Genomic DNA, 57,671 nt, shown 5'->3' with positions numbered 1-57,671 from the left:
GTCAGTGCATCGCCGTTGTGCTCGGTCTGCACACGCAGACGGCCGGCGACGAACAGCCAGTTCAGGTAAGCACCGATGATCAGGCCGATGGCGATCCAGCTTTCGGAAAGACCGGACATGTAGATAGCGCCTGGCAGGCCCATCAACAACCAGCCGCTCATGTCGGAAGCACCCGCGGAAAGTGCGGTCACGACGCTGCCCAGGCTACGACCGCCCAGAATGTAGTCAGAAAGGTTGTTGGTGGAGCGATAGGCCATGAAGCCAATCAGCACCATTGCTGCGATGTAGATCACGAACGTGATCAGGGTTGGATTGCTTACGCTCATTGAGTTACGCCCTGGCATTGTTTTTATGTAACGGCGGCTGGTGAACCGCTCGCAAACGATGGCGTTTGACAGACGATTCCGGAGCCCGCGCATTTATGACTGATGTTTCCCCAGGAAAGCCATCAGCCGGCACACCGATTTTTTGACCGGTTGCACCTTGGCCGCGAATGCTATTCAACAAAGTAAATAAGGTGCAACCAGTTTCGTGAGAATAAGTTGCACCTAGTCGGATTTTCCTTAAAAGGGTCGGTTTTCGCTCCTTTTTAGGGCGTTTTTCGGGTTTAACTAGAAGCAAAAACACCAAGCAGGCGCGGTAGGAAGATTGCCAAATTAATTTCCTGACGAGCTGCTTGTTGTTCCGAGAAAAAAAGGGTTGCACCCGGTTGCACCTCGACCAACGCGCGGCTAATCTTGCTGCCAGCTGATGCCACGCGGTCGTGGCAAACATGAGGATAAAAATATGGCTACCACCACCCTTGGGGTCAAACTTGACGACCCGACCCGCGAACGCCTCAAGGCCGCCGCGACCTCGATTGATCGCACGCCGCACTGGCTGATCAAGCAGGCAATTTTCAATTACCTGGAAAAACTCGAGGGTGGTGCAACCCTGTCCGAGCTGAACGGTTTGAACAGCAAGGAAGTTGACGAAGCGGGCGAGATCCACGTCGATCACGCGCATCAGTGCTTCCTGGAATTCGCTGAAAGCATCCTGCCGCAATCGGTGCTGCGCGCGTCTATCACCGCCGCCTACCGTCGCCCGGAACCTGAAGTGGTGCCCATGCTGATCGAGCAGGCGCGCCTGCCGGCCCCGATGGCCGACGCCACCAACAAGCTCGCCGCTTCGATTGCCGAGAAACTGCGCAATCAGAAAAGCGCCGGCGGCCGTGCCGGGATTGTTCAGGGCCTGTTGCAGGAATTTTCCCTGTCGTCCCAGGAAGGCGTGGCGCTGATGTGCCTGGCCGAAGCGCTGCTGCGCATCCCGGACAAAGGCACCCGTGACGCCCTGATTCGCGACAAGATCAGCACCGGCAACTGGCAGCCGCACTTGGGCAACAGCCCGTCACTGTTCGTCAATGCCGCCACTTGGGGCTTGCTGCTGACCGGCAAACTGGTCGCCACCCACAATGAAGCAGGCTTGACGTCGTCCCTGAGCCGCATCATCGGCAAGAGTGGCGAGCCGATGATCCGCAAGGGTGTCGACATGGCCATGCGCTTGATGGGCGAGCAGTTCGTCACCGGCGAAACCATCGCCGAAGCGCTGGCCAACGCCAGCAAGTTCGAAGCCAAGGGCTTCCGCTATTCCTATGACATGCTGGGTGAAGCCGCACTCACCGAACATGATGCCCAGAAATACCTGGCCTCGTACGAACAGGCCATCCACTCGATCGGCAAAGCCTCTCACGGTCGCGGGATTTATGAAGGCCCGGGCATTTCGATCAAGCTGTCCGCCTTGCACCCGCGTTACAGCCGCGCCCAGTACGAGCGTGTGATGGAAGAGCTGTACCCGCGCCTGCTGTCGCTGACTCTGTTGGCCAAGCAATACGACATCGGCCTGAACATCGACGCCGAAGAAGCCGACCGCCTCGAACTGTCGCTGGATCTGCTGGAGCGCCTGTGCTTCGAGCCGCAATTGACCGGCTGGAACGGCATCGGTTTCGTGATCCAGGCGTACCAGAAGCGTTGCCCATATGTGATCGACTACGTGATCGATCTGGCTCGCCGCAGCCGTCATCGCCTGATGATTCGTTTGGTGAAAGGCGCGTACTGGGACAGCGAAATCAAGCGCGCCCAGGTCGAAGGCCTGGAAGGCTATCCGGTCTATACCCGCAAGGTGTACACCGACGTTTCCTACATCGCCTGCGCACGCAAGTTGCTGTCGGTGCCGGAAGTCATCTACCCGCAGTTCGCCACGCACAATGCCCACACCTTGTCGGCCATCTACCACATCGCCGGTCAGAACTATTACCCCGGCCAGTACGAGTTCCAGTGCCTGCACGGCATGGGCGAACCGCTGTACGAACAGGTTGTAGGTAAAGTTTCCGAAGGCAAGCTGAACCGTCCGTGCCGCGTGTACGCACCGGTTGGCACGCACGAAACATTGCTGGCGTACCTGGTGCGTCGCCTGCTGGAAAACGGCGCAAACACCTCGTTCGTCAACCGTATCGCCGACCAGTCTATTTCGATTCAGGAGCTGGTGGCCGATCCAGTGGCCAGCATCGAGCAGATGGCGACGCTGGAAGGCGGCTTCGGCCTGCCGCACCCGCGTATCCCGCTGCCGCGTGATCTTTATGGTGCCGAGCGCGCCAACTCCAGCGGCATCGACATGGCCAACGAACATCGTCTGGCTTCCCTGTCGTGCGCCCTGCTGGCCACCGCTCACAACAACTGGAAAGCGGCGCCGATGCTCGGTTGCGCGTCCAGCACTGAAACCCCTGCGCCAGTCCTGAACCCGTCCGATCTGCGTGATGTGGTTGGCCATGTGCAGGAAGCCACCGTCGAAGACGTCGACAACGCGATCCAGTGCGCCCTGAAAGCCGCGCCGATCTGGCAGGCGACCCCGCCGGCAGAACGCGCCGCGATTCTGGAACGTGCCGCCGATTTGATGGAAGGCGAGATTCAGCCGCTGATGGGCCTGTTGGCTCGCGAAGCCGGCAAGACCTTCGCCAACGCCATCGCCGAAGTGCGTGAAGCCGTGGACTTCCTGCGTTACTACGCGGTGCAGGCGCGCAACGATTTCACCAACGATGCCCACCGCCCGTTGGGTCCGGTGGTCTGCATCAGCCCGTGGAACTTCCCGCTGGCAATCTTCAGTGGTCAGGTCGCTGCTGCCCTGGCCGCCGGTAACCCGGTACTGGCCAAACCTGCGGAACAAACCCCGCTGGTGGCTGCTCAAGCCGTGCGCTTGCTGATCGAAGCCGGGATTCCGGAAGGCGTGCTGCAACTGCTGCCGGGCCGCGGCGAAACTGTCGGCGCCCGTCTGGTCGGCGACGATCGCGTCAAAGGCGTGATGTTCACCGGCTCCACCGAAGTCGCTCGCTTGCTGCAACGCAACGTCGCCGGTCGTCTGGATGCTCAGGGTCGTCCGATTCCACTGATCGCTGAAACTGGCGGCCAGAACGCGATGATCGTCGACTCTTCGGCACTGACCGAACAAGTTGTGATCGACGTCGTATCCTCGGCTTTCGACAGCGCCGGTCAACGCTGCTCGGCGCTGCGTGTGCTGTGCCTGCAGGAAGATTCCGCCGACCGTGTCATCGAAATGCTCAGGGGCGCCATGGCGGAATGCCGTCTCGGTAATCCGGAGCGCCTGTCCGTGGACATCGGCCCGGTGATCGACGCCGAAGCCAAGGCAGGCATCGAGAAGCACATCCAGGCCATGCGCGACAAAGGTCGCAACGTGTATCAGGTGGCCATCGCCAACAGCGAAGAAGTCAAACGCGGCACCTTCGTGATGCCGACCCTGATCGAACTGGAAAGCTTCGACGAACTGCAACGGGAGATCTTCGGTCCGGTGCTGCACGTGGTTCGCTACAAGCGCAAAGACATCGACCAACTGATCGGCCAGATCAACGCGTCCGGCTACGGCCTGACCCTGGGCGTGCACACTCGCATCGACGAGACCATCGCCAAGGTGATCGACAACGTCAACGCCGGTAACGTCTACGTGAACCGCAACATCGTCGGCGCTGTGGTTGGCGTGCAACCGTTCGGCGGTGAAGGCCTGTCGGGTACTGGCCCGAAAGCCGGTGGCCCGCTGTACCTGTACCGCTTGCTGTCGACGCGTCCTACCGATGCGATCGAACAATCCTTCGCTCGCGGCGACGCTATCGCTGCACCGGACGTCCGCCTGCGTGATGCCATGAGCAAACCGCTGACTGCGCTGAAAGCCTGGGCCGACAGCAACAAGTTCGCTGACTTGAGCACCCTGTGTGCACAGTTCGCGGCGCAATCGCAGAGCGGCATCACCCGCGTACTGGCGGGCCCGACTGGCGAACGCAACAGCTACGCGATCCTGCCGCGCGAACACGTGCTGTGCCTGGCGGACGTCGAAGGCGATCTGCTGACCCAACTGGCTGCGGTATTGGCTGTAGGTGGTTCGGCGGTATGGCCAGACGCTGAACCGGGCAAGGCACTGTTCGCACGCCTGCCGAAAGAAGTTCAGACGCGGATCAAGCGGGTGGCCGACTGGACCAAGGACGAGGTGGTGATTGATGCGGTTCTGCATCATGGTCACTCCGACCAGTTGCGTGCGGTGTGCCAACAAGTGGCCAAGCGTGCCGGTGCGATTGTTGGGGTTCATGGTTTGTCGCAGGGCGAGACCAACATTGCGTTGGAGCGCCTGGTGATCGAGCGGGCGCTGAGCGTGAACACCGCTGCGGCGGGTGGTAATGCCAGTTTGATGACGATCGGCTGACACTCCACTGATCGTTCCCACGCTCCCGCGTGGGAATGCCTCCTGTGACGCTCTGCGTCACGTCGTTTGGGGACGCGGAGCGTCCCGGGCTGCATTCCCACGCGGAGCGTGGGAACGATCATGCCCTACCCTCGTTTTGCCCCTCCATCACGCTCATCAATCATCCTGTTCAACCTTTATTCCCACGCCTAGACTCGGTCCATTCCAAAAAAAGGTAGGCCGCCATGTCCGAGACGTTGCTCAGTTCCCGCAATCTGGCTTTCGAGCTGTATGAAGTCCTTGATGCCGAGGGCCTGACCCAACGTGAGCGGTTCGCCGAGCACAACCGCGAGACCTTCGATGCGGCCATCGGCACCGCCCGCAGCATCGCCGAGAAGTTCTTCGCTCCGCACAACCGCAAGGGCGACGAGAACGAACCGCGCTATGAGGACGGTCAGGCAATTCTGATTCCGGAAGTGAAACCGGCGGTGGATGCCTTCCTCGAAGCCGGTTTCCTCAATGCCGCGCGCAGTTTCGATGCCGGCGGCATGCAACTTCCTACGCTGCTGTCACAAGCGTGCTTTGCGCACTTTCAGTCGGCCAACGCGGCGTCGACCTCCTACCCGTTCCTGACCATGGGCGCGGCGAACCTGATCGAAAGCTTCGGCACCGATGAGCAGAAGCAGCGCTTCCTGCAACCGATGATCGACGGCCGCTTCTTCGGCACCATGGCCCTCACCGAACCGCATGCCGGCTCATCGCTGTCGGATATTCGTACACGCGCCGAGCCTGCGTCCGACGGCACGTATCGCCTGAAGGGCAACAAGATTTTCATCTCCGGCGGCGATCACCCATTGTCGGAAAACATCGTGCACATGGTGTTGGCCAAGCTGCCGGATGCACCGGCCGGGGTGAAGGGTATTTCGCTGTTTATCGTGCCCAAGTTTCTGGTCAACGATGACGGCAGACTCGGCCAGCGCAACGACGTGTTGCTGGCCGGGTTGTTCCACAAGATGGGCTGGCGCGGTACTACGTCCACCGCGCTGAACTTCGGCGACAACGGCGAGTGTGTCGGCTATCTGGTGGGCAAGCCGCACCATGGTTTGAGCTACATGTTCCAGATGATGAACGAGGCGCGGATCGGCGTCGGAATGGGCGCGGTGATGCTGGGTTATGCCGGTTACCTGTATTCCCTGGAGTACGCCCGCGAGCGTCCGCAAGGTCGGGTGCCAGATAGCAAGGATCCAACCACCGCCCCCGTGGCGATCATTCAGCATGCCGATGTCAAACGCATGCTGCTGACCCAGAAGGTTTATGTAGAAGGCGCGTTCGACCTTGGGCTGTACGCGGCGCGCCTGTTCGACGACACCACAACCCTTGAAGGCGAAGCCGAGCGCAAACAGGCCCATGAGCTACTGGATTTGCTGACGCCGATCGTCAAATCCTGGCCGTCGGAGTTTTGCCTGAAAGCCAACGAACTGGCGATCCAGATTCTCGGCGGTCATGGTTATACCCGTGAGTACCCGGTGGAGCAGTACTACCGCGACAACCGCCTGAACCCGATCCATGAAGGGACTCACGGCATTCAGTCGCTGGACTTGCTGGGGCGCAAGCTGGCGCAAAACGGGGGCGCGGGGCTCAAGCAACTGATCCGCCTGATTGCCAATACCGCCGAGCGGGCGCAGGTGTATGAATCGCTGACGCCACTGCGAGAACCGCTGGAGAAACTGGTGGCGCGCCTACAAGCGGTGACCATCGGCCTGCTGACCGATCTGGCTCAGGGCAAGGTCAACAGCAGCCTGGCGAACTCGGCGCTGTATCTGAAAGTGTTCGGGCATACGGTGATCGGCTGGCGCTGGCTGGAACAGGCGATTCGCGCCGAGGAAGGGCTGGCCAAAGGGAGCTCGGCGGATGTGAGCTTCTATAAAGGCAAGTTGCAGGCTGCGCGGTATTTCCTGACGTGGGAAGTGCCGGGCTGTCACCATGAGCTGGCGATTCTTGAGGCGCTGGATGATGTGTGTTTAACGATGCTGGACGAATGGTTCTGACAATCTTTCACTGATCGTTCCCACGCTCAGCGTGGGAATGCAGCCCGGGACGCTCCGCGCCCCTTTGCGATCGTGACGCAGAGCGTCACAGGAGGCATTCCTACGCGGAGCGTGGGAACGATCGGTTAGGTGAGTTTGAAACTGCTCATCTGCCGCGCCAAATCATCCGCCAACCGCTGCAACATCTGACAGTCTTCCCGACAAGTCCTGACCTCCTCCGCCGTAGCCCGCGCCAAATCGGAAATCCCCTGTACGTTGCGGTTGATCTCTTCCGTCACCGCCGACTGCTCTTCCGTCGCCGTCGCCACCTGATGGTTCATGTCGCTGATGCGCTCCACCTGCCCGGTAATTGCCGTCAACGACGCCCCGGTGCGCTGACTCGACTCAACACCCGTGCCGGTCGCCGCTTGCCCGGCGTGCATGGAAGACACCGCATTCTCCGCGCCCTGCTTGAGGCTGCCGATCATCTGCTGAATCTCGTCGGTAGACGACTGAGTCCGCCGCGCCAGGGTCCGCACTTCATCGGCCACCACGGCAAACCCGCGCCCCATGTCCCCGGCCCGCGCTGCTTCGATGGCGGCGTTGAGCGCCAGCAAATTGGTCTGCTCGGAAATCCCGCGAATCACCGCCAACACCTGATCGATGGACGCCACTTGATGAGCCAACTCGCCCACCGCACCGGCGGCGATGCCGATCTCGTCGGACATGCTTTCGATATGCCGGATCGACCCGCCCACTACTTCCCGCGCCTGCAGCGCTTCATCCCGCGCGGTTTGCGACGCGACGGCCGCATTGCCCGCGTTCTGAGCGATTTCCTGAACGGTCAGGCCCATTTCGTGGACGGCGGTGGCGACCATGTCAGTCATTTCCTGCTGACGTCCCGAGCGCTCCGCCGTGTTGTCCACCACCCGCGCCACCTGACCAACCGCCGTGCGCAAACGCTCACTGGTGGCCAGAACTTCGCCGATCATCTCACGCTGACTTTCCAGGAAGCGATTGAAGCCACGAGCGAGGTCACCCAGTTCATCGGCGCGGCTGGAATCTAACCGGTGGGTCAAATCTCCACCAGCGCTACCGATAGCGACCAGCGCCGCTGTTACCTGACGAATCGGTCGCACCAATCCACGGGCCAGCATCACCACCAGCACCAGGCAAACCAGCGTCACTGCCAGACCGATTCCGCTGCTCATCCACATCGCGCGCCGGGCTTCGGCGTAGATCTGCGACTGCGGCACTTCGGCCACCAAGGTCCAGCCCAGATCACGCAGCGGCAGACTCAATGCCAGAAAATCTTCGCCATCGCGGACAAAACTGCTGGTAGCGGACGCGGTGGAGGTAGAGAGCAGCCCCATGACCGCTTGTGCCGCCGGGGCGCCGATTTGTTCGATCAGCGTGCGTTTGCCGCTGAACTGCTCCTCGGGGTGAACCTGGATCAAACCGTCGGAACGCACAAGATAGACCTTGCCGCGCTCACCGAAGTTGAACTTGTGGATCAACCCCGACAGCTCTTTCATGCTCAGGCCAAGCCCGGCGACGCCCACGACTTTGCCGGCCTGCTCGACCTTGAGGTCGATGAACAGCGCCAATTCGCCGGAGGCGGTGTCATTGTCGATATTGAGGGTGCGCGGCTGGGTGCTGTCGAGGAAAGCATAGAACCAGGCGTCCTTTGGATTGGAGCGACTGAGGGTCCGGTCCAGGCCTTTTTCAGTGAAGTAATGGTTGGACGCGGTGCCGACAATAATCGCGGTAAAGGCTTTGTGCTCGGCGCGGATGCCTTCCAGATAGTTGACGAAGCCAGCAGTCTGGGCGCTGTTTTCACCTGCGGCCAACCAGTCACGCACCATGCTGTTACTGGCAATGTCCTTGGCGGCGGTAAGCGGTTGAACGAGGATGCGTTCGATGTCGTTGCGCATCGCTTCGATGCTCGACGGCAGCGCCTGCTCGACCAGATAGCGCTGGGCGAGGCGGTTGACCACGAGGGTATAAACGCCAACCACGATCAGAATACTGACCAGCAGGGCGGTGCCCATGCTCAGGATCAACTGCCACTGAATACTGCGTCGCCAGAACTGCATGGAGCACCCCCAAAGAATAAGAGGCTGAAACACTGCAACAGCCATGCCGATTGTATACAACTCAAACGACAATTTATTCTCTGGTTGTGCGCAAAGCTGATCAGGCTTGATTGATCGTCTTGGCGATCACTTCAACCGTGGCGCTGACTTGCTCTTGGTAACGGTCGAGTTCCTGCTTGTGTTGCTTTTGCATTTCGATCTGCTGCGAGCACAGATTCATCGCCGCCAACACCAGCAAGCGGTCACCGATCAGCGTCGGGTATTTCTTTTTGGTCTCGGCCAGGGCGGCCTTCAACATCAATGCGGCATCCAGCAGGGTCTGCTCTTCCCCGGCCGGCGCCTTGATCGAATAGTCCTCCCCCAGAATCGAGACGACTTTTACCCCTGCGGCGCCGTAACTCATGCGCTGACAGGGCCGGCGCTGACGCGCTCAACCAACGCCTGAATACGCGCGGCGGTGGCGCCTTGTTTCTCTTCCTGCTCCATCAGGCTCAGTTGCAGGCTCTCGTTTTCTTCCTTGACCTGTGCCAGCTCTGCGCTCAGGGATTGATGGGTGCCGAGCAGGGCCTGGTTCTGCTGCACCAGGTCGTTGACCAGTTGTTCCAATTGGCTAAGGGATGCTTCCAACATTTTGATTTTCCGGGCATTTTCAAAGGGCGCGTACGATAAAGAAAAGTCACCATGGATGCCAGGGTTATGCGGGCGCAAAGCCTTGATTTTCCTGGCGGTCGACCTTCCTCGTGAGCTTTAAAGACTGTGATTGATGGATCTGGTTCCTGCACTTCGTCGCCAGGGCCCTTGTGCGACAAAAACGCGCAACGCCTCAAGACTTCAGTCGTATGACCGATAAGTCATGCATACAGCAGTCTCAGCCTCGCACGGATGCGATTTTTTCGGTGAACACCATGTCCCTACGTAATATGAATATCGCACCGCGGGCGTTCCTCGGCTTCTCCTTGATTGGCGCAATGGTGCTGATCCTGGGTGTGTTCGCGCTGAACCAGATGAGCAAGATTCGCGGCGCCGCCGAGGAGATCACCTCCAACAGCGTACCGAGCATCAAAAGCCTCGACGACTTCACTCAACTGACCCTGCGCCTGCGCGTCCTGGCTTATCGCCTGTTGGTGAATCGCGAGCCGGACGTCCAGCAGAAAACCATGGACCTGCTGGACACCCGTAACCAGCAGATTCGAGCGGCTCAGAGCGCCTATGAAAAACTGATCGCCAGCCCGCAGGAACGTGCAGCCTATGATCAGTATGTGCAGTTAGTGGGTCAGTACCGCCAGATCGAAGACCGGATGAAGAGCCTGTCGCGCAACAATCAGGTCGAGGAACTGCGCACACTGGTCAACACCGATGTGCTGAACAACTCTGAAGCGATCAACACCGTGCTCAACCGTTTGCTGGAGATCAACACCCAGCAGGCCGACAACGCCAACCAGCAAGCTACCGACCAGTACTCGTCAGCCTTCAACCTGGTGGTGACCCTGCTGGTCATCGCCACCGGCCTGACCTTGCTATTCGCCTGGCTGTTGACCAACAGCATCACCAAGCCGATCGCCAACGCCTTGAGCGCTGCCGAAGAAATTGCCGAAGGCAACCTGACGCGGCCGATCACCGTCGATGGCGAAGATGAAGCCGGTCGTCTGCTCGCCGCGATGGCGAAGATGCAAGAAAAACTGCGCGACACCCTGCAACGGATTTCCGGTTCGGCCACACAACTGGCGTCTGCCGCGGAAGAACTCAACAGCGTCACCGACGAAAGCGCTCGTGGCCTGACTCAGCAAAATAACGAAATCGAACAGGCCGCCACCGCCGTCAATGAAATGACCAGCGCCGTGGAAGAAGTCGCCCGCAACGCCGTGAGCACCTCCGAAGCTTCGAAAAACGCCACCACTTCGGCGGGCGACGGTCGTGACCTGGTGCAGGAAACCGTGAGTGCCATCGAGCGCATGAGCACCGACGTACAGAGCACCGCCACCCTGATCGGCGATCTGGCCAACGAGTCGCGGGACATCGGCAAAGTACTGGACGTGATTCGCGGCTTGGCTGATCAGACCAATCTGTTGGCGTTGAACGCCGCCATCGAAGCGGCCCGTGCCGGTGAAGCCGGTCGTGGTTTCGCGGTCGTTGCCGACGAAGTGCGTGCCCTGGCCCATCGCACTCAACAGTCGACCAGCGAAATCGAGCGCATGATTGGCAGCATCCAGAGCGGCACCGAACACGCCGTGGATTCGATGCGCAACAGCACCGAGCGCGCCGAATCGACCTTGAACATCGCTCGCGGTGCAGGCATGTCGCTGGACACCATCAACAGCGCCATCGTCGAAATCAACGAGCGCAACCTGGTGATCGCCAGTGCAGCGGAAGAACAGGCGCAAGTGGCCCGTGAAGTGGACCGCAATCTGGTGAACATTCGTGACCTGTCGGTGCAATCGGCCACCGGTGCCAACCAGACGAGCGCGGCCAGCAACGAGCTGTCGCGCCTGGCGCTGGACCTGAACAACATGGTTGGGCGGTTTAGCCTGTAACCTGTGACTGATCGTTCCCACGCTCCGCGTGGGAATGCATCTATGGACGCTCCGCGTCCGCTCTTGGAACGCAGAGCGTCCCGGGCTGCATTCCCACGCGGAGCGTGGGAACGATCAGTCGACTCACGTTAAAAGCTTTTTGACAGCATCACATTTCAACAGGTTAGAATCGCTGGCACGCAGACTGCGTGGTCAGTTTGTGCCCGCCTTTAGTTTTCTGGAGTACTGCCTTTGAATGCGACGACCATCAACAGCCTGTTCTTGATCGGCGCGTTGCTGGTAGGTGCGAGCATTCTGGTGAGCTCACTTTCATCGCGCCTCGGTATCCCGATTCTGGTGATCATCCTCGCGGTGGGCATGTCGGCAGGGGTCGACGGCGCCGGGATTATTTTCGATAACTACCCAACGGCTTATCTGGTCGGCAACCTCGCTCTGGCAGTGATCCTGCTCGACGGCGGCTTGCGCACCCGGGTGGCGAGTTTTCGCGTGGCGTTATGGCCGGCGCTGTCGCTGGCCACGGTCGGTGTATTGATCACCACCGGACTGACCGGGATGGCGGCGGCGTGGTTGTTTGATCTCAATCTGATTCAGGGATTGCTGATCGGCGCCATCGTCGGCTCTACCGACGCCGCGGCCGTGTTTTCGCTGCTGGGCGGCAAGGGCCTGAACGAGCGGGTGAGCGCGAGCCTGGAGATCGAATCCGGCAGCAACGACCCGATGGCGGTGTTCCTCACCGTGACTCTGATCGACATGCTCGCCAGCGGCGAGACCGGCCTGCACTGGAATCTGCTCGTGCATTTGCTGCGCGAGTTCGGCATCGGCGGTGTGATCGGCCTCGGCGGGGGGTGGCTGATGCTGCAATTGGTTAACCGCATCAACCTGGCCACCGGCCTTTATCCGATTCTGGTCATCGCTGGCGGCCTGGTCGTGTTTGCCTTGACCAACGCCCTGCATGGCAGCGGCTTTTTGGCGGTGTACCTGTGTGGCCTGGTGATCGGCAACCGTCCGGTCCGCAGTCGCCACGGCATTTTGCATATGCTCGACGGCATGGCCTGGCTGGCCCAGATCGGCATGTTCCTGGTGCTGGGGCTGTTGGTCACGCCCCATGACCTGCTGCCGATTGCTTTGCCGGCGCTGGGCCTGGCGCTGTGGATGATTCTGTTTGCTCGTCCGCTGTCGGTGCTGGTCGGCCTGTTGCCCTTCAAGGCGTTCCATGGGCGTGAGAAAGCATTCATTTCCTGGGTTGGCCTGCGCGGCGCCGTACCGATCATTCTCGCGGTGTTCCCGCTGATGGCGGGGCTGCCCAACGCTCAGCTCTACTTCAATCTGGCGTTCTTTATTGTGCTGGTCTCGCTGCTGGTGCAAGGCACGAGCCTGCCCTGGGTTGCCAAGCTTTTGAAAGTGACTGTCCCGCCGGAGCCCCTGCCCATTTCCCGTTCGGCGCTGGAGGTGCATGTCACCAGCGAGTGGGAGCTGTTCGTGTATCGCCTCGGCGCCGAGAAATGGTGCATTGGATCCCCCCTTCGCGAGTTGAAAATGCCCGAAGGAACCCGTATCGCCGCCCTGTTTCGTGGCCAACAACTGCTCCACCCGTCGGGTAGTACAGTGCTCGAAGTCGATGATTTGCTCTGTGTAATAGGCCATGAACATAACCTTCCGGCCCTCGGAAAACTCTTCAGTCAGGCACCGCAAAGGGGTCTTGATTTGCGCTTCTTCGGCGACTTCGTACTCGAAGGAGACGCCCAGCTGAGCGCGGTTGCTGCACTGTATGGGCTGAAAGTCGAAGGTATCGATCCCAACATGTCCCTGGGCCACTTCATTGCCCAGAAAGTGGGCGGTGCCCCGGTAGTCGGTGACCAGGTTGAGTGGAACAACACCCTCTGGACCGTCGCTGTCATGGAAGGGAACAAGATTGGTAAAGTGGGCGTCAGATTCCCCGAAGGAAGTCGCCCCGGTCCCGGCTTGTTCCTCTAAACTCCACCCTCGTCTCGTTTTCGATCGGTCTTTATGTCAACTCTGCGCACTTTTTTCATCATGGCCCTGCTGGGCTTGAGCCTTTCCATCAGCCCACTGCAAGCCGCCGAACCACCCTCCAGCGCAGCCGTGCAGGCGAGCCTGGACAAGATCGCCGACCGCAAACTGCCGGAAGCCGATCAGAAAGCCCTGCAAGCGGTCCTGCAGAACACGCTCACCCAGCTCAACAACCAGCGTGATCGCGATCAGAAGCTGATCGATCTCAGGCAGCAGTTGGCCAGCGCGCCAAAGCAGAACATCGAAAACCAGCGCGAGTTGGCCCGTCTCAAGGCCACCAAAGTCGTACCGGTGGCGCAACGCTATACCAAAGAGTCTATTCAGCAGTTGGAACAACTGCTCACCGAACGTTCCACGCAGCAAAGCGATCTGCAAAAAGCCCTGGCCGAAGCGAACAGCCTGATCATCACCGCCCAGACTCGCCCCGAACGCGCCCAGGCCGAAATTTCCGCCAGCCAGACTCGCATCCAGCAGATCAACAACATCCTCAAGCTCGGCAAGGACAACGGTAAGACCTTGACGCCGGAGCAACGCGATCAGCTCAACGCCGAACTCGCGGCACTGAACGCCTTGATCCCGTTGCGTCGCCAGGAACTGGCCGGCAACAGCCAGTTGCAGGATTTGGGCAACAGTCAGCATGACTTGCTCTCAGAGAAATCCGATCGTCTGGACCAGGAAATCCAGGACCTGCAAACCCTGATCAACCAGAAACGCCTGGCCCAGTCGCAAGAGACGGTGACCCAACAATCCATCGAAGCGCAGAAGGCCGGCGGCAGCAGCCTGCTGGCCACCGAAAGCGCGGCCAACCTGAAGCTCTCCGACTATCTGCTTAAAAGCACCGACCGTCTCAACGAAGTCACCCAACAGAACCTGCAGACCAAGCAGCAACTGGACAGCGTGACCCAAAGCGACTCGGCGCTGGACGAACAGATCAACGTGCTCAAGGGCAGTCTGCTGCTCTCCAAGATTCTCTACAAACAGAAACAGGCCCTGCCGCGCCTCAGGCTCGACCGCGATCTGGCCGACCAGATCGCCGATATTCGCCTGTATCAGTTCGAAGTCAGCCAGCAACGGGAACTGCTCAGCAACCCGATAACCTATGTCGACAACCTGCTGGCGACTCAACCGCCCGAGCAAGTCACCCCGCAACTGCGCAAGAGCCTGCTGGAACTGGCCACTACCCGCGCGGACCTGCTGGAGCGTTTGAATCGCGAACTGAGCGCGGTGCTCAACGAATCCATCACGCTGCAACTCAACCAGAAACAACTGCTCAGCACCGCGCAAAGCTTAAGGGCTACGCTGGACGAGCAAATGTTCTGGATTCCCAGCAACAAGCCGCTGGATTTTGAGTGGATGCACGGCGTGCCGGACCGCCTGCAACGTCAAGTCACCACCTTGCCGTGGGCCTCGAGCCTGAGCGAACTGACCGATGGCCTGACACAACGGCCACTGCTGTTCCTGCCGCTGGCCTTTCTGATCGGTGCGCTGCTCTGGCGCCGCAAGAATCTCTATGCCCGTCTGAACAAAGTTCACCTGGACATCGGCCATTTCAAACGCGACAGCCAGTGGCACACACCGCAAGCGATTCTGATCAACATCCTGCTGGCGATGCCGGTCTCTCTGGGCCTGGCCTTATGCGGCCTGGCCTTGCAGATCGACGCTCGCGGGCAGAACGCCAACATGGGCGCGGCGCTGTTGCAAATGGCCCAGGCCTGGCTGGTGTTCTACACCGCCTACCGCATTCTTGCGCCGGGTGGCGTGGCCGAACTGCATTTCCGCTGGGAAAAACCTCAGGTCGAATTCCTTCAGGGCTGGATTCGCCGGCTCGGGCTGGTGGTGATGGCCTTGGTGACCGTGGTGGCGGTCGCTGAACTGCAACCGGCGGCGCTGGCCGATGATGTGCTAGGCATGCCGGTGGTGCTGACCTGCTACGCCTTGATGGCCTGGCTGCTCAGTCGCCTGCTGGTCAGCAGCCCGACTCACCAGAATGCTTCGCTGTTCCGCAAGGCCGTGGGAATCATGTTCACTGTCTTGCCGATCGCCTTGTTCGTCGCTGTGTGCTTCGGCTACTACTACACCGCGCTGAAACTCAGCGACCGGTTGATCAACACGCTGTACTTGCTGATGTTCTGGCTGGTCATCGAAGCGACCTTCGTGCGCGGCCTCAGTGTTGCGGCGCGGCGCCTGGCCTATCAGCGCGCGCTGACCAAACGACAGGCTGCGAAAGAGGCCGGCGACGGTGAAGCGGTGATCGAAGAGCCGACCCTGGACATCGAGAAGGTCAACGAGCAATCCCTGCGACTGATTCGCCTGGCCCTGCTCGGCGGTTTTATCGCGGCGCTGTACTGGGTCTGGTCCGATCTGATCTCGGTATTCTCGTACCTGGACAACATCACCCTCTACGAATACACAAGCGGCACCGGCGCCAACATGAGCATGGTGCCCATCAGCATCGGCGACATGCTGGGCGCGCTGATCATCATCGGTATCACCTTTGCACTGGCGCGCAACTTGCCAGGTCTGCTGGAAGTGTTTGTGCTGTCGAAACTGAACCTGGCTCAGGGCAGCGCCTACGCCACTACCACGCTGCTGTCCTATGTGATCGCCGGTGTCGGTTTCGTCTCGACCCTGTCCACGCTCGGCGTGAGCTGGGACAAGTTGCAATGGCTGGTGGCGGCGCTGTCGGTCGGTCTCGGTTTCGGGATGCAGGAGATTTTCGCCAACTTCATCTCCGGCATCATGATCCTGTTCGAACGCCCGGTGCGGATCGGTGACACCATCACCATCGGCAACCTGTCGGGCACGGTGAGCAAGATCCGCATCCGCGCCACGACCATCACCGACTTCGACCGCAAGGACATCATCGTCCCGAACAAGACGTTCATCACCGGGCAACTGATCAACTGGTCGCTGACCGACACCATCACCCGAGTGACCCTCAAGCTCGGCGTCGACTACGGCTCGGACCTGGACCTGGTGAAAGAGCTGCTGCTCAAAGCTGCCCGGGATAACCCGCGCGTGCTGAAGGACCCGGAACCCCACGTGTACTTCCTGAACTTCGGTGAAAGCACCCTTGATCACGAATTGCGCATGCATGTGCGCGATCTTGGCGACCGCAACCCGGTACTTGATGAGGTCAACCGCTTTATCAATCGCGAGTTCAAGAAGCAGAAAATCAACATCTCGTTCCGGCAGATGGAGGTCTACCTCAAGAACCTTCACGGCCAGGAATACAAGATGGTGCCGGTTGAGCCGGAAACCAAAACCATCGTGCCGCTGCCCGACGGCAATCCGCGGCGAGAGCCGCCGCCTGTCGAACTCGACTAACCGCTCTATCCCTAGCAGAATGCTCGGACATTCTGCTGGAGATGGCCGTTGAAAGCCCTCGACGAACTGACCTTCGACAATCGCTTCGCCCGTTTGGGCGACGCGTTTTCAACCCATGTACTGCCCGAGCCCATCGCCGCTCCGCGACTGGTGGTCGCCAGCCCCGCCGCCATGGCATTGCTGGACCTGGACCCGGCCGAAGCCGAGACGCCGGTGTTCGCCGAGCTGTTCGGCGGTCACAAGCTCTGGGCCGAAGCCGAGCCACGGGCGATGGTCTATTCCGGGCATCAGTTCGGCTCTTACAACCCGCAGTTGGGCGACGGTCGTGGCCTGTTACTGGGTGAGGTCTATAACCAGGCCGGCGAGCATTGGGACCTGCACCTCAAGGGCGCCGGTCAGACGCCTTACTCACGCATGGGCGATGGACGGGCAGTGCTGCGTTCGTCGATCCGCGAATTTCTCGCCTCCGAAGCCTTGCATGCCCTGAACATTCCCACCACTCGCGCACTGTGCGTGATCGGCTCCGACACGCCGGTCTGGCGCGAGAAACAGGAACGCGCGGCCATGGTCTTGCGCCTGGCACCGAGCCATGTGCGCTTCGGGCATTTCGAATTTTTCTACTACACCAAGCGCCCCGAGCAGCAGAAAGAACTCGGCAACCATGTGCTGGCCATGCATTTCCCGCACTGCCTGGAACAGCCGGAACCGTATCTGGCGATGTTCCGCGAAATCGTCGAGCGCAATGCCGAACTGATCGCCAAATGGCAGGCCTATGGGTTCTGCCACGGTGTGATGAACACTGACAACATGTCGATCCTGGGCATCACCTTCGACTTCGGCCCGTTCGCCTTCCTCGACGACTTCGACGCCCACTTCATCTGCAACCACTCCGATGACCAGGGCCGCTACTCCTTCAGCAACCAGGTACCGATCGGCCAGTGGAACCTCAGCGCCCTCGCCCAGGCCCTGACGCCGTTCATCAGCGTCGAAGCCCTGCGCGAAACCCTCGGCCTGTACCTGCCACTGTTCCAGGCCCACTACCTGGACCTGATGCGCCGCCGCCTCGGCCTCACCACCGCCGAAGACGACGACCAGAAACTGCTGGAGCACCTGCTGCAACTGATGCAGAACAGCGGCGTCGACTACAGCCTGTTCTTCCGCCGCCTGGGGGATGAGTCACCCGAACTGGCCGTCGCCCGTTTGCGCGATGACTTCGTCGACATCAAGGGCTTCGATGCGTGGGGCGCGCTCTACATCGCCCGGGTTGCTCGTGAAGGCGCGGTTGATCAGGATCAGCGCCGCAAACGAATGCATGCGGTCAATCCGCTGTACATCCTGCGTAACTATCTGGCGCAGAAAGCCATCGATGCGGCGGAAGGCGGCGACTATGCGGAAGTTCGTCGTTTGCACGCGGTATTGAGCAATCCGTTCGAGGAGCAGCCTGGAATGGAGAGCTATGCCGAGCGGCCGCCGGAGTGGGGCAAGCATCTGGAGATCAGTTGTTCGTCGTAGGCGGGTCAGATAAACGTCTCCACTGACACACCAAAGCGTTCGGCTAACCAGCGGATCTGCCGCAGGTTGAGCTGACGCTTGCCGCTCAATATCTCGGAAACCACCGACTGAGTGCCAACGCCAGGCAGGTCGCTCTGGCTGAGGCCATGTTCGCGCATCATATAGCCGAGAACCTCTGCACCAGAGGCCTCGCGCATGGGGTGATGCTTGCGATCCCATTCCGCAATCCAGTCACCAATGATGTCCACCAAGCTCATCAACGGGTGCGACTCATCATCCCCGGTCATCTCAAGCAACTCATCGAGTGCCTGCGCCAACCTGTCGTAGTCGTCTTCGTTTTTCGGTTTTCGAAGCAATGGCGAGACGAACTCCCAATGCTCGGCAGCCTTTTTGATCAGAACACTCATGACCGTCCCTCCTTCCATTTACCGCGGTCATATTCGCGGTGATCCAGCACATGCTTGATATAAAGCTTTTGAGACCGATACCTGACGAAAGCGATCAGCCGCAACTTGTTGCTACCGATGTCGAACACATGAAACTCGCCGACTTTGTCAGTCGCGGGGAAAATCGACTTCATCGCCGCGAAGTCTCTTGGGTTACTCCCTTTGGCAAGTCGATACCACTGCTCCAGTGCATTGGCTGCCCGCGGCCACTTTTCCTTGGCCTCACGGACTGGTTTTTCGGTGAACACATGCATGCAATATCCTTATCGCATTCTGCTATGGAGGTTAATCACAGATAAAAAATATCGCAAGTTGCGATAATTCTAAGCGGACTAACGGTGTCGCTCAGTACAACCCAGCCTAGTTACATCGCAGGACGCCACACGATTGAAAACATGAGCAAACGTCTCCAAATAGAGGTAATCGGCTTCTTAACAGGACCATCCTCATGACCGATCCACTCCTCATCCCCTGCCCCCACTGCAACGGCCTGAACCGCATCCCCGCCGAACGCCTCAACGACCATCCAAAATGCGGTCGCTGCAAGGCCGAAGTCCTGCTGAACAAGCCATTCGAATTGAAACAAGGCGACTACGCCAGTCAAATCAAGGGCGACCTGCCGTTGCTGGTGGATGTGTGGGCGGACTGGTGCGGGCCGTGCAAGTCGTTTGCGCCAGTGTTCGAGCAGGCGGCGGGGCAACTGGCGGGCAAATGTCGGTTGGCCAAGCTGGACAGCGAGGCGAATCAGCAGTTGTCGGCGCAGTTGGGGATTCGCTCGATCCCGAGCCTGATTCTGTTCAAGAACGGCCGGGAAGTGGCTCGCCAGAGCGGGGCCTTCCCGTTACCGCAATTGATGAGCTGGTTGCGTAGCCAGGGGATCTGATAACGATCCCGAAATCCCCGAACACTGTAGGAGCGAGGCTTGCCCGCGAAGGCGGTTTAACAATCAAAGATGATGTTGAATGTTATGACCACTTCGCGGGCAAGCCTCGCTCCCACAGGGGCAATCAGGCGTTTTCGAGAAGGTTGTGCAGATCGACAAATTGCTGGGTCAGCTTGTGCCGCGGGTCGAGGTGGATCAGCGGCGTGTTGGCCTGGTGGGATTCGCGCATGCGCACCGAACTGGCCAGGTACACCGGTAACACCGGCAGCCCTTCGGCGATCAGCTCGTCGAGGATTTGCTGGGGCAGGCTCGCGCGGGCCTGAAACTGGTTGACGACGATGCCTTCGACTTCCAGCCCTTCGTTGTGGTCCTCCTTCAATTCTTCGATTTCCGCCAGCAAGCCATACAGCGCCTGACGCGAGAAACTGTCGCAGTCGAAGGGAATCAGCACACGATCAGCAGCGATCAACGCCGAGACGGCATAGAAATTCAGCGCTGGCGGCGTATCGAGGTAGATTCGGTCGTAATCGCCGTCCAGCTCCTCGAGCAATTTTCGCAGCTTGTTGATCTTGTGCTTGGCCTCAAGCTTGGGCTGCAAGTCAGCCAGCTCGGCGGTGGCGGTGACAACGTGAAGGTTGTCGAACGGGGTTTCGTAGATGTCGACCTGGTTCTTCTTCGAGAATGGCCCGGAGGACAGGGTCTGCTTGAAGAAATCGGCGATGCCCATCGGGATATCATCACCGGTGAGTCCCGTCAGGTATTGAGTGGAGTTGGCTTGGGCATCGAGATCCACCAATAGCGTGCGATAGCCTTCGCTGGCGCTGACTGCCGCCAGATTACAGGCAATGCTTGACTTGCCCACGCCACCTTTCTGATTGAACACCACGCGCCGCATGTCAAAACCTCCGTGTATCAAAGAATGACCGAGTGTAGTAGTCCATGGCGCTGCTTAGCTACCTCGCTGGCATCGGGACTACATAGTCATGGGTAAATATCCGGCGGAAAAAGCCTCCAACTCATCCATCTACAGCCGATAGAGCCGACAGACACGTCCGATGCAATGTGGATAATGGCCAAACGACATCTTTTTTCGCGAACCAGACAGTACATTTCGTTGCGCAAAATGTAACCAGCATTTGCTACACGCCTGCCGCACCGGGATAATGCGCGCCACTCGGCGTTAACGCCACGTAAGGTCAGTCGCGGTTTTTGCGACTCGCCGCGTCAAGGAAGCCCCGCAGGGGCGGGATTGAATTTCTGTGATCAACTTCAACATCGCCCAATGGCGCGCATGGGCCCCAGGGCTTGAAAGCGTGGATGATTGGCAGGCCTGGAGCCGACAGCCGGTCGTGCTCGAGCGCAGCGATGCCGCCCCCGATGTGTCGTTTCTGCCGGCTATGCAGCGTCGGCGACTCAGCCGTCTGGCGCGGATGGCATTCAGCGTCGGCTGGCCTTTGGCTGAAGGTTGCCAGGACCTGCCGTTGGTCTTTATTTCCCGTCACGGCGAAACCCCGCGCACCTTCGAAATTCTCAGCGATCTGGCGACTGACCAACCGTTGTCACCTACCCAGTTCAGCCTGTCGGTGCATAACGCGATCATTGGCCTATGGTCAATCATGCGCGGCGAAACCAGCGAAATGACCGCCCTCGCCGCGGCTGGCGATGGTCTTGAACACGGCATGCTAGAGGCCGCTGCACTGCTTGAAGAAGGCGCACCCGCCGTATTGCTTATAGTGACCGAAGAGCAGCCGCCCGCGGTCTACTCGACCTGGATCGACGACGTGCCATTCCCTTACGCGGTCGGCCTGTTGATCACCCCCGGTAATCAATGGCAGCTGTCGCTGAACAGCACCTCGCAAGCGTTGTCCAACGCCCACTGGCCACATGCCCTCAATCTCTTGCGTACCTTGCTCGGCCAGCAAACCACCTGCCAACATGCCTGGAAAAATCGTGTATGGACCTGGCAACGCAATCTGTAACCGATAAAAACCGCGACGCCTACTACTGGCGCCTGCTGGCCACTGCCGCAAGCTTCACCCTGTTCGGGTTGGGCGGGCTGTGCCTGCGGTTGGTGGTGTTCCCACTGCTGAGCTGCTTGCCGGGAGACGTTCATACCCATCGTCAGCGGGCACGACAGACGGTGAGCCACTGTTTCTGGTTTTTCATTCGTTTCATGGCTCGCACTGGCGTGCTGACTTACGACATTCAAGGGGCGGAAAAGCTCGGACGACCGGGCCAGATGATCATCGCCAACCATCCCTCGCTGATCGATGTAGTGTTCCTGATCGGCCTGGTAGGTCATGCCAACTGCGTGGTCAAGAAAAACCTCTGGGAAAATCCGTTCACCCGCGGTCCGCTACGCCGCACCGATTACATCAGCAACGATGGCAGCATGGACATGCTCAATGCTGCTGCCGACGCACTGAAAAGCGGTCAGACCCTGATCATCTTTCCCGAAGGCACTCGCACCCAGCCCGGCCAACCGCCGGCCTTTCATCGGGGGGGCGCGGCAATTGCCCTGCGCGGTGCGAGAATCCTCACCCCGGTGATCATCAAGGTCAGCCCGACCACACTAACCAAGGCCGAACCCTGGTATCGGATTCCAAAACGCCGCGTGCACTTCAGTTTTCGTGTCGGTGCCGATATAGAGCCACAGGCTTTCGCTACGCAAGGACCCGCTCCTCAGGCCTCGCGCAAGCTCAACGACTATTTGCACTCTTACTTTATCAAGGAGCTCGCCGAAGATGAGCGATCTACAACCTAATAGCCTGATGCTGGAAATCAAAGAATTGATCATCGACGCCCTGGGCCTCGAAGACATCAGCGTCGACGACATCGGTGATGACCAGACACTGTTCAGCGAAGGCCTGGGCCTGGACTCGGTAGACGCCCTGGAACTCGGCCTGGCGATCCAGAAAAAGTACGGCATCAAAATCGATGCCGACGCCAAGGACACCCGTAATCACTTCACCAACGTGGCGAGCCTTGCGGCGTTCGTCACTGCAAAACAGGCAGCTTGAGACCGGACCATGCAAACTCGTGACGATATTTTCAATACCCTGCGCGATGCTCTGGTCGAACTTTTCGAGCTGGACCCCGAACGCATCAGTCTGCAATCCAACCTGTACCAGGATCTGGAAATCGACAGCATCGATGCCGTCGACCTGATCGATCACATCAAACGCCAGACCGGCAAGAAAATCGCCGCCGAAGAATTCAAATCGGTACGTACCGTCAGCGATGTGGTCGAGGCGGTCTACCGTCTGGTTCAACCCGTCGCATGAGCCGACTGATCGGCCTGGGCCTGCTGCTGGCAGGCCTGTTGTACCCCTTTGCGGTGTATTTCGGCATGGAGCATTTTGCCCCGTGGCAGTTCGGTCTGTTGCTGGGGAGCTTGTGGCTGGCCCGGGCGCTGACCGGCGAGCGGAGGCCTGGCAGCCTGTGGATGGCCACAGTCGCCATCGCGTTCTGCCTACTGCTGGCGCTGTTCGACAGCCCGGTGCTGCTGCGCTGGTACCCGGTGCTGATCAGCGCATTCATGTTGGTGCTGTTCGGTCTTAGCCTGAAATATGGCCCACCGGTGATTGAACGCCTGGCCCGTCTGCGAGAACCGCAATTACCGGCCAGGGCCATTCGCTACACCCGCCAGGTGACGATTGCCTGGAGCGTGTTTTTTCTCTGTAACGGCTTGTGCGCCGCCGCCCTGACTCTTTGGGCGCCGCTGAGTTGGTGGATGTTGTACACCGGCCTGATCTCCTATGGATTGATCGGCCTGATGTTTGCCATTGAATGGCTTATACGACAACGGGTAAGAGGCCGCCCATGAATTGGATAACACTTGAGCAATTGTTGCTCAAGGCTCAGCCGGACCGTGCCGTGACGGTGGAACCGGCGTTGAATCACGCGCAATTGTGCGAACAGGCCCTGAGCCTGGCTGCCGGTCTGCAAGCGCAGGGCGTGCAGCGCATCGCCGTGCACCTTGAGGACGCCGCCGACCTGGCCATTGCCCTGCTCGGCGCCTGGCGTGCCGGGGTCAGCGTGCTGCTGCCCGCCGATCTGCAAGCGCAGACTCGCCAGCGCTGGTCGACCGAGGTCGATCTGTGGCTGACCGATCAGGCCGACGACGCGCACCTGAGCGACTATCAGCATCCACCGCTGCCGGCCAACCCACTGGACCTGGATCGTTGTCAGCTGAGCCTGTGCACCTCCGGCTCCAGTGGCGAGCCCAAGCGCATCGACAAAACCCTGCGCCAATTGGCCAATGAAGTCCAAGCGCTGGAGCATCTGTGGGGCGCGGATCTGGGCGAAGCCCGCATCATCGGCAGCGTCGCCACTCAACATATCTACGGGTTGCTGTTTCGCGTGCTGTGGCCGTTGTGCGCCGGGCGCTCGTTCGTGCGTAAACAACTGGCCTTCCCGGAAGACCTGCAACGCGCCAGCCGCGAACACCCGGCCTTCGCCTGGGTCGCCAGCCCGGCGCTGCTCAAACGCATGGGCGACAACCTCGACTGGCCAGCGCTGAACGCGGTGCGCCGAGTGTTTTCCTCCGGTGGCGCGTTGCCCGCCGAAGCGGCGCAAAGCCTGTATGAACGCCTGCAACAGTGGCCGACCGAAATCTTCGGCAGCTCGGAAACCGGCGGCATCGCCTGGCGTCAGGGCCAGAATCTCTGGCAGCCCTTCGCCGAAGTTGCGCTGAGCCAGGACAGCGATGGCGCCCTGCTTATTGCGTCACCGTACTTGCCGGCCGGCCATATCGAACACACCGCCGATTCCGCGCGCATCGCCGCCGACGGCCGTTTCGAGCTGTTGGGACGGTTGGACCGGATCGTCAAACTGGAAGAAAAACGTATCTCGCTACCGATGTTGGAACAGGCGCTGATGACCCATGAGTGGGTCGCTGAAGCGCGGCTTGGCGTCGTCCAGGAAAACCGTGCTTCGCTGGGCGCGTTGCTGGTGTTGAGCGAGCAGGGTTTGCATGCCTTGCGCAATCAGGGTCGACGTACTCTTACTCAGGAGTTGCGCCAACACCTGAGCCAGCATTGCGAAGCACTCGCTCTGCCCCGTCGCTGGCGCCTGTTGCGACAACTGCCACTGAACGCTCAAGGCAAACTGCCTCAGGCCGAAGTGGAGAGCATATTGCTGGCACCACGCCCAAAGGCGCCGCAAGTGCTGGAACAGATCGACACCGATGGCGAGTGGAACCTGCAACTGGCTGTCCCGCCAGACCTGGCATATTTCAGCGGCCATTTCCCTCAAACGCCGGTATTGCCCGGTGTGGTGCAGGTGGATTGGGCATTGAGCCTGGGCCAGCAATTGATGGACCTGCCGGCGAAATTCGCCGGTATGGAAGTGCTGAAATTCCAGCAACTGGTGCGTCCCGGTGATGAAATCCAGCTGCACCTGCGCTTCGACCCGGCACGCGGCAAATTGTATTTCGCCTATCGCAATGAAACCGCCATGTGCTCCAGTGGGCGGATTTTGCTGGAGGCCTCAGGCAATGCATAACCCCTGCGCCGTAATCCCGGTCTACAACCACGAAACCGCCATCACTGCCGTGGTTGAGGCGCTGCTTGCTTGTGGCCTGCCATGCATTCTGGTGGACGATGCCAGCAGTCCGGTCTGCGCCAAAGTGCTTGACCGACTGGCCCTGCGTGATCGGGTTTATCTGATCAGGCTCACCGTCAATCAAGGCAAGGGCGGCGCGGTAATGACCGGTTTGCGCGAAGCCTCGCGGCTGGGCTTCAGCCATGCCTTGCAGGTGGACGCCGACGGCCAGCATGACCTGCAAGACGTCAAAGTGTTCATTGAGCATTCGCGCACCCATCCCGAAGCGGTGATCTGCGGTTACCCGCATTACGACGCCAGCGTCCCGAGGGGGCGTTTGTACGCCCGCTACCTGACTCATGTGATGGTCTGGATCAACACCCTGTCGTTGCAGATTCGCGACTCCATGTGCGGCTTCCGCGTCTATCCATTACCGTCAACCCTGGCACTGATCGACTCGGCCAGAATAGGTAAACGCATGGACTTCGACTCCGACATTCTGGTACGCCTGGCCTGGCGCAATCAGCCGATGCAGTGGCTGAAAACCAGGGTCCATTACCCTCTGGATGGCGTCTCGCATTTCCGCTTGTTCCACGACAATGTACTGATTTCGAGCATGCACACCCGGCTGTTCTTCGGCATGTTGCTGCGGGCACCGGTGATCCTCTGGCGACGGTGGCGAGCATGAGCGACAACGCAGACAAACAGCACTGGGCCGACCACCAGGAACGTGGCAGCTTCTGGCTGATGAAGTTCACCGCGCTCTGCGCAAAAGTCTTGGGCCGTCGGTTGTTGAGCCCGTTGCTGTACGGCATCGTGCTGTACTTTTTTCTGTTCGGGCGCAGCGCCCGCCAAAGCGCCTGGCAATACCAGCAGCGGCTTGCCGACTGGAGCGCTCGCAATGAATTGCGCCCGACCCATTGGCGGGTGTTTGGCCAGTTCATGGCCTTCGCCGACTCCATGCTCGACAAACTCGACGTGTGGAACGGCAAGCTGAGCATCGAGCAAATCGAAATCATCGACCCGGCGCTGCTGCGCAACAAACTGCGCGGCACACGCGGGCAAATGCTGGTGGGCGCGCACCTGGGCAATCTCGAGGTCTGTCGGGCGCTGGCCGAGATCGGCGAGAAAGTCACCATGAACGTGCTGGTGCATACCAAGCACGCCGAACAATTCAACCGTCTGCTGGGCGAAGCCGGGGCGACCAATCTGCGGCTGATTCAGGTCAGCGAACTGGACCCGGTAATCATGCTGCAACTGCATGAACGCCTGGAGCGCGGCGAATGGCTGGCAATTGCCGGCGACCGCGTGCCGCTGCATGGCGGACGCAGCGTGAGCGTGGATTTCCTCGGCTATCAAGCCGCGTTTCCTCAGGGCCCATGGCTGCTGGCCGGCCTGCTGAAATGCCCGATCAACCTGATGCTGTGCCTGAAGAAACCCACGGGCGAGTATCGACTGACCCTTGAACCGTTCGCCGATGCCATCGTGTGGAAACGCGGCGACCGCGAACAGGTCATTCACCAGTGCGCCTCCCGCTACGCCGAACGCCTGGGTCACTATTGCCTCGAAGCGCCCCAACAATGGTTCAACTTTTACCCTTTCTGGAAGACCGATGACGACGCCAACGCTTGAGCCGGTAACCTTCGGCGAACTCCCTTTGCGCATCGAAGACGTGCTGGCCCTGGCCAACCGTCAGGCGCCGACGCAGTTGCAAAACGACCCTGAGTTTCGCCAGCGCATCGCCAAGGGCCCGCAGTTCCTTGACTCCCTGCTGGACAAGGAAGGTGTGATCTATGGCGTGACCACCGGTTATGGCGATTCCTGTGTGGTCGCGGTGCCGCTGCATCACGTCGAGGCATTGCCCCGTCATCTGTACACGTTTCACGGCTGCGGCCTGGGCAAACTGCTCGACGCCCAAGCCACCCGTGCGGTGCTGGCAGCGCGTTTGCAGTCGCTGTGCCACGGCGTTTCCGGGGTGCGCGTGGAGTTGCTGGAACGTCTGCAAGCCTTCCTCGAACACGACATCCTGCCGCTGATCCCGGAAGAAGGTTCGGTGGGCGCCAGCGGTGATCTGACGCCGCTGTCCTATGTGGCCGCGACCTTGTCCGGCGAGCGCGACGTGATGTTTCGTGGCGAGCGTCGACAAGCCGCCGATGTGCACCGCGAACTGGGCTGGGAGCCGCTGGTATTGCGCCCCAAAGAAGCACTGGCATTGATGAACGGCACCGCCGTCATGACCGGTCTCGCCTGCCTGGCTTACGCCCGCGCTGATTACCTGCTGCAACTGGCCACGCGCATTACCGCGCTGAACGTGGTCGCGTTGCAGGGCAATCCGGAGCACTTCGACGAGCGCCTGTTCGCGGCCAAACCTCATCCTGGGCAGATGCAAGTCGCCGCGTGGTTGCGCAAGGACCTGGCGATCGATGCGCCGACCGCGCCGCTGCATCGCCTGCAAGACCGCTATTCCCTGCGTTGTGCGCCGCACGTGCTCGGTGTATTGGCCGACAGCCTGAACTGGCTGCGCTCGTTCATCGAGATCGAACTCAACAGCGCCAACGACAACCCGATCATCGACGCCGAAGCCGAACGCGTGCTGCACGGTGGGCACTTCTACGGCGGCCATATCGCGTTCGCCATGGACAGCCTGAAAACCCTGGTGGCGAACGTCGCTGACTTGCTCGACCGTCAGCTCGCACTGTTGGTGGACGAGCGTTACAACCATGGTTTGCCGAGCAATCTGTCTGGCGCAACCGCCGACCGCGCGATGCTCAACCACGGCTTCAAGGCCGTGCAGATCGGCACCAGCGCCTGGACCGCCGAGGCCCTGAAAAACACCATGCCGGCCAGCGTCTTCTCGCGTTCCACCGAGTGCCACAACCAGGACAAAGTCAGCATGGGCACCATCTCTGCCCGCGACGCCATTCGTGTGCTGGAGCTGACCGAACAGGTCGCCGCCGCCACGCTGCTGGCCGCCAACCAAGGCGTCTGGCTGCGCGGCCAGGCTGAAGACGCGCGCCCACTGCCACCGGCCCTGGCCGCGATGCACGAAGAATTGGCCAAGGACTTCCCGCCGGTCATCGAAGACCGTGCGCTGGAAGGCGAATTACGCCTGTGCCTGAAACGCATCGCCGATCAACACTGGAGGCTGCATGCGTAGCAAGGGAGTGCTTCACACCGACACGGAAATCCTCGTACCGTTTTTTGACGTCGACACCATGAACGTGGTCTGGCACGGCCATTACGTCAAATACCTGGAAGTCGCTCGCTGTGCGCTGCTGGACAAGATCGGCCACAACTACGAAGCCATGGTGGCGTCAGGTTTCGCGTGGCCGGTGATCGACTTGCAGCTGCGCTATGTGCGCGGTGCCGTGTTCGGCCAGAAGCTGAATGTGCGTGCCAACCTGGTGGAGTGGGAAAACCGTCTGAAGATCAATTACCTGATCAGCGACCTCGCAACCGGTGAACGTTTGACCCGCGCTGTTTCAGTCCAGGTCGCCGTCGACATGAGCAGCCGCGAAATGCAGCTCGCTTCACCGAAGGTGTTCACCGACGCGGTTGAAAGGATGCTCCCATGAATTCGCTGTTCAAATGCCTCGGCGCTTTAGCGTTGCTCGGGCTTTCATCATTGGCGCAGGCTTTCGATCTACAGCAACTCAGCGATCAACTGGCCAAGCCCGACGTGATCCACGGCAGCTTCATCCAGGAAAAACACCTGCGTGCCCTGCCCCAGCCGCTGACCAGCAAGGGCACCTTTGTTCTGGCGAAGAATCACGGCCTGCTCTGGCTGCTGAAAACCCCGCTGCAACAGGACTATCGCATCAGCGACAAGGGCATTGCCCGACGTGATGCCAACGGTTGGCAAATGCTGCCGAACAAGAGTGCCGGTGCCGAGCAGAACCGTTTGTTCCTCGCGGTGCTGCAAGGCGACAGCAGCGGCCTGCAGCGGGATTTCGAGCTGTCGCTGAGCGGCGACGCACAAAACTGGAAGCTGACCCTGACCCCGCGTTCGATGCTGCTCAAGCAGGTGTTCAATCAGATCAACATTGACGGCGGCGAACTGGTGCACAGCATCGAGCTGCTCGAAACCCAGGGCGACCGAACCCAGTTGCGCATGCAGGACAGCACCAGCGCCCAACCGTTGAGCGATGCGGAGCAACATGACTTTGCCGAGTGAACGAATGCTGCCGCGGCTGTTTCTGCTCCTGCTGCTGGCGGTGCTCGCGCTCGCCGGCTGGCAATGGCGTGGCGACGCACCGCTGTCGGCCAACTTGATGGAACTGGTGCCTGGCACCGCGCCGGACGCGCTGGAACTGCGCGCCGAACAACGTATGCAAGAACCGCTGAACCGGGAAATGCTGGTGCTGGTCGGCCATAAAGACCGCCAGCAAGCCATCGCCATGGCGCAAAAGCTCGGCGAGCAGTGGCAGGCCAGCGGCGTCTTCGAAAAGGTCCAGTGGAACCTGCAAGCCGACTTGCCAGCGCTGCGCACGCAATTGCTGCAAGGCCGACTGGCGATGCTGTCCGCGGCCGACCGGCAGCAACTCATCGAACACCCCGACGCCTTTGTTCAGCAACGGGTACAAGCCCTGTTCGACCCGTTTACCGGTTTCAGCTTGGTACCGAGCCAGGACGACTGGCTCGGCCTGACCGGGCGCATCCAGAACAGCCAGCCACAGCATGGTTCGGTGCAACTGGACATCGGCAGCGGAACGCTGGTTGCCGATGCCGACGGCAAGAGTTGGGTGATGCTGCGAGCGCGAACCGCCGGCAACGCGTTCGACATGAGCCTGCCGCTGCAAGTGGCTGACCTGCTCCAGCACAGTCGCGAAGAAGCCACCCGGTCGGATGTGCAACTGCTCGCCGCCAGTGGCCTGCTGTACGCCGCCAGCGGTCAACGGCAAGCCGCTCGCGAAATGACCTGGGTCGGCGGCGGCGCCACGGTCGGGATTCTGTTGTTGCTGTTGCTGGCCTTCCGGCGTTGGCGGGTGTTGCTGGCCTTCGTCCCGGTGCTGGTGGGCATGCTGTTCGGCGCGGTGGCCTGCGTGGCGCTGTTCGGTCACATGCATGTGATGACGCTGGTGCTGGGTTCAAGCCTGATCGGCGTGGCGGTGGATTACCCGCTGCATTACCTGTCCAAGAGCTGGAGCCTGAAACCCTGGCACAGCTGGCCGGCGTTGCGCATGACCCTGCCGGGGCTGACGCTGAGCCTGATCACCAGTTGTATCGGCTACCTGGCCCTGGCCTGGACGCCGTTCCCGGCCCTGACCCAAATTGCCGTGTTCTCCGCCGCCGGGCTGCTGGGCGCCTACCTGTCGGCCGTGTGCCTGCTGCCGGCGCTGCTCAAAGGCGTAGTTCTGCGGCCGGCGCAATGGCCGATGCGCATCGCCGAGAAGTTGCTGGAGCTGCGTGAAACGTTGCTCAAATACGTACGAACGCCGGTATTACTGGCGCTGCTGATCGCCTTCTGCGTCGGCGGTCTGTTGCAGCTGCAGAGCAAAAACGATATTCGCCAATGGATCGGCACGCCGCAGCAACTGACTGACGAAGCCCAGACCATCGCACGCATCACCGGTTATCAACCTACCAGCCAGTTTTTCCTGGTGCGCGCGGCCAATCAGCAGGCGTTGCTCGAACGCCTGACGGCACTGAGCGAGCGTCTGGATCAACTGGTCAATCTGGAGAAACTTCAGGGTTATCTATCGATCAATCAACTGGTCAGCCCGCCGAGCGAACAGCGCAAAGTGCGTGAAGCACTGAGCAAGCTGCCGCAGTTCTGGCAACCGTTGCTCGATCTCGGCGTGCCAGCCGCCGCGTTGCAGGCCGAGTTGGCAGCATTGCAGACGCTGCCCACCGAAGACATCGACGCAGCGCTGGCCGGCCCATTGGCCGAGCCCTATCGCACCCTGTGGCTGGGGCCGTCCGATGACGGCGTGGCCGCGATGGTCAGCCTGCAAGGCTTGAACAATCCCGCGCTATTGCGGGTCCAGGCGCAAGATTTACCGGGCGTGCAGCTGGTGGACCGTCTCGGCGAACTGAACCAGGTTTTCGCCGCCACCCAAATCAGCGCCGCTGAATTGAAACTCGCTTCCTGTGTACTGATCGTGCTGGTGCTGATCCTGCCATTCGGTTTCGGTGGCGCGTTGCGAATTGTCTCTCTGCCGCTGCTGGCGGCCCTGTGCAGTCTGGCCAGTCTCGGTTGGCTCGGTCAGCCGCTGACGCTGTTCAGCCTGTTCGGCCTGTTGCTGGTGACGGCCATCAGCGTCGATTACGCGATCCTCATGCGCGAACAGATCGGCGGTGCCGCGGCGAGTCTGCTGGGCACCTTGCTGGCAGCGGTGACTACCTGGCTGTCGTTCGGCCTGCTGGCGGTATCCAGCACACCGGCGGTGAGTAACTTCGGTTTGTCGGTGAGCCTCGGCCTGGCGTTCAGCTTCATCCTGGCGCCATGGGCCGGACGCCAAGTCCATATCGCAGCGATTACGGAGCCGGCAGTATGATGGTCGCGATGTTCTGGGTGATGGCCTTGGTGTTGTTCGCCGTGGCTACCCGTGTCGGTCGTCATTTCGGTCTGATTCCGATCGTCAGCCAGTTGTTGCTGGCGACCTTCGGCCTGCCGCTGCTGATGTACTTGTGGATCGAACCGGGCTGGCATCTCAGCGGTACCGATCTGATCTCGCAGGGCTGGCTGAAGAACCTCTACAGCCTGAGTTTTGCCTTGCTGCTGGGGCACATCCTCAGCGACGTGATCGACCTGCGGCTGGAACGCCAGAGCCTGAAAATTGCCTTACCAAGTTTCTGCATTCCCTTTGCCTGCGGGCTGACGACAGCGGTCTGGCTGTTGCCGCCGCAGCCGTGGATCAGTTCGCTGGCGGTCGGTCTGCTGTTCGCCATCACCGCGATTCCGGTGTTGTATCTGTACCTGCGACACATCAACTATCCGCCCGCTGCCACCCGGCGTCTGGTGCAGACCGCGATCCTGATCGACCTGACCTGCTGGACCCTGTTCGCGTTCGCCCAGGGCAGCCTGCACCTGAGCAGCCTCTTGCTACCGCTGGCTGGCGCCTGCCTGCCGTTGTTGCTGCGATTGCTCGGCTTGCGCCAACCGTTGCTGCACAGCGGCTGTTTCTTCGCGCTACTGGTGGTCGCCGAACATTTCAAACTCAATGCGCTGATTTTCGGCATCGGCTACCTGCTGTGCATGGCCGCGCTCAAGGTACCCTTGGTGCTGCCATTGTCGGCGGCGTGGATGAGCCGTTTGCAGACCTGGATCGCCATCCCGCTGATCCTCACGTTCGGCATCGTGCAGATCAACGTGCACAGCGCCATCGATAGTCTCGACGGGTTGCAACTGGCCGCGCTCCTGCTGTTGCCGATTGCCAGCAAATTGCTGGGCAACTGGCTGGGTCTGGGCTGGGCTGGCGCCTCGTTTGAAGGTGCCAACCGCTGGCGGGAAAGCCTTTTACTGAATATTCGCGGCTTGAGCGAGATTGTCTTTCTCAACCTGCTGCTGCAACAACAGCTCATCAGCCCGGCGCTGTATTTCGCGCTGATGTTGATGGGCCTGATCGCAACCCTGCTGCCGGCACTGGCTGGCATGCACCGAATCCCTTTGAACATCGCCGTCCCGGCAAGGAGCACCCGTGCCAACAATTGAAATGGAACGTCGTCAGGTACTGGTGATCGGCGCAGGCCCCTCGGGCGCCATCGCCGCCGCGCTGCTCAAGCGTAAAGGTCATGATGTGCTGATGATCGAGCGCCAGCATTTCCCACGGTTTTCCATCGGTGAAAGCCTACTGTCCCACTGCCTGGATTTCGTCGAAGAAGCCGGCATGCTCGAGGCGGTAAACGCCGCCGGTTTCCAGCGCAAAAACGGTGCAGCGTTCGCTTGGGGCGATCAGTACAGCGCCTTCGATTTCGGTGACACATTCAGCAATGGCAAGCCGACGACGTTCCAGGTCCAGCGCGCCGATTTCGACAAGCTGCTGGCCGATCAGGCTGAGTTGCAAGGGGTCGACGTGCGTTACGGCGAAGCCATCGTCAACGCCGATTTCAGCCTGGCGAAACCGCAGCTCGATGTGCTTCGCGAAGACGGCAGCCAATACCGCGTCGAGGCCAACTTCGTGCTCGATGCCAGCGGCTACGGTCGCGTGCTGCCACGCTTGCTGGACCTTGAAGCACCGTCGAACTTTCCAGTGCGCCAGGCCGTGTTCACCCATGTCGAAGACCGTATCGACAACCCGGCTTTCGACCGGGAAAAAATCCTCATCACCACCCATCCGACCCAGCGTGATATCTGGTTCTGGACCATCCCGTTCAGCAACGGTCGTTGCTCGGTGGGCGTAGTGGCGGCCGCCGAACACTTCGAAGGCCGCACCGAGAATCTGGACGACTGCCTGCGCGGCTTCATCGCAGAAACTCCAAGCCTGGCCGGTGTGCTGGATAACGCTGTGTGGGATACGCCCGCGCGGACCATCGGCGGTTACTCGGCCAACGTCAAAACGCTGCACGGCCAAGGTTTCGCCCTGCTGGGCAATGCGGCGGAATTTCTCGACCCGGTGTTCTCCTCCGGCGTGACCATCGCCATGCGCTCGGCAAGCATGGCTGCCGGGGTGCTGCACCGCCAACTGCAAGGTGAAAGCGTCGACTGGCAGACCGAGTTCGCCGAGCCGCTCAAGCGCGGCGTCAACACCTTCCGTTGCTACGTCGAAGGCTGGTACGCGGGGACCTTTCAGGATGTAATTTTCTATCAGCACGGCACAGCGGATATCCGCCGTATGATCAGCTCGATCCTCGCGGGTTACGCCTGGGATGAACGCAACCCCTTCGTCAGCGAACCCAAACGTCGGCTGCGGATGATCTCGGACCATTGCGCACAGGATCCGACATGAGTTACTTGAGCGACAACTACGTCGAAGAAACCCGTTTCGGTTTCTGGTTCCTGCGCAGTCACACCTGGCAGCACCATGTATTGCGCGTGGCGATCAATGATTTGCGCGGTCTGTTCAGCACGCCGCTGCCCGCTGATCCGGTATTGCTGGATGCCGGTTGCGGCCAGGGCAAGTCGTTCCAGTACCTGCGCCAGACCTTCGCGCCTCGGCGCCTGCTCGGGCTGGATGCCGATCCTCACAGCCTGAACCTGAGCGGTGAAGAAGCGGCCCGCCAGGGCATGGATGTAGAACTGATTGGCAGTGACTGCGCGAGCATCAAAGTGCCGGACGCCAGTGTCGATCTGCTGTTCTGTCACCAGACTTTCCATCACCTCGTCAAGCAGGATCAAGCCCTGGCCGAGTTCTATCGGGTGCTCAAGCCGGGCGGCTATTTGCTGTTCGCCGAGTCCACCGAGGCTTACATTGATACGTGGGTGATTCGCTGGCTGTTCCGCCACCCGATGCACGTGCAGAAGAGCGCCGCCGGCTACCTGGACATGATTCGTCGCCAGGGTTTTGAATTCGGCCCGCAGAACGTGTCTTACCCTTACTTGTGGTGGAGTCGCGCCAAGGATTTCGGCCTGCTCGAACGCTTCGGCCTGCGCCAGCCGAAACCCTTTGGCCAGCGGGAAGAAACCCTGGTCAATGTGGTCGCGCGCAAGCCCCTTGAAGGGTGTGCCTGATGATCCGTTTCCTGCTCCTGGGTTGTGTCCTGCTGCTGAGTGCCTGCGCCAGCCAGGCGCCGCTGCCCGAGCGAACCCCGAACCTGGTGTTGCCGCTGCAACTGCACATCGAACGGCAGATGGCCGAGCAACGTCTGGACTGGCTGCTGGTAATCCAGCGTGAAGGCCCGGGCATTCGCTGGTCAATGATGGACCCTTTGGGGATTCCCGTAGCACGGCAGAAGCTGATCGATAGCCAATGGCAGGCCGACGGCCTGCTGCCGCCCAATCCGGAAGCTCGGGAGCTGTTTGCTGCCTTGTTGTTTGCGTTGACCCCAGCGGGCGAATTGCAGGGCAATTATCCCGCCGCCCGGCAGGATGGCGGGCAACGGTCCTTGCCACCGCGCTGGAACATCCGCTATTCACAACCACTGAGCTTTGAATTGAACGTGTCCCAAGGCCCGCACTATCGCGTCACTCCGTTAGGCGAGCACACGCCATGACGGCTTATCTGAATGCACTCGGAGTGATCTGCGCCCTGGGCCGCGACAAGCAGGAAGTCGCCCGCAACCTGTTTGCCGGCGATTGCTCGGGCATGCGCAGCGAGACCGGCTGGGTCGTTGAACGCTCGTTGCCAGTCGCGGCGGTGCGCGGTGAATTGGCGCCGATTCCGCCTGAGCTGGCGCAGCAAAGCAGTCGCAACAATCAATTGCTGCTGGAGGCCGCGCTGCAAATTCGCCAAGACATCGAGCAGGCCATCCAGACCTACGGCCGCGACCGTATCGGCGTCATTCTCGGCACCAGCACCTCGGGCATTCACGAGGCCAGCCAAGGCTTGGCCCATTACATCCGTGAGCATCAGTTCCCCGCCGATTATGACTATCAGCAACAGGAACTCGGCGCGCCAGCGACGTTTCTCGCCGACTGGCTGCAATTGAGCGGCCCGGCCTATGTAATTTCTACCGCCTGCACCTCCAGCGCCCGCGCGCTGATGAGTGCTCAACGACTACTCGATCTGGGCCTGTGCGACGCCGTGTTGTGCGGTGGTGTCGACAGTTTGTGCAAGCTGACCCTCAACGGTTTCTCGGCCCTGGAAGCGGTGTCCGAACAGCGCTGCAATCCGTTCTCGGCGAACCGCAATGGCATCAACATCGGCGAAGCCGCGGTGCTGTTTCTGATGAGCAAAAACGCCGGTAACAGCCAACCGGTTGCCCTGCTCGGCAGTGGCGCCAGCTCCGATGCGCATCATATTTCCGCGCCGGAACCAACCGGCCGTGGCGCCCAGCAGGCGATGCACAAAGCCTTGAGCCGCGCAGGCCTGCAACCGCAGCAGATCAGTTACCTGAACCTGCACGGTACCGCCACCCAACACAACGACGCCATGGAAAGCCTGGCCGTGACCACACTATTCCCGCAAGGCGTGCCCTGCTCATCGACCAAACCGATGACCGGCCACACCCTCGGCGCTGCCGGTGCCCTGGAGGCGGCGTTCTGCTGGTTGAGCCTGAGCGCGGACAACCGCGAGCACGCCCTGCCGCCCCACGTCTGGGACGGTCAGCCCGACCCTGAATTGCCGGCCCTGCATTGGGTGACCCCGACCGACCACCTGGCGTCCATTGCACCTCGCTACCTGATGAGCAATTCCTTTGCCTTCGGTGGCAATAACGTCAGCCTGATTATCGGAGACGCCCCATGATTGCCTGGCCGATCGCCGAACTGTTGCCGCACGCCGGCGACATGATCCTCATCGAGCAGATCCTGTCGTTCGACGACGAGCAGATTCACACCCGACTCACCGTCAAACCCGGTGGCCTGTTCAATCGCCCCGACGGCAGCCTGCCGGCCTGGGTCGGCATCGAGCTGATGGCCCAGAGCGTCGCCGCGTATGCCGGCTGCCATGCGCGCCAGAAAGGCAATGCGGTGGAATTGGGCTTCCTGCTCGGCACCCGTAAATTCGAATGCAACGTGGAACACTTCCCCGTCGGCACCGAGTTGACCATCCATGGGATACGTTCGCTCGAAGACGACAACGGCATGGGTGTGTTCGAATGCCACCTCACTGCCCCTGGCATCCACGCCACCGGCCGGCTGAACGTGTATCGCCCGCCTCAGGCCGCGCAATATCTTCATGAACCCCAAGGAGTCGAGTGATGACTGAATCCGTACTGGTCACCGGCTCCAGCCGTGGTATCGGCCGCGCCATTGCATTGCGCTTGGCGCGGGCCGGGCATGACATTGTGCTGCACTGCCGCAGTGGCCTGGCAGACGCCGAAGCGGTCAAGGCCGAAGTCGAGGCCCTGGGCCGCACCGCTCGCATCCTGCAATTTGACGTGTCTGACCGTGCCCGTTGCAAAGCGATTCTTGAAGCCGACGTCGAAACCCACGGCGCCTATTACGGCGTGGTGCTCAACGCCGGCCTGACCCGCGACGGTGCTTTTCCGGCCCTGAGCGAAGAGGATTGGGATTTGGTGATGCGCACCAATCTCGACGGTTTCTACAACGTGCTGCACCCGGTGATGATGCCGATGATCCGTCGTCGCGCCGCCGGGCGAATTGTCTGCATTACTTCGGTGTCCGGGTTGATCGGCAATCGCGGCCAGGTCAATTACAGCGCATCCAAGGCCGGTCTGATCGGCGCAGCCAAGGCGCTGGCGATCGAACTGGGCAAGCGCAAAATCACGGTTAACTGTGTCGCACCCGGCCTGATCGACACGGCGATGCTCGATGAAAACGTGCCGGTGGAAGAACTGATGAAAATGATCCCCGCGCAACGCATGGGCACCCCGGAAGAGGTGGCCGGCGCGGTGAATTTCCTGATGTCGGCGGAAGCGTCGTACATCACCCGGCAGGTTCTGGCCGTCAATGGAGGCCTGTGCTGATGAAGCGCGTCGTCGTCACCGGCATGGCCGGCATCACCTCACTGGGCAGCGATTGGGAGACCATCGCCGCCAACTTCGCCGCCAACCGCAGCGGCATCCGCCGGATGGACGAGTGGGATCGTTTTACCGAACTCAGCACCCGCCTGGCCGGGCCGATCGATGACTTCAAGGTGCCGAGCCACTGGACCCGCAAGCAACTGCGCAGCATGGGCCGCGTTTCGCGCCTGGCCGTAGGCGCGGCTGAACAGGCCCTGGCGGACGCCGGTCTGCTGGGAGACGAATCGATCAAGGACGGGCGCATGGGCGTGGCCTGTGGCTCGTCCACCGGCAGCACCGACGAGATCAAGGCATTCGGCAATATGCTGCTCAACTCGGTGGCCGAAGGCTTGAACGCCAACTCCTACGTGCGGATGATGCCGCACACCACGGCGGCGAATATCAGCATCTTCTTCGGCCTCACCGGCAGGCTGATCCCGACCTCCAGCGCCTGCACCAGCGGCAGCCAGGGCGTCGGTTACGCCTACGAATCGATCAAGTTCGGCCGTCTGCCGCTGATGCTCGCCGGCGGCGCCGAAGAGTTGTGTCCGACCGAAGCCATGGTGTTCGATGCGCTCTACGCCACCAGCCTGAAAAACGATGCCCCGCAAACCAGCCCTCGCCCTTACGACACCGGCCGCGATGGCCTGGTAATCGGTGAAGGCGGCGGCATGCTGGTGCTCGAAGAGCTCGAACACGCCCTGGCACGCGGCGCACATATCCATGCCGAGATCGTCGGTTTCGGCAGCAACGCCGACGGTCAGCACGCCACCCGCCCCGAGCAAATCACCATGCGCCGGGCCATGGAACTCGCCCTGGAAGATGCCGGACTGCAGCCTTCGGACATCGGCTACGTGAACGGTCATGGCACCGCTACAGAACAGGGCGACATTGCCGAAACACTGGCCACCAGCGCATTGTTCGGCGAACACATGCCGATCAGTTCGCAGAAGAGTTTCCTCGGTCACACCCTGGGAGCCTGCGGCGCGCTGGAGTCCTGGTTTAGCATCGAAATGATGAACCGCGACCAATACGTGCACACCTTCAACCTTGATGAGGTCGATCCGCGGTGCGGCAAGCTCGATTACCTGCGCGGTGAGTTCCGGCAGATGAGCAATCAGTACGTGATGAACAACAATTTCGCTTTTGGTGGGGTCAACACCTCGTTGATTTTCCGCCGCTGGTCATAATCGAATTACTCAGGGTCAAGGAGACCTCCATGCACTTCAAGAAACTCGCTACCGCCGCCACCCTGCTGATCTGCGCGTTGCCGGGCATCAGCCAGGCCCGTGATACCGCGGTGTATCTGCCTTTTGACAAAGCAGTCGCCGAAGCTACCCGCACCGGCAAAATCGATGGCAGCGTAAAGTTCTACCTGGCGGGCAACACACCGGCAGGCAACGTCACCGTTCTCAGCGCGGGTTCCGTGACTAACAAGAAAACCAACGCCTTCAACAAGTCGGACCAAGTGGCCTGCGAGTGGGTCGTGCAATCGGCAATCATCAGCCTGCACCAAGCGGCGAAAAACGCCGGCGCTAACGCCGTGACCAACATCGTCAGCTTTTACAAGAGCAACGAGCGCAAGGATGCCAAAACCTATGAATGCCACGCTGGGGCGATCATGGCGGGCGTTGCGTTGAAAGGGGATTTGGCGAAGGTTCAGTAACACTAGAACGACAAAGGGTGCCTTTCGGCGCCCTTTCACAGTCATTTCCCTTTCCTCTTTCCGGGCGCTCGCGGTCATGGCATTAACGGCTCAACCTTACGCGTCAACAACTCCACAAACGCCTTCGCCATCGGCGATTTCTGATCCTTGCGTTGCACCAGCCACACCGCCGACACCGCTTCCGGATCGAGCAAAGGCCGATACACCACGCCATCGATGCGCATCCGCTGATAAGACGCCGGCAACACCGACACTCCCAAGCCCGCCGCCACCAGCCCGATGATGGTCATCGCCTCGCCAGCCTCTTGCGCAAAGTGCGGGCTGAAACCGGCATCCCGCGCCAAGCTGAGAAGTTGGGCATACAGACCACTGCCATAGCTACGTGGGAAAAATACGAACGGTTCGAGGGCCAGCGCCGAGAGGAATAAGCCTTCTTCGCTGCAGCTCACCAGCGGATGCTTGGAGCTGAGCACCGCCACCAATGGCTCGCGCGTCAGTTCCACCACGCTGAGCGAGTCCGGCAACCCCAGCGGTCGCATGATGCCGACTTCGATCGACTCATCCACCAGCGCATCGGCCACTTGGGTGCTGCTCATTTCCTGCAGATGCAAATGCACCGCCGGAAAGCGCTGGCGAAACGAGAAAATTGCCTGGGGAATGGTCGAGTTGAACGGCGCCGATGAAGTGAAGCCGATTTTCAGTTCACCCAACTCACCGAGCTGTGCCCGCCGTGCCACATCCGCCGCTTTGTCGACCTGAGCCAGTACCAATCGCGCCTCTTCCAGAAACAACCGCCCCGCCTCACTGAGTTCGACCCGACGATTGGTCCGTTCGAAAAGGCGGGCACCGACCTCCTGCTCCAGCGCCTGAATCTGCTGGCTCAGCGGCGGTTGCGAGATGCCCAGCACTTGGGCGGCGCGGCCGAAATGCAGTTCTTCGGCGACGGCGATGAAGTAGCGCAGGTGGCGTAATTCCATGAAAACTCCATTAGGTCGTAAAACCTATCAAACAGGTCGAACAATATATTGGATTGAATTATTAGGCAGTTATATGATTTTTTCATTGCCTGACCGGCTGCACCCTCCGAGGTCCGAAGTGAAAACTGCTGTCGCCCCACTCGCCCATGAAATTCCGCTCACTGCGCTGGACGACGTCGTCGCCGAGCTAAGCGAGATCTACATCGAAAAAGGCACGCCGATGTTCATGCGCACGGTGCTGGCGCTGTTCTCGGGCGGTTTCGCGACCTTTGCCCTGCTCTACTGCGTGCAGCCGATGATGCCGCTGCTGTCCCGCGAGTTTTCCATCAACGCAGCCCAGAGCAGCCTGATCCTGTCGGTTGCCACCGGCATGCTCGCCATCGGCTTGCTGATCACCGGTCCTATCTCTGATCGCATCGGGCGTAAGCCGGTGATGGTCGCCGCGCTGTTCGCCGCAGCGCTGTGCACCATGGCCAGTGCAATGATCCCGAGCTGGCAGGGCGTGCTGGTGATGCGGGCGCTGGTGGGGCTGTCGTTGAGCGGTCTGGCGGCGGTGGCGATGACGTACCTGAGCGAAGAGATCCACCCGCAGCACCTTGGCCTGGCCATGGGCTTGTACATCGGTGGCAACGCCATCGGCGGCATGTGTGGGCGGTTGATCGTCGGCGTACTGATCGACTTCGTCAGCTGGCACACGGCGATGCTGGTCATCGGTGGCCTGGCACTGATTGCCGCCGCGGTGTTCTGGAAAATCCTCCCGGAATCGCGCAACTTCCGCGCTCGCTCGCTGCATCCGCGCAGCTTGCTGGACGGCTTTACCATGCACTTTCGCGATGCCGGCCTACCGCTATTGTTTGTCGAAGCGTTCGTGCTGATGGGCGCGTTCGTCACGCTGTTCAACTACATCGGCTATCGCCTGCTGGCCGAGCCGTATCACATGGATCAGGCCTTCGTCGGGCTGCTCTCGGTGGTGTACCTGTCGGGCATCTACAGCTCGGCGAAAATCGGCGCCCTGGCCGACCAGCTCGGCCGGCGCAAAGTGCTCTGGGCAACCATTGTGGTCATGCTCGCGGGCATCGCCCTGACCATGTTCACGCCGTTATCGCTGGTGATTCTCGGCATGCTGATCTTTACCTTCGGCTTCTTCGGGGCGCATTCGGTAGCCAGCAGCTGGATTGGTCGCCGTGCGATCAAGGCCAGAGGACAGGCTTCGTCGCTGTACCTGTTCAGCTATTACGCCGGGTCGAGTATCGCGGGCACGGCGGGCGGTGTGGCCTGGCACTGGGGTGGCTGGAACGGGATCGGGTTGTTTATTGGCGGGTTGTTGGTGATTGCGTTGTTGGTGGCATTGAAGCTGGCGAAGTTGCCACCGTTGGGCGATGTGAAGGCCTGACACAAAACCTTGTGGGAGCGGGCTTGCCCGCGATAGCGATGGTCGGCCCAGCACATGTGTTGTATGAGATGACGCCATCGCGGGCAAGCCCGATCCCACAATGAACTGCATCCACTGCTCATTTTCTGAACCACAAACAAAAACGCCCGGCATAAGCCGGGCGTTTTTTATTGGGCCACGATTACTCGTGATACTGCGCCGACAGCTCATGTACCGCGCGCAGGAAGGCGCCAGCGTGTTCCGGATCAACTTCCGGCGTAATGCCATGGCCGAGGTTGAACACGTGGCCGCTGCCCTTGCCGTAGCTGGCAAGGATCCGGCCGACTTCGGTGCGGATGGCTTCTGGCTTGGCGTAGAGCACGGTTGGGTCCATGTTGCCTTGCAGGGCGACTTTGCTGCCGACGCGTTGGCGGGCTTCGCCAATGTCGCAAGTCCAGTCCAGGCCCAGCGCATCCGCGCCAGCGTCGGCAATGCTTTCCAGCCATAGGCCGCCGTTCTTGGTGAACAGGATGACCGGCACTTGGCGGCCTTCGTGCTCGCGGATCAGACCGCTGACGATTTTGCGCATGTAGGCCAGGGAGAATTCCTGGTAGGCCGCTGCGGAGAGGTTGCCGCCCCAAGTGTCGAAGATCTGCACCGCTTGCGCGCCGGCCATGATCTGGCCGTTGAGGTAGCTGGTGACCGACTGTGCGAGCTTGTCCAGCAGCAGGTGCATGGCTTGCGGGTTGTCGTAGAGCATGGCCTTGGTCTTGCGGAAGTCTTTCGACGAGCCGCCTTCGACCATGTAGGTGGCCAGGGTCCATGGGCTGCCGGAGAAGCCGATCAGCGGCACGCGGCCGTTCAGTTCGCGACGGATGGTGCTGACCGCGTCCATGACGTAGCCGAGGTCTTTGTGCGGATCAGGAATCGGCAGGGCTTCGATGTCGGCCAGGGTGCTGATGACTTTTTTGAAGCGCGGACCTTCACCGGTTTCGAAATACAGACCTTGGCCCATGGCATCGGGGATGGTCAGGATGTCGGAGAAGAGGATCGCCGCGTCCAGTTGTGGGTAGCGGTCGAGCGGCTGCATCGTGACTTCGCAAGCGAACGCCGGGTTCATGCACAGGCTCATGAAGTCACCGGCCTTGGCACGGCTGGCGCGGTATTCAGGCAGGTAGCGACCGGCCTGACGCATCATCCACACAGGGGTGACGTCTACGGGTTGCTTGAGCAGGGCGCGAAGGAAACGGTCGTTCTTCAGGGCAGTCATGTCGGCATCCGGAAAAAAAGTGCGGGCATTTTCTCAGAGCGCGACGCAAAAGGCACGGCAAGAGCCGATCCTTTTGTCTATCGGGTCAATTTGTCGCGGTTTCACTCACCAGATCGTTCCCACGCTCCGCGTGGGAACGATCAGTGCGGGGGTTTAGACGCCCAGGTAATCCAGGATCCCTTCAGCGGCATTGCGGCCTTCGAAGATCGCCGTTACGACTAGGTCGGAACCGCGCACCATGTCGCCACCGGCGAAGATTTTCGGGTTGCTGGTCTGATGCTTGTATTGACCTTGCTCCGGCGCTACGACGCGGCCCTGGCTGTCGGTCTGGATGCTGAACTGCTCGAACCACGACGCCGGGCTTGGACGGAAACCGAACGCGATGACCACGGCATCAGCCGGGATGATCTCTTCGGAACCCGGGATCGGCTCGGGGCTGCGGCGGCCACGGGCGTCCGGTTCGCCGAGACGGGTCTCGACCACCTTCACGCCTTCGACACGGTCTTCACCGACGATAGCGATCGGCTGGCGGTTGTAGAGGAATTTCACGCCTTCTTCCTTGGCGTTCTTCACCTCTTTGCGCGAGCCCGGCATGTTCGCTTCGTCACGACGATAGGCACAGGTTACTGCTTTGGCGCCCTGACGGATCGAGGTCCGATTGCAGTCCATCGCCGTGTCGCCACCGCCCAGCACCACGACCTTCTTGCCTTTCATGTCGACGAAATCTTCCGGCGACTTTTCAAAGCCCAGGTTACGGTTGACGTTGGCGATCAGGAAGTCGAGCGCGTCATGCACGCCCGGCAGGTCTTCACCGGCAAAGCCGCCCTTCATGTAGGTGTAGGTGCCCATGCCCATGAACACGGCATCGTATTCTTCGAGCAGTTGCTCGATGGTCACGTCCTTGCCGATTTCGGTGTTCAGGCGGAACTCGATGCCCATGCCGGTGAAGACTTCGCGGCGATTGCTCAGCACGGTCTTTTCCAGCTTGAACTCGGGGATCCCGAAGGTCAGCAGACCGCCGATTTCCGGGTTCTTGTCGAACACCACCGGGGTCACGCCGCCACGTACCAGCACGTCGGCACAGCCCAGGCCGGCAGGGCCCGCGCCGATCACCGCGACACGCTTGCCGGTCGGTTTGACCTTGGACATGTCCGGGCGCCAGCCCATGGCGAACGCGGTGTCGGTGATGTATTTCTCGACCGAACCAATGGTCACCGCACCAAAACCGTCGTTAAGGGTGCAGGCACCCTCGCACAGACGATCCTGGGGACAAACCCGGCCGCAGACTTCCGGCAGGGTGTTGGTCTGGTGCGACAGCTCGGCGGCCTGGAGGATGTTGCCCTCGGCCACCAGCTTGAGCCAGTTGGGAATGAAGTTGTGCACCGGGCACTTCCATTCGCAATACGGGTTACCGCAACCCAGGCAGCGGTGGGCCTGGTCGGCCGATTGCTGGGGTTTGAACGGTTCGTAGATTTCCACGAACTCTTTCTTGCGTTGACGCAACAGTTTCTTCTTCGGATCTTTGCGCCCGACATCGATGAACTGGAAGTCGTTATTGAGACGTTCGGCCATTCTTCAAAACCTCGTACACGACAGCTTCAAGCCGCAAGCTTGAAGCTGCAAGAAAATCAAAATAATCCGCCATACCGCGCATTGCTTCGAGCTTGCCGCTTGAAGCTTGCGGCTTGCCACTGCGTCGTTATTGCGGACTCGCACGAGTACTGGAGAGCAGAGACTTCAAGCTCGCCGCCTTAGGTTTGACTAGCCAGAAACGACGCAAATAGTCATCGAGGTTTTCCGCGAGGTTACGACCCCACTCGCTGTCGGTTTCCTCGACGTATTCGTTCAGCACGCGTTGCAGGTGGCTGCGATAGGCTTCCATCGCCTCACCGCTGATCCGCTGGATTTCCACCAGTTCGTGGTTGACCCGGTCAACGAAGGTGTTGTCCTGGTCGAGCACGTAGGCGAAACCGCCGGTCATGCCTGAGCCGAAGTTGTAACCGGTCTTGCCCAGCACGCAGACGAAACCACCGGTCATGTACTCGCAGCAGTGATCGCCCGTGCCTTCCACGACGGTATGAGCACCGGAGTTACGCACCGCGAAACGCTCGCCCGCGGTACCGGCGGCGAACAGCTTGCCCCCGGTGGCGCCATACAGGCAGGTGTTGCCGATAATGGCGCTGTCCTGAGTCTTGTAGAGGCTGCCCTTCGGCGGAACGATGACCAGCTTGCCGCCGGTCATGCCCTTGCCGACGTAGTCGTTGGCATCGCCTTCCAGGTACATGTTCAGGCCGCCGGCGTTCCACACACCGAAGCTCTGACCCGCCGTGCCTTTGAAGCGGAAGGTGATCGGCGCGTTGGCCATGCCCTGGTTGCCATGCTTGCGAGCGATTTCACCGGAGATCCGCGCGCCGATGGAACGGTCGCAGTTGCAGATATCCAGGGCGAAATCGGCGCCGCTCATGTCGTTGATGGCCGAGGTGGCCAGGTTGACCATTTTCTCGGCCAGCAGGCCTTTGTCGAACGGCGGGTTGCGGTCGACCTGACAGAACTGAGGCTTATCTGCCGGGATATGATCGCTGCCGAGCAACGGGGTCAGGTCCAGGTGGTTTTGCTTGGTGGTCTGGCCTTCGAGGATTTCCAGCAGATCGGTGCGACCGATCAGCTCTTCGAGGGAGCGTACGCCCAGCTTGGCCAGCCACTCACGGGTTTCTTCGGCGACGTAGGTGAAGAAATTCACCACCATGTCGACGGTACCGATGTAGTGATCCTTGCGCAGCTTCTCGTTCTGAGTCGCGACGCCAGTGGCGCAGTTGTTCAGGTGGCAAATACGCAGGTATTTACAGCCCAGGGCGATCATTGGCGCGGTGCCGAAGCCGAAGCTCTCAGCGCCGAGGATCGCTGCCTTGATCACGTCGAGGCCGGTTTTCAGGCCGCCGTCGGTCTGCACCCGGACCTTGCCGCGCAGGTCGTTGCCACGCAGGGTCTGGTGGGTTTCGGCCAGGCCGAGTTCCCATGGAGCGCCCGCGTATTTGATCGAGGTCAGTGGCGATGCACCGGTGCCGCCGTCGTAGCCGGAAATGGTGATCAAGTCCGCGTAGGCCTTGGCCACACCGGCAGCGATGGTGCCGACGCCCGCTTCAGCCACCAGCTTCACCGAGACCAATGCCTTCGGGTTGACTTGTTTGAGGTCAAAAATCAGCTGCGACAAGTCTTCGATCGAATAGATGTCGTGGTGTGGCGGAGGCGAAATCAGGGTCACACCCGGCACTGCGTAACGCAGCTTGGCGATCAGACCGTTGACCTTGCCGCCCGGCAGCTGACCACCTTCGCCGGGCTTGGCGCCCTGAGCGACCTTGATCTGCAGCACTTCAGCGTTAACCAGGTATTCCGGGGTCACACCGAAACGGCCAGTGGCGACCTGCTTGATTTTCGAGCTCTTGATGGTGCCATAGCGCGCCGGGTCTTCGCCGCCTTCGCCGGAGTTGGAACGCGCGCCGAGGCGGTTCATGGCTTCGGCCAGGGCTTCGTGAGCTTCCGGCGACAAGGCGCCGAGGGAGATGCCCGCGGAGTCGAAGCGCTTGAGCACCGATTCCAGCGGTTCGATCTCGCTGATGTCCAGCGGCGTGTCCAGGGTTTTGACTTTGAACAGGTCGCGGATCATCGACACCGGACGGTTATCCACCAGCGCCGTGTATTCCTTGAACTTGCTGTAGTCGCCCTGCTGCACAGCAGCTTGCAGGGTGCTGACCACGTCCGGGTTGTAGGCATGATATTCGCCACCGTGGACGAACTTCAGCAGGCCACCTTGCTGGATTGGCTTGCGCGGGCTCCAGGCTTCGGCCGCCAGGGCTTTCTGCTCGGCTTCGATGTCGACGAAACGCGCGCCCTTGATGCGGCTTGGCACGCCACGGAAGCTCAGGTCGCAAACTTCTTCGGACAGCCCGATGGCTTCGAACAACTGTGCACCACGATACGACGTGATGGTCGAGATACCCATCTTCGACAGGATCTTCAGCAGGCCTTTGGTGATGCCTTTGCGGTAGTTCTTGAACACCTCATAGAGGTCGCCCAGTACTTCACCGGTGCGGATCAGGTCGCCCAGCACTTCATAGGCCAGGAACGGATAGACCGCCGAGGCGCCGAAACCGATCAGTACTGCGAAGTGGTGCGGATCGCGAGCAGTGGCGGTTTCCACCAAAATGTTGGAGTCGCAACGCAGGCCTTTTTCGGTCAGGCGGTGGTGTACCGCGCCGGTGGCGAGCGAAGCGTGGATCGGCAACTTGCCCGGGGCGATATGACGGTCACTCAGCACAATCTGGGTGCGACCGGCACGCACGGCTTCTTCAGCCTGATCGGCGACATTGCGCACCGCCGCTTCGAGGCCGACGCTCTCGTCGTAGTTGAGGTCGATGATCTGACGCTCGAAGCCTGGGCGGTCGAGGTTCATCAGCGAACGCCATTTGGCCGGGGAAACGACCGGCGAGCTGAGGATCACGCGCGAGGCGTGTTCCGGCGACTCCTGGAAAATGTTGCGCTCGGCGCCGAGGCAGACTTCCAGCGACATGACGATGGCTTCGCGCAGCGGGTCGATCGGCGGGTTGGTCACCTGCGCGAATTGCTGGCGGAAATAGTCGTACGGCGTGCGCACACGCTGGGACAGCACAGCCATCGGCGTATCGTCGCCCATCGAGCCGACGGCTTCGTAGCCTTGCTCGCCGAGCGGACGCAGCACCTGGTCGCGCTCTTCGAACGTGACCTGATACATCTTCATGTACTGCTTGAGCTGATCGACGTCGTAGAACGCCGAACCATGGTCGTTGTCTTCCATGGTCGCCTGGATGCGCAGGGCATTCTTGCGCAACCATTGCTTGTACGGATGACGGGACTTCAGGCGGTTGTCGATGGCATCGGTATCGAGGATCTGACCGGTTTCAGTGTCCACGGCAAAGATCTGCCCCGGACCGACGCGGCCCTTGGCGATCACGTCTTCAGGCTGGTAGTTCCAGACACCGATTTCCGAGGCCAGGGTGATGAAGCCGTTCTTGGTGGTAACCCAACGCGCCGGACGCAGACCGTTACGGTCGAGCAGGCACACCGCGTAACGACCGTCGGTCATTACCACGCCGGCCGGGCCGTCCCACGGCTCCATGTGCATCGAGTTGTATTCGTAGAACGCCCGCAGATCCGGGTCCATGGTTTCGACGTTCTGCCACGCAGGCGGAATGATCATCCGCACGCCACGGAACAGGTCGATGCCACCGGTGACCATCAGCTCAAGCATGTTGTCCATGCTGGAGGAGTCGGAACCTACGCGGTTCACCAGCGGGCCGAGTTCTTCCAGATCCATCAGATCGTTGGTGAACTTGGTGCGACGGGCCTGAGCCCAGTTGCGGTTGCCGGTGATGGTGTTGATCTCGCCGTTGTGGGCGAGGAAGCGGAACGGCTGCGCCAGCGGCCATTTCGGCAAGGTGTTGGTCGAAAAGCGCTGGTGGAACACGCAGATCGAGGTTTGCAGGCGCTTGTCGCTCAGGTCTGGATAAAAGGCGGTCAGGTCCGCCGGCATCATCAGGCCTTTGTAAATGATGGTCTTGTGGGAAAAGCTGCAGATGTAGTGATCGACGTCGGCGGCGTTGGCCACGGACGAACGACGACGGGCGCTGAACAGCTTGATCGCCATGTCCTGATCGCTCAGGCCTTCACCACCGATGAACACTTGTTCGATCTGCGGCAGGCGCTCGAGGGCCAGGCGGCCGAGGACACTGGTGTCGATTGGCACTTTGCGCCAGCCGACCAGTTGCAGGCCTTCGGCCAGGATCTCGCGGTTCATGTTCTCGCGAGCGGCTTCGGCTTTAACCGGGTCCTGGTTGAAGAAGACCATGCCCACGGCATATTGCTTGGGCAGTTCGACGCCGAAAGTTTCCTGGGCAATCGCACGCAGGAACACATCAGGCTTTTGAATCAACAGACCGCAACCGTCACCGGTCTTGCCGTCGGCGTTGATCCCACCGCGGTGGGTCATGCAGGTCAGGGCCTCAATGGCCGTTTGCAAAAGGGTATGACTGGGCTCGCCCTGCATATGGGCTATCAGGCCGAAACCGCAGTTATCCTTGAATTCATCTGGTTGGTACAGACCTGCTTTCATAGACACTTTCTCACCAGGCTGCCTCTTTTCGAGGCAAATTTCTTTTCAATTCAACCGGTTACCATCCACGCCGAACGTACGCCAGCTTTGCGGGGGCAAAAGGGAGGTCATTGTACACACCGACACAGAGGCTCACAAATTTGACGACGAAATGTCGCAAATCTATGTCGCATTTGTGAAAGGTTTAAAGCTATATGCCGTGCTAGTCAAAACTTTTTTAATTTTTGACCGCAACGACTCAAAAACTACTGTGACGCAGACACCACAAGGCACGCGCCCTTGGGGGAGCGCGCACTTGCAGAAATTTTGAGGTGCCTGGAGAGGCGGCCTGGGTAAGGCCGCCGAATCTTCAGCGAGTTGTTGCCAGTTCCTGTTGGACGCTGGCGACAGTGCGAGGCCAAGGTTTACCAGCCTGAACCTTCGCTGGCAAGGCCTTGATGGCGGTAACGGCTGCATCGCGGTTGGCGAAGTTACCGTAAGTGATGACGTAAAGCGGCTTGCCGTTGAGCACTTTCTTGAAGTAGCGGTACTCGCCGCCCTGCTCTTTGACGAAGCTCTGTGCGGCTGATTCGGAGCTGGTGCCAAGAATTTGCACCACGTAGTGACCCGGTGCCTGGCCTGCGTACCAGCTGCCACCGGCGGCTTTGGCCACGGTGACCTTCTCGGCCGGCTTCTCGGCTGGCTTCTCGGCAGGTTTGACGGCGGCGACTGGTTTGGCTGGCGCCGGCTTGGCAACCGGCGCAGGCGCTGGCTTGGCGGTGGCGATCTGAGTCGGCGCAGGTGTCGGCTTGGCGGCCGGAGTCGGTGCAGGTCCTGCCGGTACGCCTGCCGGCGGCGCGGTGGTGGTCACGGTAGGTGGTATAGCGCTGGAACCTTCGACCGGTACGCCGTCGTCGCCTTCGGTGATACCACCGGCGGCTTCGGCCAATGGACCACGCATGACCGGTTGTGAATTGCCGACCAACGGCAACGGCATCGGTTGCGAATTACCGGCGAACTCGACGGATGGCGCGCCGCCGCTGTTAGGTTGTGGCGCACCCTGGCCGAGCGGCAGTTGCGCCTGTTCGTTGGCAGGCGCGCCAGTGGTCGGTGCTTTGTTGCGACCCGGCATCAACCAGGCGGCGGCGACCGCGACCACGACCACGGCGGAAATCGCCAATACGTGTTTCTTCGGCATGTTGAACCCCATACTTGGACGCTTCACCGCTGAGCGGCTGGCAATCATGGTTTCGATCATCGCATCGCGGGCGACCTGATTGATGTTGCCAGGCCAACCGTCGGAGCTTTCGTGAATATCAGAGATCTGATCCGCGGTGAAAAGTTCGATACCCCGGCCAGCGCCTTCGAGACGCTGGTCCAGGTATTCGCGGGTTTCTTCTTCGGTGTAAGGCTGCAATTCGATAACGTGGAAACGCTCTTCCTCGAGGCTCAGGGCTTCAAGTTGAGCAATCATCGAGGACTCCCCAAACAGGAACACGTGCGGGCGACCTTCCGGCGCACCAGCGGCCAAGGCCAGCAAGGCTTCCAGCGCGGACTCGTCGAGTTGCTCGGCATCATCCACCAGCAAATAGACTTCCTGCCCCGTGAGGGCAAGCTGTACCACTTGAGCCAGGATCGCGCCGATTTCAGCCTGGGCAATGTTCAGCGCCTGAGCCACCTGATTCAGCACGCCTGCCGCATCGCCGGCACCACGGGCGGAAACCACCACGCTCTGCACTGACTGTTTGTTGGTGCTGGCCACCAAGGCCTGACGCAACAGGGTTTTGCCACTGCCTTGAGGGCCAGTCACCACCAGCAACAACTGGCTGTAACGGGCCAGATGATGCAGCTGCCCCAGCACGGGTTTGCGCTGGGCCGGGAAAAACTTGAAGCCAGGCACCCGTGGAGCGAAAGGGTCATGACTTAACTGAAAATGGCCGAGGAACGCCTCGTCGGCATGCAAACTAGTCATCGGGATCTTATTAACCTTTAAGCTGAGCCAGGACGCGGTAATCCGCTCCCAGCGTGGCCTGTAAAACCTCTTTCGGATAATCGTCGGTCACCACTGCTTCGCCCATATGGCGCAGCAGCACCAGGCGCAAACGACCGTCGATCACTTTCTTGTCAATTGCCATGTGTTCGAGAAAATCGGCTTCGCTCATCTCTTCCGGCGGAATGACCGGCAGGCCGGCACGCTGGAACAGACGAATACCGCGATCACGCTCCTGCTCGCTGATCCAGCCCAGGCGCGCAGACATTTCCAAAGCCATTACGGTGCCAGCAGCGACTGCCTCACCATGAAGCCAGACACCATAGCCCATGTGGGTTTCGATGGCGTGGCCGAAGGTATGACCCAGATTCAACGTGGCACGCACGCCGGTCTCTTTCTCGTCAGCACCGACCACCGCAGCCTTGGCTGCGCAGGAGCGTTCGATGGCGTAAGTCAGGGCGGTCTGGTCCAGCGCTCGCAGGCGATCGACGTTTTCTTCGAGCCAGGTGAGGAATGGCTCGTCGCAGATCAGCCCGTATTTGATGACTTCCGCCAGCCCGGCGGACAGTTCGCGGGGCGGCAAGGTATTGAGAGTGGCGGTATCGATCAGCACCACGTTGGGCTGATAGAAGGCGCCGACCATGTTTTTACCCAGCGGGTGATTGATCCCGGTTTTGCCGCCCACCGAGGAGTCGACTTGCGACAACAACGTGGTCGGTATCTGGATGAAATCAACGCCACGCTGGTAACAGGCGGCCGCAAAACCGGCCATGTCACCGATCACGCCGCCACCGAGGGCGATTACCGTGGTGCGGCGGTCATGCCGCGCGGTCAGCAGGCCGTCGAAAATCAACTGCAGGGTTTCCCAGGTCTTGAAGGCTTCGCCGTCGGGCAGTATCACGGAAATCACCGAGAACTGCGCAAGACTGCGAGTCAGACGCTCGAGGTAGAGCGGCGCGACGGTCTCGTTGGAGATGATCGCCACCTGCCGCCCGCGAATGTGCGGTGCCAGCAGCTCAGGCTGATCCAACAAACCTTCGCCAATATGAATCGGGTAGCTGCGCTCGCCTAGATCGACCTTGAGTGTCTGCATGTGTCCCCACAGTGAAGATTGAATCAGGCATCCTGCCTTCAGTTTACGAATTTCATGACGTCTGCTGGTGTGACGCCGTTCGGTAGCCAGCCACCACAACCTTGAGCGGCTGCAACAAGACGCCGAGGATAGCGCATTTCGCGCCCCGCATTAACGTGGAGGTAACTGCTGCAAGCGCTCGAGAATATCAAGCACCACCATCCGCGGCGGTCGCTCATCGGTTTCCACCACCAGGTCGGCGATCTCCCGATACAGCGGGTCACGGAGCGCCAGCAAGTCCCGCAGGGTCTTGGCTGGATCGGCAGTGCGCAACAGTGGCCGATTGCGGTCGCGAGCCGTTCGGCCGACCTGCTGCTCGACAGACGCATGCAGATAGACCACCCGGCCACCGGCGTGCAGCGCCCGCCGATTGGCTTCGCGCATCACCGCGCCGCCACCGGTCGCCAATACCACGCCATCGAACGCGCACAGTTCGGCAATCATCGCCTCCTCGCGGTCACGAAAGCCCGGCTCACCTTCCTTATCGAAGATCCACGGAATATTGGCGCCCGTGCGCAATTCAATTTCCTTATCGGAATCTTTGAACGGCAGGCGCAGCTCTTTGGCCAGCAACCGGCCGATGGTGCTTTTTCCAGCCCCCATCGGTCCAACAAGAATCAAATTTCGCACAGAATCAATGACTCACAGCAATCGCCTGATTGTTCATGATACGCGGAGTGAGAAATACCAGCAGCTCGGATTTTTTCTCCGAAACCACGTCACGCCGGAAAAGGCGGCCAAGATACGGCACATCACCGAGAAATGGCACCTTATCTACAACCTTGCTCTGAGTATTTGAGAAAACTCCGCCAATGACGATGGTCTCGCCATCGTTGACCAACACTTTGGCGTTGACCTCGTTTTTCTTGATCGGCGGTACATCCTGCACTTTGTTCAGGTAGTCCGGTTCGTCCTTGGTGACCTTGACCTCCATGATGATTCGGTTGTCTGGCGTGATCTGCGGGGTCACTTCCAGGGACAGAGAAGCCTCCTTGAACGACACCGAGGTGGCGCCGCTGGAGCTGGCTTCCTGATAGGGAATCTCGGTGCCCTTTAGTATTTTCGCGGTTTCCTTGTCGGAGGTGACCACCTTGGGCTGCGAGACGATTTCCCCGTTGCCGGTTTTCTCCATAGCCGAAAGCTCAAGGTCCAGCAGCACATTGTCGGTAATGAAGGCGATGCCGATCCCCGAGGTATTGGCAGAGGTCCCCAAGTCAACGAACGGCGAATTGGTACTGGTGCTGCCCGGTGTACCAATGGTGGTCGAAGAGCCGTTGACCCCGGACGTGTTCCAGTTGCCCTTCTGCACCGAACCACCCCAGCGTACGCCAAGGCTTTTATCGTAATCGACGTTGGCCTCGACGATGCGCGCCTCGATCATTACCTGACGCACCGGAATATCCAGCTGCGCAACGATGCGACGCAGTTCGTCGAGCCGATCCTGGGTCTGGTAAGCAATGATGTTGTTGGTTCGCTCATCGACAGTGATTGACCCTCGCTCGTCGATTTTCGCCTCAGCGCTGGTCACCGACTGGAACAGCTTGGCGATATCGGCGGCTTTGGCGTAGTTGACCTGTAACAGCTCGCGACGTAGCGGCGCCAGTTCGGCGATCTGCTTCTGCGACTCCAGCTCCTGGCGCTCCCGAGCGGCGATCTCATCGGCTGGTGCCACCAGCAGCACGTTACCGATCTTGCGTTTATCCAGACCTTTGGTTTTCAGCACCAGGTCCAACGCCTGATCCCACGGCACGTTCTGCAGGCGCAAAGTTATGCCGCCCTGCACCGTGTCGCTGGCCACCAGATTGAGGTTGGTGAAATCGGCAATCAGTTGCAGAACCGAGCGCACATCAATGTCCTGAAAATTCAGCGAGAGTTTTTCACCGCTGTAGGCAAAGCGTTCGGCGTTACGTTTTTGCAAGTCATCGACGGTCATCGGCCGGACGCTGACGGTCAATTTGTTGTCGGTCTGATAGGTCGAATAATCGAAGGCGCCGCTGGGCTCGATACTGATTGTGGCCCGATCGCCCGTGGCACTGGCGTTGACGAACTGCACTGGCGTGGCGAAATCCTTGACGTCGAGGCGTACACGCAACCGTTCAGGCAGTTGGGTCTTGGTGAAACCGACGATGATCTTGCCGTCGCGCTCCTGGATGTCCGGGGCGATGGACGGGTCCGACAGATCGATGACCACATTGCCCTCACCCTGGGTGCCGCGCTGGAAGTCCACGCCCCGGATGGCTTTGCCCACGGGCGCATTGGCCCTGGCGGGCGCTGGCGCTGCAGTGGCTGCACGCGAGGTGCTGGTAATCGGCTTGGGCACCTTGCTACCCGCCCCCTGCCCGACGACCACGAACAGATTGTTGCCTTCAACGCGTGAGTTGTACGGGGCCAATTGAGTCAGGTTGATGATCAGTCGTGTGCGGTCTTTAGCCTCTACTACCGTGGCACTGCGGGCATTGCCGCCGCCCAGATCGCGATTCTTGTTCGCCAGCTGACTGGTGACCCCCGGCAGGTCCAGCGCAATCCGCGCAGGCTGCTCCGTCGTGTAACCATGGGGTTGCGGCGGCGGCCCGTCGAACGACAACTTCAACTCGACACGGTCACCGGGCAGCGCAGCGACATCCAGCGCTTTGAGGCTGGCCGCCTGAACCATCGGCGACAGAAACGCTATCCATAGCGAAATACCGAAGGTTGAAAAAATCCTGTTCATTATTCGAGTTCCACTATGAGTGCTCTTTCAAAGGGATGGTCCGCGGCCGCTCCAGCCAGGCACCTTCGCCATCGGGAACAATTTCGACCACGTCGACTTGCGAACCGCTGATGGCGACGATCCGCCCATCGTTACGCCCCAGGTAATCGCCGACTTTCAGCCGATGCACGCCACCCGCCCCGCGCAGCAGCGCAAAGGAGCCGGTTGCATTGGAGAGGGTGCCGACCATTTCAAATTGCTCGATGTTGAAACCTTCGAGGTACTGCTTGACCCGATCGGGGTCAGGTTTGACGTTACGCGAGCCATGCTTCTGGCCGGCCAGATCGACTCTGACCTGTCGGGAAAAGGGGCTACGCAGGTTGGCAGCGTTGTAGGTGAATGTCGGGTAAGACTGGAATGTCGGCGTAGGTTCAATCTTGCCGGGCGCACGCAGGCGCACTTCATTCAGGTAAGCGTCCAGATCGCTGAAGTCATTGCCGCCGCCACAACCAGCCAGGGCGACCAGGCACATAATCATCGACACGCAACGAATCGGGCTCATTTCTGCAACCCCTTGTCGTTGTAGCGATAGGTCTTGGCCAGGATGCTCATGCGCAATTTCGGACCGCCATCGGGGGTGGCCGGCGCCAGGTCGAAGTCATGCAGGGTGACGATCCGCGGTAACCCGGCCACGCCGCTGACGAAAGTGGCCAGGTCATGATAAGCGCCGGTGACGGTGATCTGGATAGGGAGCTCGATGTAGAACTGCTGCGCGGTCTCCGGGAGCAGTTTGATTTCTTCGAACTCCAGGCCACTGCCCAGACCGGTACGAGTGATGTCCTCCAGCAGGCCGGGGACTTCGGTGTCGCTGGGCAATTGCCGTAGCAGCATGCCGAAGGAGTTTTCCATTTCCTTCATCTGCTGGGTGTACAGCTCCAGATTAGCCGCCATGTGAGCTTTGGTCGCAAATTGCTCCTTGAGCGTCGACTCTTCCTCTCGTCTGAGCTCGAGATGGTTTTGCAGATCGCTGATCAAGAAGCTGTAGCCCAGGGCCAGCACCAGAACCATGAGCAGGACACTGGCCAGGACTTTGATCGCGGCCGGCCAGGAACCTATGTTGTTGGTGTCCAGATCGTTGATGTCGATCTGGCGTAGCCCTTCAAACCATTCGGACGGCTTCATTTAGCGACCCCCGCTACGGGCTGAGTCTGACGGACGGTCAATTGAAAAACATTGGCCTGATCCAGCTGGCCGGCGGTGGTCGATTTGACTTCAGTGAGGTTGGGCGCATCGAACCAGTCGGAAGCATCAAGATTACGCATCAAATCCGAAACACGATTGTTGGATTCCGCCGCGCCGGTGACGGACAAGGTTTTGCCAACCATTTTCACTTCAGTGAAATAAACCCCGTCGGGCAAAGTACGCGCCAACTGATCGAAAATCCTCCCGCTGATCGGCCGGTTGCCTTGCAGGTCCTGAATTATGCGCATGCGCTCGACGAGTTGCTGTCGACGTGCCTTCAGATCGCTGATCTGTTTGATCCGCTCATCGACCACGGCAATCTGCTTGCCGATGTAATCGTTACGCGCCACTTGCTCATTAATGGCGCCGTTAATGACCTGGTCCGTGATCATCAGCGCGCCCACCGTCCCCACCAACACACCGACCAACACCAGCAAAAAGCGTTTGCGACGCTGTTCGCGCAACTCTTCACGCCAGGGCAATAGATTGATCCGCGCCATCAGTCGAAACTCCTGAGAGCCAGCCCGCAGGCGATCATCAGTGCCGGGGCATCGGCCGCCAGGGCACCGGCGTTGACCTTGCTGCTCAGGGTCATGTCGGAGAATGGATTGGCCACCAGGGTCGGCGTATCCAGTCGTTGCTCGATCAATCGATCCAGCCCGGGAACCGAAGCGGTCCCGCCGGCCAGGAGGATATGATCGACCGAGTTGTACTGACCGGAGGCATAGAAAAACTGCAGCGAACGCGACACCTGTTGCACCAACGCCTCCCGAAACGGCTGCAACACCTCGCTGACGTAATCGTCCGGCAAACCGCCCTGCTTCTTCGCCAACCCCGCCTGCTCGACCGTCAGGCCATAACGACGCTGGATCTCTTCCGTCAGTTGACGGCCGCCGAACAGTTGTTCGCGTGTGTAGATGATCTGCCCGTTGTGCAGCACGCTCAGCGTGGTCATGGTGGCGCCGATATCGACAACCGCCACGGTCAGACGCTCCTGGGAAGCAGCCAATTGGGTTGCCAGCAGGCCGAACGATCGCTCCAGAGCATAAGCTTCGACATCCACCACTCGCGCGGTCAATCCGGCCAGGGCCAGAGCTGCTTCACGAACTTCGACGTTTTCTTTGCGACAGGCCGCCAGCAGCACATTGACCCGCTCGGAGTTGCGCGCCGATACGCCCTGCACTTCGAAATCGATCGCCACTTCGTCCAGTGGGTAAGGGATGTATTGATCGGCCTCGATCTTCAGCTGGTTTTCCATCTCGTCGTCGGAAAGACCGGCATCCATCTCGATGGTCTTGGTGATCACCGCCGAACCGGCCACCGCCACAGCAACGTTCCTGAGGCTGGTTTTGGCCTTGAGCAGCACACGCGCAAGGGCCTGCCCCACGCCTTCGAGCTCGGCGATATTTTTCTCGACCACGGCACTGGCGGGCAGCGGCTCGACCGCATAGGCCTCGACCCGATAGCGGTCGCCCTGGCGACTTAGCTCCAGTAGCTTCACCGACGTGGAGCTGATGTCGATCCCCAGAAGCGCACTGGCTTTTTTATTGAAGAGTCCTAGCACTACCAATTCCCTATGACTATCCGTG

General features: G+C 60.3%; 48 protein-coding genes and 2 pseudogenes (1 of these 50 running past the window's edge). 30 read left to right on the top strand and 20 right to left on the bottom strand.

What is annotated here, in order from left to right; translation table 11 throughout:
- Window positions 1–326, bottom strand: the 5' end (the start) of a protein-coding gene (gene putP / locus LOY56_RS02105) for a sodium/proline symporter PutP (RefSeq protein WP_258619320.1). Its footprint begins 1,159 nt before the window's first position; the window shows 326 of its 1,485 coding nt (coding positions 1–326); the start codon lies at window positions 324–326; its stop codon lies beyond the left edge, outside the window.
- Window positions 327–786: 460 nt separating this feature from the next.
- Between putP and putA the strand changes: the two genes are divergently transcribed.
- Both putA and LOY56_RS02095 read left to right on the top strand, forming a co-directional pair.
- Complete coding sequence (gene putA / locus LOY56_RS02100) at window positions 787–4,740, top strand: trifunctional transcriptional regulator/proline dehydrogenase/L-glutamate gamma-semialdehyde dehydrogenase (RefSeq protein ID WP_258619318.1); 3,954 nt, start codon at window positions 787–789, stop codon at window positions 4,738–4,740.
- 224 nt (window positions 4,741–4,964) lie between these two features.
- Window positions 4,965–6,767 carry an acyl-CoA dehydrogenase gene (locus tag LOY56_RS02095; RefSeq protein WP_258619313.1) on the top strand — a complete coding sequence of 601 codons (1,803 nt, stop codon included), beginning with the start codon at window positions 4,965–4,967 and terminating at the stop codon, window positions 6,765–6,767.
- Between the two features lie 125 nt (window positions 6,768–6,892).
- On the opposite strand, the gene LOY56_RS26920 is transcribed toward LOY56_RS02095, so the two are convergent.
- The 4 genes and pseudogenes from LOY56_RS26920 to LOY56_RS02080 all read right to left on the bottom strand — a co-directional run bounded on the left by LOY56_RS26920 (window position 6,893) and on the right by LOY56_RS02080 (window position 9,472).
- Window positions 6,893–7,624, bottom strand: a complete 732-nt coding sequence (locus tag LOY56_RS26920; RefSeq protein WP_408980369.1) for a methyl-accepting chemotaxis protein — start codon at window positions 7,622–7,624, stop codon at window positions 6,893–6,895.
- Between the two features lie 132 nt (window positions 7,625–7,756).
- A pseudogene (locus LOY56_RS26915) lies at window positions 7,757–8,797 on the bottom strand (cache domain-containing protein); the annotation flags it as partial.
- Between the two features lie 145 nt (window positions 8,798–8,942).
- Complete coding sequence (locus tag LOY56_RS02085; RefSeq protein ID WP_258619310.1) at window positions 8,943–9,245, bottom strand: cell division protein ZapA; 303 nt, start codon at window positions 9,243–9,245, stop codon at window positions 8,943–8,945.
- Window positions 9,242–9,472, bottom strand: coding sequence for a hypothetical protein (locus LOY56_RS02080; protein WP_258619309.1), 231 nt, complete (start codon window positions 9,470–9,472; stop codon window positions 9,242–9,244). The genes LOY56_RS02085 and LOY56_RS02080 overlap by 4 nt, the downstream gene beginning before the upstream one ends.
- Window positions 9,473–9,681: 209 nt before the next feature.
- Here LOY56_RS02080 and LOY56_RS26910 point away from each other — a divergent pair.
- The 5 genes and pseudogenes from LOY56_RS26910 to selO all read left to right on the top strand — a co-directional run.
- Window positions 9,682–10,518: pseudogene (locus LOY56_RS26910) on the top strand (MCP four helix bundle domain-containing protein); the annotation flags it as partial.
- Complete coding sequence (locus tag LOY56_RS26905) at window positions 10,501–11,373, top strand: methyl-accepting chemotaxis protein (RefSeq protein WP_371857422.1); 873 nt, start codon at window positions 10,501–10,503, stop codon at window positions 11,371–11,373. The pseudogene LOY56_RS26910 and the gene LOY56_RS26905, both read left to right, overlap by 18 nt.
- Before the next feature lie 231 nt (window positions 11,374–11,604).
- Complete coding sequence (locus LOY56_RS02070; protein WP_258619307.1) at window positions 11,605–13,347, top strand: potassium/proton antiporter; 1,743 nt, start codon at window positions 11,605–11,607, stop codon at window positions 13,345–13,347.
- 33 nt (window positions 13,348–13,380) lie between these two features.
- Window positions 13,381–16,731 carry a mechanosensitive channel MscK gene (mscK, locus tag LOY56_RS02065; RefSeq protein WP_258619306.1) on the top strand — a complete coding sequence of 1,117 codons (3,351 nt, stop codon included), beginning with the start codon at window positions 13,381–13,383 and terminating at the stop codon, window positions 16,729–16,731.
- Window positions 16,732–16,779: 48 nt separating this feature from the next.
- Window positions 16,780–18,243, top strand: coding sequence for a protein adenylyltransferase SelO (selO, locus tag LOY56_RS02060; RefSeq protein WP_258619305.1), 1,464 nt, complete (start codon window positions 16,780–16,782; stop codon window positions 18,241–18,243).
- A 5-nt stretch (window positions 18,244–18,248) separates the two neighbouring features.
- Here selO and LOY56_RS02055 read toward each other — a convergent pair whose 3' ends face one another.
- The gene (locus LOY56_RS02055; protein WP_123721552.1) at window positions 18,249–18,650 is read right to left on the bottom strand and encodes a type II toxin-antitoxin system HigA family antitoxin; all 402 of its coding nucleotides are present in this window, start codon (window positions 18,648–18,650) and stop codon (window positions 18,249–18,251) included.
- Entirely contained in the window at window positions 18,647–18,943 is a 297-nt protein-coding gene (locus tag LOY56_RS02050; protein ID WP_258619301.1) for a type II toxin-antitoxin system HigB family toxin, read from the bottom strand. The genes LOY56_RS02055 and LOY56_RS02050 overlap by 4 nt, the downstream gene beginning before the upstream one ends.
- 194 nt (window positions 18,944–19,137) lie before the next feature.
- On the opposite strand from LOY56_RS02050, the gene trxC reads away from it, so the two are divergent.
- Complete coding sequence (trxC, locus tag LOY56_RS02045; RefSeq protein WP_030129872.1) at window positions 19,138–19,572, top strand: thioredoxin TrxC; 435 nt, start codon at window positions 19,138–19,140, stop codon at window positions 19,570–19,572.
- Window positions 19,573–19,696: 124 nt separating this feature from the next.
- Here trxC and LOY56_RS02040 read toward each other — a convergent pair whose 3' ends face one another.
- Complete coding sequence (locus LOY56_RS02040; RefSeq protein ID WP_008009127.1) at window positions 19,697–20,467, bottom strand: ParA family protein; 771 nt, start codon at window positions 20,465–20,467, stop codon at window positions 19,697–19,699.
- 358 nt (window positions 20,468–20,825) lie between these two features.
- Between LOY56_RS02040 and LOY56_RS02035 the strand changes: the two genes are divergently transcribed.
- Genes LOY56_RS02035 through LOY56_RS01935 form a run of 21 tightly spaced genes read left to right on the top strand, consistent with a single transcriptional unit; the run spans window position 20,826 to window position 39,286 of the window.
- Window positions 20,826–21,551, top strand: coding sequence for a beta-ketoacyl synthase chain length factor (locus LOY56_RS02035; protein WP_258622556.1), 726 nt, complete (start codon window positions 20,826–20,828; stop codon window positions 21,549–21,551).
- Window positions 21,527–22,336: a 1-acyl-sn-glycerol-3-phosphate acyltransferase gene (locus LOY56_RS02030; protein WP_258619299.1), complete on the top strand. Its 810-nt coding sequence runs from the start codon at window positions 21,527–21,529 to the stop codon at window positions 22,334–22,336. Before LOY56_RS02035 ends, LOY56_RS02030 begins: the two co-directional genes overlap by 25 nt.
- Complete coding sequence (locus tag LOY56_RS02025; protein WP_258619298.1) at window positions 22,317–22,592, top strand: phosphopantetheine-binding protein; 276 nt, start codon at window positions 22,317–22,319, stop codon at window positions 22,590–22,592. The genes LOY56_RS02030 and LOY56_RS02025 overlap by 20 nt, the downstream gene beginning before the upstream one ends.
- Before the next feature lie 9 nt (window positions 22,593–22,601).
- Entirely contained in the window at window positions 22,602–22,856 is a 255-nt protein-coding gene (locus tag LOY56_RS02020; protein WP_258619297.1) for an acyl carrier protein, read from the top strand.
- Entirely contained in the window at window positions 22,853–23,398 is a 546-nt protein-coding gene (locus tag LOY56_RS02015; protein WP_258619295.1) for a hypothetical protein, read from the top strand. The genes LOY56_RS02020 and LOY56_RS02015 overlap by 4 nt, the downstream gene beginning before the upstream one ends.
- Entirely contained in the window at window positions 23,395–25,077 is a 1,683-nt protein-coding gene (locus LOY56_RS02010; protein ID WP_258619294.1) for an acyl-CoA synthetase family protein, read from the top strand. The genes LOY56_RS02015 and LOY56_RS02010 overlap by 4 nt, the downstream gene beginning before the upstream one ends.
- Complete coding sequence (locus tag LOY56_RS02005; RefSeq protein ID WP_258619293.1) at window positions 25,070–25,804, top strand: glycosyltransferase family 2 protein; 735 nt, start codon at window positions 25,070–25,072, stop codon at window positions 25,802–25,804. Before LOY56_RS02010 ends, LOY56_RS02005 begins: the two co-directional genes overlap by 8 nt.
- Window positions 25,801–26,748, top strand: a complete 948-nt coding sequence (locus LOY56_RS02000; protein ID WP_258619292.1) for a glycosyl transferase — start codon at window positions 25,801–25,803, stop codon at window positions 26,746–26,748. Before LOY56_RS02005 ends, LOY56_RS02000 begins: the two co-directional genes overlap by 4 nt.
- A complete protein-coding gene (gene hutH, locus LOY56_RS01995) occupies window positions 26,729–28,273 on the top strand; it encodes a histidine ammonia-lyase (protein WP_258619291.1) in 1,545 nt (514 codons plus the stop codon). The genes LOY56_RS02000 and hutH overlap by 20 nt, the downstream gene beginning before the upstream one ends.
- Window positions 28,266–28,691 (top strand): thioesterase family protein, encoded by a 426-nt coding sequence (locus LOY56_RS01990; RefSeq protein WP_258619290.1) that lies wholly within the window; start codon window positions 28,266–28,268, stop codon window positions 28,689–28,691. Before hutH ends, LOY56_RS01990 begins: the two co-directional genes overlap by 8 nt.
- Entirely contained in the window at window positions 28,688–29,290 is a 603-nt protein-coding gene (locus LOY56_RS01985; protein ID WP_258619289.1) for an outer membrane lipoprotein carrier protein LolA, read from the top strand. Before LOY56_RS01990 ends, LOY56_RS01985 begins: the two co-directional genes overlap by 4 nt.
- Window positions 29,274–31,613: an MMPL family transporter gene (locus LOY56_RS01980; protein ID WP_258619288.1), complete on the top strand. Its 2,340-nt coding sequence runs from the start codon at window positions 29,274–29,276 to the stop codon at window positions 31,611–31,613. Before LOY56_RS01985 ends, LOY56_RS01980 begins: the two co-directional genes overlap by 17 nt.
- Window positions 31,610–32,770, top strand: coding sequence for a sodium:proton antiporter (locus LOY56_RS01975; RefSeq protein ID WP_258619287.1), 1,161 nt, complete (start codon window positions 31,610–31,612; stop codon window positions 32,768–32,770). Before LOY56_RS01980 ends, LOY56_RS01975 begins: the two co-directional genes overlap by 4 nt.
- Window positions 32,757–34,004 carry an NAD(P)/FAD-dependent oxidoreductase gene (locus tag LOY56_RS01970; RefSeq protein ID WP_258619286.1) on the top strand — a complete coding sequence of 416 codons (1,248 nt, stop codon included), beginning with the start codon at window positions 32,757–32,759 and terminating at the stop codon, window positions 34,002–34,004. The genes LOY56_RS01975 and LOY56_RS01970 overlap by 14 nt, the downstream gene beginning before the upstream one ends.
- Entirely contained in the window at window positions 34,001–34,726 is a 726-nt protein-coding gene (locus tag LOY56_RS01965; RefSeq protein ID WP_258619285.1) for a class I SAM-dependent methyltransferase, read from the top strand. The genes LOY56_RS01970 and LOY56_RS01965 overlap by 4 nt, the downstream gene beginning before the upstream one ends.
- Entirely contained in the window at window positions 34,726–35,208 is a 483-nt protein-coding gene (locus tag LOY56_RS01960; RefSeq protein ID WP_258619284.1) for a DUF3261 domain-containing protein, read from the top strand. The genes LOY56_RS01965 and LOY56_RS01960 overlap by 1 nt, the downstream gene beginning before the upstream one ends.
- Window positions 35,205–36,401, top strand: a complete 1,197-nt coding sequence (locus tag LOY56_RS01955) for a beta-ketoacyl-[acyl-carrier-protein] synthase family protein (protein ID WP_258619282.1) — start codon at window positions 35,205–35,207, stop codon at window positions 36,399–36,401. The genes LOY56_RS01960 and LOY56_RS01955 overlap by 4 nt, the downstream gene beginning before the upstream one ends.
- Window positions 36,398–36,856, top strand: coding sequence for a hotdog family protein (locus LOY56_RS01950; protein WP_258619281.1), 459 nt, complete (start codon window positions 36,398–36,400; stop codon window positions 36,854–36,856). The genes LOY56_RS01955 and LOY56_RS01950 overlap by 4 nt, the downstream gene beginning before the upstream one ends.
- The gene (gene fabG, locus LOY56_RS01945) at window positions 36,856–37,584 is read left to right on the top strand and encodes a 3-oxoacyl-ACP reductase FabG (RefSeq protein WP_258619280.1); all 729 of its coding nucleotides are present in this window, start codon (window positions 36,856–36,858) and stop codon (window positions 37,582–37,584) included. Before LOY56_RS01950 ends, fabG begins: the two co-directional genes overlap by 1 nt.
- Window positions 37,584–38,810, top strand: coding sequence for a beta-ketoacyl-ACP synthase (locus LOY56_RS01940; RefSeq protein ID WP_258619278.1), 1,227 nt, complete (start codon window positions 37,584–37,586; stop codon window positions 38,808–38,810). Before fabG ends, LOY56_RS01940 begins: the two co-directional genes overlap by 1 nt.
- Before the next feature lie 29 nt (window positions 38,811–38,839).
- The gene (locus LOY56_RS01935; protein WP_258619275.1) at window positions 38,840–39,286 is read left to right on the top strand and encodes an excinuclease; all 447 of its coding nucleotides are present in this window, start codon (window positions 38,840–38,842) and stop codon (window positions 39,284–39,286) included.
- A 74-nt stretch (window positions 39,287–39,360) separates the two neighbouring features.
- Here LOY56_RS01935 and LOY56_RS01930 read toward each other — a convergent pair whose 3' ends face one another.
- Complete coding sequence (locus tag LOY56_RS01930; protein ID WP_258619274.1) at window positions 39,361–40,263, bottom strand: LysR family transcriptional regulator; 903 nt, start codon at window positions 40,261–40,263, stop codon at window positions 39,361–39,363.
- Window positions 40,264–40,381: 118 nt separating this feature from the next.
- Between LOY56_RS01930 and LOY56_RS01925 the strand changes: the two genes are divergently transcribed.
- Window positions 40,382–41,656, top strand: a complete 1,275-nt coding sequence (locus LOY56_RS01925; protein WP_258619272.1) for an MFS transporter — start codon at window positions 40,382–40,384, stop codon at window positions 41,654–41,656.
- 181 nt (window positions 41,657–41,837) lie between these two features.
- On the opposite strand, the gene hemE is transcribed toward LOY56_RS01925, so the two are convergent.
- The 11 genes from hemE to LOY56_RS01870 all read right to left on the bottom strand — a co-directional run bounded on the left by hemE (window position 41,838) and on the right by LOY56_RS01870 (window position 57,646).
- Window positions 41,838–42,905, bottom strand: coding sequence for a uroporphyrinogen decarboxylase (hemE, locus tag LOY56_RS01920; protein WP_258619271.1), 1,068 nt, complete (start codon window positions 42,903–42,905; stop codon window positions 41,838–41,840).
- Between the two features lie 153 nt (window positions 42,906–43,058).
- Window positions 43,059–44,477 (bottom strand): FAD-dependent oxidoreductase, encoded by a 1,419-nt coding sequence (locus LOY56_RS01915; protein ID WP_192346761.1) that lies wholly within the window; start codon window positions 44,475–44,477, stop codon window positions 43,059–43,061.
- 127 nt (window positions 44,478–44,604) lie between these two features.
- Window positions 44,605–49,050, bottom strand: a complete 4,446-nt coding sequence (gltB, locus tag LOY56_RS01910) for a glutamate synthase large subunit (RefSeq protein ID WP_258619269.1) — start codon at window positions 49,048–49,050, stop codon at window positions 44,605–44,607.
- Window positions 49,051–49,399: 349 nt separating this feature from the next.
- Complete coding sequence (locus LOY56_RS01905) at window positions 49,400–51,001, bottom strand: SPOR domain-containing protein (protein WP_258619268.1); 1,602 nt, start codon at window positions 50,999–51,001, stop codon at window positions 49,400–49,402.
- A 10-nt stretch (window positions 51,002–51,011) separates the two neighbouring features.
- Window positions 51,012–52,112 carry a 3-dehydroquinate synthase gene (gene aroB, locus LOY56_RS01900; protein ID WP_258619264.1) on the bottom strand — a complete coding sequence of 367 codons (1,101 nt, stop codon included), beginning with the start codon at window positions 52,110–52,112 and terminating at the stop codon, window positions 51,012–51,014.
- 150 nt (window positions 52,113–52,262) lie between these two features.
- Window positions 52,263–52,781 (bottom strand): shikimate kinase AroK, encoded by a 519-nt coding sequence (gene aroK / locus LOY56_RS01895; RefSeq protein WP_258619262.1) that lies wholly within the window; start codon window positions 52,779–52,781, stop codon window positions 52,263–52,265.
- A gap of 4 nt (window positions 52,782–52,785) precedes the next feature.
- Complete coding sequence (pilQ, locus tag LOY56_RS01890; RefSeq protein ID WP_258619260.1) at window positions 52,786–54,861, bottom strand: type IV pilus secretin PilQ; 2,076 nt, start codon at window positions 54,859–54,861, stop codon at window positions 52,786–52,788.
- 13 nt (window positions 54,862–54,874) lie between these two features.
- Window positions 54,875–55,402 (bottom strand): pilus assembly protein PilP, encoded by a 528-nt coding sequence (locus tag LOY56_RS01885; protein WP_258619259.1) that lies wholly within the window; start codon window positions 55,400–55,402, stop codon window positions 54,875–54,877.
- Window positions 55,399–56,022 (bottom strand): type 4a pilus biogenesis protein PilO, encoded by a 624-nt coding sequence (gene pilO, locus LOY56_RS01880; RefSeq protein WP_258619258.1) that lies wholly within the window; start codon window positions 56,020–56,022, stop codon window positions 55,399–55,401. The genes LOY56_RS01885 and pilO overlap by 4 nt, the downstream gene beginning before the upstream one ends.
- Window positions 56,019–56,582, bottom strand: a complete 564-nt coding sequence (locus tag LOY56_RS01875) for a PilN domain-containing protein (RefSeq protein ID WP_258619255.1) — start codon at window positions 56,580–56,582, stop codon at window positions 56,019–56,021. The genes pilO and LOY56_RS01875 overlap by 4 nt, the downstream gene beginning before the upstream one ends.
- Entirely contained in the window at window positions 56,582–57,646 is a 1,065-nt protein-coding gene (locus LOY56_RS01870; protein WP_258619254.1) for a pilus assembly protein PilM, read from the bottom strand. Before LOY56_RS01870 ends, LOY56_RS01875 begins: the two co-directional genes overlap by 1 nt.
- Window positions 57,647–57,671: the final 25 nt, after the last annotated feature.

Origin of the sequence: Pseudomonas sp. B21-048 (assembly GCF_024748615.1) — a bacterium.
GTDB lineage: Bacteria > Pseudomonadota > Gammaproteobacteria > Pseudomonadales > Pseudomonadaceae > Aquipseudomonas.
This window is presented reverse-complemented; position numbering and strand designations above follow the sequence as displayed.

Coding starts and splice junctions, on each gene's coding strand:
- LOY56_RS01980 (WP_258619288.1), top strand. CDS start 29,274: ATGACTTTGCCGAGTGAACGAATGCTGCCGCGGCTGTTTCTGCTCCTG.
- LOY56_RS01930 (WP_258619274.1), bottom strand. CDS start 40,263: ATGGAATTACGCCACCTGCGCTACTTCATCGCCGTCGCCGAAGAACTG.
- LOY56_RS26905 (WP_371857422.1), top strand. CDS start 10,501: ATGGCGAAGATGCAAGAAAAACTGCGCGACACCCTGCAACGGATTTCC.
- LOY56_RS01875 (WP_258619255.1), bottom strand. CDS start 56,582: ATGGCGCGGATCAATCTATTGCCCTGGCGTGAAGAGTTGCGCGAACAG.
- LOY56_RS01985 (WP_258619289.1), top strand. CDS start 28,688: ATGAATTCGCTGTTCAAATGCCTCGGCGCTTTAGCGTTGCTCGGGCTT.
- LOY56_RS02040 (WP_008009127.1), bottom strand. CDS start 20,467: ATGCGGCGCGTGGTGTTCAATCAGAAAGGTGGCGTGGGCAAGTCAAGC.
- pilQ (WP_258619260.1), bottom strand. CDS start 54,861: ATGAACAGGATTTTTTCAACCTTCGGTATTTCGCTATGGATAGCGTTT.
- LOY56_RS02095 (WP_258619313.1), top strand. CDS start 4,965: ATGTCCGAGACGTTGCTCAGTTCCCGCAATCTGGCTTTCGAGCTGTAT.
- LOY56_RS02030 (WP_258619299.1), top strand. CDS start 21,527: ATGGACCTGGCAACGCAATCTGTAACCGATAAAAACCGCGACGCCTAC.
- LOY56_RS01935 (WP_258619275.1), top strand. CDS start 38,840: ATGCACTTCAAGAAACTCGCTACCGCCGCCACCCTGCTGATCTGCGCG.
- LOY56_RS02010 (WP_258619294.1), top strand. CDS start 23,395: ATGAATTGGATAACACTTGAGCAATTGTTGCTCAAGGCTCAGCCGGAC.
- mscK (WP_258619306.1), top strand. CDS start 13,381: ATGTCAACTCTGCGCACTTTTTTCATCATGGCCCTGCTGGGCTTGAGC.
- LOY56_RS02055 (WP_123721552.1), bottom strand. CDS start 18,650: ATGAGTGTTCTGATCAAAAAGGCTGCCGAGCATTGGGAGTTCGTCTCG.
- LOY56_RS02000 (WP_258619292.1), top strand. CDS start 25,801: ATGAGCGACAACGCAGACAAACAGCACTGGGCCGACCACCAGGAACGT.
- pilO (WP_258619258.1), bottom strand. CDS start 56,022: ATGAAGCCGTCCGAATGGTTTGAAGGGCTACGCCAGATCGACATCAAC.
- hemE (WP_258619271.1), bottom strand. CDS start 42,905: ATGACTGCCCTGAAGAACGACCGTTTCCTTCGCGCCCTGCTCAAGCAA.
- aroB (WP_258619264.1), bottom strand. CDS start 52,112: ATGCAGACACTCAAGGTCGATCTAGGCGAGCGCAGCTACCCGATTCAT.
- LOY56_RS01960 (WP_258619284.1), top strand. CDS start 34,726: ATGATCCGTTTCCTGCTCCTGGGTTGTGTCCTGCTGCTGAGTGCCTGC.
- gltB (WP_258619269.1), bottom strand. CDS start 49,050: ATGAAAGCAGGTCTGTACCAACCAGATGAATTCAAGGATAACTGCGGT.
- LOY56_RS02085 (WP_258619310.1), bottom strand. CDS start 9,245: ATGAGTTACGGCGCCGCAGGGGTAAAAGTCGTCTCGATTCTGGGGGAG.
- LOY56_RS01955 (WP_258619282.1), top strand. CDS start 35,205: ATGACGGCTTATCTGAATGCACTCGGAGTGATCTGCGCCCTGGGCCGC.
- fabG (WP_258619280.1), top strand. CDS start 36,856: ATGACTGAATCCGTACTGGTCACCGGCTCCAGCCGTGGTATCGGCCGC.
- LOY56_RS02020 (WP_258619297.1), top strand. CDS start 22,602: ATGCAAACTCGTGACGATATTTTCAATACCCTGCGCGATGCTCTGGTC.
- LOY56_RS26920 (WP_408980369.1), bottom strand. CDS start 7,624: ATGGTCGCCACCGCCGTCCACGAAATGGGCCTGACCGTTCAGGAAATC.
- LOY56_RS01915 (WP_192346761.1), bottom strand. CDS start 44,477: ATGGCCGAACGTCTCAATAACGACTTCCAGTTCATCGATGTCGGGCGC.
- LOY56_RS02005 (WP_258619293.1), top strand. CDS start 25,070: ATGCATAACCCCTGCGCCGTAATCCCGGTCTACAACCACGAAACCGCC.
- trxC (WP_030129872.1), top strand. CDS start 19,138: ATGACCGATCCACTCCTCATCCCCTGCCCCCACTGCAACGGCCTGAAC.
- LOY56_RS02050 (WP_258619301.1), bottom strand. CDS start 18,943: ATGCATGTGTTCACCGAAAAACCAGTCCGTGAGGCCAAGGAAAAGTGG.
- hutH (WP_258619291.1), top strand. CDS start 26,729: ATGACGACGCCAACGCTTGAGCCGGTAACCTTCGGCGAACTCCCTTTG.
- LOY56_RS01990 (WP_258619290.1), top strand. CDS start 28,266: ATGCGTAGCAAGGGAGTGCTTCACACCGACACGGAAATCCTCGTACCG.
- LOY56_RS01975 (WP_258619287.1), top strand. CDS start 31,610: ATGATGGTCGCGATGTTCTGGGTGATGGCCTTGGTGTTGTTCGCCGTG.
- LOY56_RS01965 (WP_258619285.1), top strand. CDS start 34,001: ATGAGTTACTTGAGCGACAACTACGTCGAAGAAACCCGTTTCGGTTTC.
- LOY56_RS02025 (WP_258619298.1), top strand. CDS start 22,317: ATGAGCGATCTACAACCTAATAGCCTGATGCTGGAAATCAAAGAATTG.
- LOY56_RS01950 (WP_258619281.1), top strand. CDS start 36,398: ATGATTGCCTGGCCGATCGCCGAACTGTTGCCGCACGCCGGCGACATG.
- LOY56_RS02015 (WP_258619295.1), top strand. CDS start 22,853: ATGAGCCGACTGATCGGCCTGGGCCTGCTGCTGGCAGGCCTGTTGTAC.
- LOY56_RS01905 (WP_258619268.1), bottom strand. CDS start 51,001: ATGACTAGTTTGCATGCCGACGAGGCGTTCCTCGGCCATTTTCAGTTA.
- LOY56_RS01885 (WP_258619259.1), bottom strand. CDS start 55,402: ATGAGCCCGATTCGTTGCGTGTCGATGATTATGTGCCTGGTCGCCCTG.
- putA (WP_258619318.1), top strand. CDS start 787: ATGGCTACCACCACCCTTGGGGTCAAACTTGACGACCCGACCCGCGAA.
- LOY56_RS01940 (WP_258619278.1), top strand. CDS start 37,584: ATGAAGCGCGTCGTCGTCACCGGCATGGCCGGCATCACCTCACTGGGC.
- LOY56_RS02080 (WP_258619309.1), bottom strand. CDS start 9,472: ATGTTGGAAGCATCCCTTAGCCAATTGGAACAACTGGTCAACGACCTG.